Genomic DNA, 57671 nt, shown 5'->3' with positions numbered 1-57671 from the left:
TGGAAGCGTTTAAATTAAAATAAATTAGATCGATCTATTTTCCTCTCATGTAAAAACGTTCAGGCCTTGTTTTATATAAAAGTTTGTTTAATAAAAATGAAAAGTTGGTGCTAAACATGATAGAAACTATTCAAAAGAAATCACAGCCTTATATTAACGGTGGATGGATTATTGAAGATCGAGAAGTTGCTTTAATAAAAAACCCCTATTCTGGAGAAGTCATAGGTGAGCAGCTATTAGCGAATGAAGAAGATGTTGAAAAAGCATTAACATCAGCCTATGAAGCAAAAAAACATGTCGCCGCCCTTTCTTCTTACCAGCGTTCTAAAATTTTAAAGAAAGCGGCTCTATTACTAGAACAAGAGAAAGAAAAATTTGCTCGACTTATTTCTTTAGAATTAGGAAAGCCTTTGAAAAATACGCTGGACGAAGTGGCCCGTTCAATCGAAACATTGGAACTGTCAGGGGAAGAAGCAAAAAGATTGATTGGTGAAACATTGCCTGGCGACGTTTCAGAACGTGGTGCACAAGCTATTGCATCTACTTTTCGAGTGCCCGTTGGTGTTGTAGCGGCTATCACACCGTTTAACGCTCCTTTAAATCTTGTATGCCATAAAATTGGGCCGGCTTTTGCTGCTGGGAATAGTGTGATTTTAAAGCCGTCTTCGCAAACAACTTTAATTGCAACAGAGCTCTTAAAGCTGCTGCTGCGGGCAGGATTTCCTAAAGATGCTGTAAATATGGTGCTTGGTCGAAGACAGGTTGCACAGCAAATTGTAAAAGATGATCGCGTGAACATTATTTCATTTACAGGTGGAACGGTAGCTAGTAAAAATATTTGTGAGCTAGCTGGAATGAAAAAAGTATTGCTAGAGCTAGGAGGAAATGCTGCAACGATCGTCCATAACGACGCAGATTTAAACCGTGCTGCGGCTATGTGTGCTAAAACCGGATTTAGCAATTCCGGTCAGAGCTGTATCTCTGTTCAGAGAATTTATGTACATCAATCTGTGGTCTCTGAGTTTACCAATCTTTTAAAAGAAGAGGTGCTGAAACTTAAAATTGGAGATCCCTTATTGCCTGATACGGATGTAGGGTGTGTAGTAGATGTCCATGCAGCTGAGCGAGTGACGAGCTGGATTGATGAGGCCGTACAGTCGGGGGCACAAGTGATATGCGGAGGAAAGCGCCGCGGAGCTACGGTGGAACCTACCGTTCTACTAAACCCTTCTAAAGAAAGTAAAGTTATTTGTGAAGAAGTATTTGGCCCTATTATTAGTATTGTGCCGTACGATACGATTGAAGAAGCTATTGAAGAGACAAATGATTCTGCTTTTGGTCTTCAAGCAGGGATTTTTACGAACAAAATGGATTTGGCTTATAAAGTAGCTCATTCTCTTGAAATGGGCGGTGTAGTTATTAATGGAACATCTAACTTTAGATTAGATCATTGGCCATATGGCGGAGTGAAAAACAGCGGTATTGGCAGAGAAGGTCCACGTTACGCCGTTGAAGAAATGACTGAAACGAAGATGATTGTATTAAGACTGCCTACAGAGAATTAAAATCAAATCAATATGTAGGACGTTTATAAACATATATCGTCATTTTGATTAGATCGATCTAATTCATTTGGATAAAGGAGGAAGTTATAAAATGCCTAATCAATTTTCCCTTGCGTATCTTACTGTTCTTGGATGTTCCCCGCCTGAAATGACGTATATGGCTGCGAAGGCAGGATATGATTTTGTTAGTTTAAGGCCTATTTACATGGGGTTGCCTGGAGAGCCTAACTATGCGTTAGCTGAAAATAAGCAGCTGATGCGAGAAACAAAATCTGCTATGTCAGAAACAGGAGTGAAGCTTCTTGATATAGAGTTAGCACGTATCTATGAGGGAATTGATCCAAAACGTTACTTACCTGCAATGGAAGCAGCTGCTGAACTTGGAGGACGTCACGTTCTTAGCAGCATTTGGACGGACGATCACAATTTTGGTATCGAATGCTTTGCTGAACTCTGTGATCTAGCTAAGCCTTTTGGGTTAACCATTGAATTAGAATTTGTTCCTATTGGGAGCGTATATAACCTTAAAGGCGCAATGGATGTTCTTCATACGGCTAATCGTGAAAATGCAGGTCTTATGATTGATATCCACCATTTTCATCGATCAGGAGATAAGGTGGAAGATTTGGACGACGTGCCTCGTGAGTGGTTTCGCTATCTTCATCTTTGCAATGCTTCTGCGGAAATTCCGAGTTCAAAGGAGGAAATGACTCGAGTTCTTAGAGAAGAACGATTGTATTTAAATGAAGAAGGTATTGATGTTGCAAGTATTATTAATCGTATCCCGCAGGTTCCTTATTCCATAGAGTTGCCAAATGTAAAACGTGCCAACGAACTAGGATATGAAGAGTTTGCGCGCCAATGTTTACAAACTGCTAAACAATACTTAGATAAGCATCCGCGCAAGAAGTATGTTTCTCATCAAGATCAGCTGCGTTTCCATTCTACACGATAGGTATTCTGGAGAGCATTGTGCAGCTTACCTTTTAGGTTTATTTAATTGAAGTACCCCTACTTAGCAAGCTTAAAGTGGGGGTATTCTCTGTTAAAACGGTAAACGTAAGAATCAAGAATAAATATAAAAGTGTGACATCATACATTCACTTTGTCATAATTAATGCTAAGTTCTTATTTTTATATACAGTGAAGGTTTGATGAAAAAGAGCTGCTGAGAATGTACTCAACAGCTTAGTAAATAATCGATTTATTAGTAAGTTGAGAGAGCCCGCCAGCTTCTATAAGACGTAATATCCTCCGCATCTTCTGTCGCATGAGCTTCACAAAGAAAACCCGCTACTTCACTGCCGTCTTCAAGAGTGATTTTGCCTAGTCCGAGAGGAGAAGGGATAGAATCGGCAAAAGAGCCGAGTAGTGATAAAGGCATTTCCCAAAGTTCAACCTCAATTTTTTCTCCTTGTTGATGTGTTCGCAACAGCCCCGGTTTTGCTGGAGAAGTAGGCAGTTTAAAAAGCTGGTAATAAGGAGCGGTTTGGTCTTTTCGTACGAACGAAGCTCCGTGTTCACGCATTTGAGATTCAAGTGGAAACCCGCGCATATGCAAACCGCAAACAGCTACTAATGTTGTATCTTTTTTTGAATCAGCCGTTCGTTCCCCATTTAAAAACAATTCGCTGAGTCCGCAAATGAATTGTTCGCCGTCAAATGTAGAGAAAAATGAAATGCCAAACGGTAAATCAAGATCCGCATCTTGAGATGGAAGAGAGACAGCACACAAGTCGAGTAAGTTACAATGATTTGTAAAACGCCCCATGTCACTGTTTGTTTCAATTGGATTTTCTCTTACTTGTTCCCGCGTCCACGTTCCGCCTGCTGTCGGCATAACAAGAACAGCATTTTTAAGTTGAGGATATGCTTTATGTTTAAAGGATTGAAGCTTATGTGAAGCTTGAAATAAAGCAGCAGCATCATATTCTGATTTAGCTCCTGAACGAAGCACTTGCTCGGTTACAGGAAAGGCTGTTTCTTCATGAGAAGTGATAAATTCTCCTAAGTCAGCCCAGCGCTCTGCTACGTAAGGGCCGTCATATAATAAAGCAGCTGCTTCACTTAAATACGAGCCGTCCATGTATTCGATGGGAATAGATAAATCTTCAATCTTTTTCACAGCTTGTTTCCACGCTTTTTCGTACTGCTCAGCAAACGGCCCGTAAAACGAAAGCGGTTCTTTTACCATATAAATTTTTTCAGGAAGCGCCGAAGAAGCCCGAACAACAGAGCGTGACCATGGGTCTCGATCGTCTACTCCTCTAATAATGGAATCTACGAGCAGTACGTCACTCCATTCATGAGCAAAAGCAGTGACGCAGTCTAAGCTTTTGCATGCCGGAACTATACCTGCAGATGGCCAAGCTCCGAGGGAAGGTTTATAGCCGATTAGACGGTTTAAACCAGCTGGAACCCGCCCTGAACCTGCTGTATCGGTGCCTAAAGAAAAAGCAGCATGCCCCCGAGCTACGGATACAGCTGACCCTGAGCTCGATCCGCCGCTAATGAGCTCTGGCTTTAACGCATTGTGCGTTTCGCCATATGGGCTCCGTGTACCGACCAGTCCTGTAGCAAATTGGTCCAAGTTGGTCTTTCCAAGAGGAATAGCACCTGCATCGATAAGGTGTTGAACAACCGTAGCATGTTCAGAAGGGATATACGTATATTCTTTACATCCGGCTGTCGTCGGTACATGTGCTACATCGATATTATCTTTAATGGCGAATGGAATTCCCCACAAAGGCAACGCTTCAGGGCTTAGCGTAGCTAAGCGATCCAGATAAGGTTTTAAATCACCGAGTGTGGGAGGGGTAATCCAAATATTCATGTCTTTGTCAGCTTCTACACGCGTAAAAATTTGATGTACTACATCTTCCGGAGTTAATTCTTTTTTGATATACATATCACGTAACCATTGAACCGAAAATGTTTTAGGCAAGCTCACTGTTTTCATGGTATCCACCGTCCTTAATGAGTAATTGGAGCAAAAGCTTTTATACCGGCAATCAGCTGTCCAGCTTGTACTTCATCGCCGGGTTTCACATGAATAGAACTGATATATCCATCCATAGGTGCTAGCTGCGGAAACTCCATTTTCATGCTTTCTTCGATAATTAACGTATCGCCTTTTTCAACTTTTTGTCCTTCTTCTACAAGAACTTTCCATACGCTTCCCGGCATTGTACAGCGCACAGCTTCCGTACCTTCAGGCAGTTCTTGTTCCATAATTTCAGCTGTTTCGTGTTCAGAGACGTACTCGGCTAAACCAAGTGCTTTCCAATTTTCTCGTTCTGTTTGAAAAGCAGCCTGCTGGGTATGACGAAAAGCAGCCGTGCTTTTTTCAATAGATGAAAGAAAATTTAAATATCCTCCAAGTTTAAACGTTGTCTCCGTAATATCTGCTTCAAATCTCCCACGAAGGAAATCTTCGCGCAGTTTTAAAAGCTCGTCTGCTTCTACTGGGTAAAATTGAATTTGATCAAAGAAACGAAGAAGCCACGGTTTCCCTGCTTCAAAACTTTCCGTTTGACGAAGTCGGTTCCACATTTGAATCGTGCGTCCCACAAATTGATAGCCGCCAGGACCTTCCATTCCGTATACGCACATATACGCACCGCCAATACCAACTGCATTTTCAGGCGTCCATGTACGGGCGGGATTATATTTCGTTGTAACTAAGCGGTGACGAGGGTCTAAAGGCGTAGCAACAGGTGCGCCTAAATATACATCTCCAAGCCCCATTACAAGATAATTAGCGTCAAATACAACTTGTTTAACATCTTCAAGGTGGTTCAGACCGTTTACTCGGCGAATAAATTCTAGATTGCTTGGACACCAGGGTGCATCTGGACGAACGTTTTGCTGATAGCGTTCAATAGCTAATTGAGTTGCAGGGTCATCCCATGAAAGTGGAAGTTTTACAATGCGAGACGGAACTTCCATTTCTTCAAGAGGAGGAAGCGCGCGATCAATAGCTGAAATATGCTGACAAAGTTCAAGAATAGACATCTTTGTTGCATCAATATGAATTTGAAGAGAACGGATACCAGGCGTTAAATCTAGAACCGGTAAATCCTCACGCTTTTGGATAGCTTCCATTAAAGCATGTACCTGGAAGCGAAGCAGCAGATCAAGCTCCATTTCTCCGTATTCCACAAGTATATTCGCATCGCCTGAGCAGCGGACGGAAAATGGGAAGCGTCTATTTTCCGTTTCGTTAATCAGCAGCGGATAATCGCTTTTGAGCGGCTGTGCTACTGGATTTGTAAGTACAGGAAGTGATGCAGATGTTCCGATATGCTGCAAAAAGTCTTCCTGAGTACATTTGAGTTTTTCAGCTTGTTCAAGGTCAATTAATTTAAACGAAATTTTATCTCCGGGATGAAGCTGTCCTATTTTCCAAAACTCTGCTGAAGCGGTGGTAACAGGGCAAACAAAGCCGCCAAGACTGGGACCGTCTGGGCCAAGTAAAATAGGCATATCTCCCGTTAAGTCTAAGGTGCCGATGGCATATGCATTATCATGAATATTTGATGGATGCAAACCGGCTTCTCCTCCATCTTCACGGGTCCAAAAAGGAGCGGGACCTATTAACCTCACGCCTGTTCTAGAACTGTTAAAATGAACTTCCCACTTTGTATCTGTTAGCTGCTGTAAATATTCTGGCTGTAAAAACTCTTCTGTACAATGGGGGCCGGGAATGACCCCAATTGACCATTCTTTAGACAGGGCTGGCTGATAGGGAAGGGCAAGTTCATTTTCAACGTGAGAGTAGTCAGAGACACGCAGTACATCTCCCGTACGAAGTGCTCTACCGCCGTGTCCTCCGAAGCTTCCTAGTGTAAAAGTAGAAGAACTGCCTAATATTTTAGGCATATCAAGTCCGCCGCCAATCAGTAAATACGTACGCATTCCTTCCGTTGCTTCACTAAATGAAAGAATTTGTCCCGGCTTTGCTCTAATGGTCTTATACATAGGGATTTCAGCGCCGTCTAATGTAGCATGCATGTTAGCACCCGTAATGCAAAAAGATAGATTGTCTCTAAATTTATAAGAGCCGCCTCGGAGGGTCATTTCAATCCCTGGTGCATCCTGGGAGTTTCCGAGAAGTTTATTTCCAATGCGAAAAGCAAAAGGATCCATTGGACCGCACGGAGGAACCCCTACGTTCCAGTGTCCGGTGCGTCCCGAGTAATCTTGAACAGTGGACTGAACGCCTCCGTCTAAGACTTCGAGTGCTTGTTCGCTCGGATTATATGAGTTAAGCATTTGAGTATACACGTCGCCTGTTTTGCACGCTTTTTCTTCTAGCAGTCCCTGCAAGTATTGAAGATTAGTAGTAACGCCGTATAATCTTGTTTCTTTTAAAGCAGCGCTCAATTTTAGAAGGGCTTCTTCTCGTGTTTTTCCATGAACGATAATTTTAGCCAGCATAGGATCATAAAGTGATGTTACAGTAATCCCATCTCGTACCCACGTTTCAACTCGAGCACTTTTAGAGAGCATTGCTTGGTCGATTTGCCCGCCGCTGGGACGAAAATCATTTAAGCAATCTTCTGCATAAATACGAGCTTGGATACTGTGACCTGAAGGCACAGGAAGCAAAGAAGGAAGGTTTACTAGCTCATCGCATGCTTCTTTAAGCATCCATTCTACTAAATCAACGTTTAACACTTCTTCTGTAACGCCGTGCTCTACTTGAAGGCGAGTATTTACTTCTAAAAAATAAAATTTCTCCGCTTCGGCGTCATAAAGAAACTCTACCGTTCCTGCGCTTCGATATCCGACTTCTTTAGCTAGTCGCGTAGCTGCTTGCAGCATATTTTCCCGTATGTATGAAGGGAAGTTTGGAGCTGGGCTTTCTTCAATTACTTTTTGATTTCTTCGCTGAATAGAGCAGTCGCGTTCTCCTAAAGCTACTACTTCTCCAAAAGAATTCCCGAAGATTTGAACTTCTACATGGCGAGCTTTTTGGATGTATTTCTCTAAAAAAACACCGCTGTTTTTAAAGTTTGTTTGTGCTAAATGGCAAACTGAGTCAAAAGCTGCTTGAAGCGCTTTTTCATCTTGGCAAACACGCATTCCAATTCCGCCGCCGCCAGCTGTACTTTTTAACATAACGGGATAGCCAATCTCTTCGGCAGCACATACAGCTTCTGATACATCTGTAATAAGAGGTGTACCGGGCAGCAAAGGCACATCGGCTTTTTGCGCAATTTCCCGAGCTGAATGTTTTAATCCGAATATTTCCATTTGCTGAGGTGTAGGACCAATAAATACAATTCCTTCAGCCTGACAGCGACGAGCAAATTCCGCGTTTTCGCTTAAAAAACCGTAGCCTGGATGAATAGCTTCCGCGCCTGTTTTCTTTGCAATATCTAGAATAAGGTCTTCGTTTAAATAACTTTCTTTGACTGGGCCGCTGCCAATTAAAATGGCTTCATCTGCTTCATCAACGTGCAGGCTGTCTTGATCAGCTTCTGTATAAACAGCTACAGATTCCACTCCTAAATGTCGTAATGTTCGCTCAATTCTAACGGCAATTGCTCCTCGGTTCGCAATTAATACTTTTGTAAACATAGATGAACACTCCTTTTTATAATGAATCCCAAATAACTAAGCGAATAGGGGTAGGGTTATAATCGTTGCACGGGTTGTTAAGCTGAGGGCAGTTGCTGATCAATACAAGTGTAGGATTGATAGCTTCCATTTCTACATAGTATCCAGGGGCAGATACCCCGTCATTAAACGTTAATCCGCCGCTTGGCGTCACAGGTACATTCATAAAAAAGTTTACGTTTGGTGCTAAATCTCTTTTGGTGTAGCGGCTATCATATTTTGATAGCTGAAGCATAAATGTATCTCGGCAGTTATGCATCGGAAGCGTGTCATGTGCATAACGTACGGTGTTGCTTTGTGCCGAACAAGCTCCGCCTAAGGTGTCGTGGCGTCCGCACGTGTCAGCAACAATTTTGACTAGTTCTTTGCCAGATTGAGAAAGCAGCACTGTGCCGGTGGATAAATAAATATTTCCTTGATTAGCAATCGTAGATACTGCACTGTAATGATCTTCTAGGTTTTCAGCATCAAAGAATAAAGTATCCGCTGCTTGATTGCCTTCTACATCTATTATTCTAAGCGTTTGGCCGGGTTTAAGCTCATGCATCCAGCCGTCCCCAGCCAGTACCGTTTCATCATAAATTGCGTTCTCTATTTTTCTGTTGCTTTCCACTCGATTAAATACAGCCATTATAAAGCCTCCTTTATTTTTAAATCGTTGATAGTGTTTTATTTCCAAGCAATAAATCATAAGACCATGTGTTTTCAAACGCTCGTTTATTTTCAGGTCTAAAATTTAAACAGTAGTCGTCTGAGCTTACAGAAGCTGCTTCATCTACGGTTATTTCAATCGGAACAGAAGGGTACGTTTCGCTTGGGTCTAGAGGGTTAGGTGTATTAGACAGTAGGAAAATCAAATCCATTTCTGTTCTAAGCGTAATAAAATCTCCTTTTTTACAATGGGAAGAAACAAAATTCATATTGCCTTTTTCGTCGCAGTATACTTTTGAAAATAAGTTAAGGTTAGGGACTAGATCCCGTGTTGTTAAACCATTGCGCAAAAGCTCCATGGAAAAATTTTCTTCGCCATTTCTTCGCCATTCGTTTCGAGATTCTTGATAAGTAGATGCGCCGTATTTTTGATGAGTTAAGCTGCGCGTAGTGTAGCCTGAAATGGTATCATGCCAGCCGGTGTTGTCAGCAGTGATGCTTGCAAATGCTCTGCCGTTGTCACTCATCAGAACGTGTCCTTTTGTTAAGTGAGCAGTGTGCTGAGCTTTTAAGGTATCGGGCATGTTGTATCGTTCTGTTAAATCATAAGCGTTGTATAATAGTAGGGACACATTTGCACCGGATTCTTGTGCGGTAAACGTCACCGATTTTCCTCTTCCAATTCGGCCTGACCATTTTCCACCAGCCGGGATTGTTTGCTTCCAGATAGAACTCATAAAATAACCTCCTTAGAATAAAAAAAGGATAAAAGCCTGAGAGAGTAGTCTCCCAGGCTTTTATCCTTCCGTGTTATACAGCGTAGCGCTATATCGCTCTCTCTCGGACCAGTCTTTAACATATGTTAAACGGAACCCTAGACAGCTTTTTTGTTCTTAACGGCTGTAAGAACCTTTATCCATTTGTGGCTTTCGATTAATCGTAGTATAGTATGAGTGAAAATGAGTTGACAAGCAGTTTGTTAGAATACCTGACACGAAAACTGATTTTTCAGTTTATTTTTCAGGGACCGTCACTTTTGAATGATCTCTCTTTACAAAAGGAGCCGACAGTCGAGATTTTACAAAAAAATAGAGAAATCCAACAGTAAGCCAGGCGACACCAATCAAAAGAGTGTCTTTGTTTAACAGTGTGAGCAGCCATCCGATAAATGCCGCTCCGATCAAAGGGAAGATTAAATAGAGTATTGTTTCAGTAAACGACCGTTTCTTTAACTTAATATAAAAATGGGCAATGACTGATACATTCACAAATGTAAAAGCGGTTAAGGCACCGAAACTGACAAAAGTGACGGCTGTGTTTAAATCAATGAACATTCCCAAAAACGAAAAAGCGGTAACAAGCAAGATATTCACCACGGGCGTTTTAAACGTTGGATGAATATATGAAAATACCTTTTGAGGCAGTACGGATTCACGGCCTAAAGCATATAAAAAGCGAGTAACGCTTGTGACTGAAGAAACTCCTTGAGTAAAGGTTGCAATAATTAATACCGTAATAAATAGACTGCTTAAAAGATTTCCGCCCACTAATTTTACAAGGGTGTAGGCTGCATTATCAGGGTTAGTAAACGTGAAGCCCGGATAGGCAATCTGTGTAAAATACGAGATAGCGATGTACATAACAGCTGCGATGCAAACAATAAGAAAAATGGCTTTTGGAATTGTCTTTTCAGGTTGAATCGTTTCTTCCGCCATTGTTGTAACTGCATCAAATCCTAAAAAGCAAAAGCAAATGAGCGCAGCTCCAGAAAAAATAGTCGTAAACGGTACATCTGAAGCCAAAAAAGGATGAAGTGAAAAAAGAGTAGAAGAACTAGCTTGACCTGTTGCAATATCTTTGACGATAAATAAACAAAAAAAACTTATAAAGAGAATCTGAACTACAACGGAGATGCCGCTTATACGAGCTACAGATTTAATACCAACAATATTGACTAAAGCTAAGATAATGTTCATGAAAATGACCCATACGTATACAGGAATAGAAGGGAATTCCGTATGCATAAAAATACCAAATGTTAAAATAGCGATAATAGGGGAGAAAATATAGTCTAAAAGAAGTGCCCAGCCTACTAAAAAGCCAAGGCGAGGATGTATAGCTTTTTTCGTATACGTATAAGCAGATCCCGCTATCGGATATGCTTTTACCATTCGGCTATAGCTATATGCGGTAAAAAAGATAGCTAAAAAAGCGATTAAATAAGCAAGGACCATTTGCCCTCCAGCCGCATCGTAGGCTACTCCGTAAACTGTAAAGAAAATCATCGGAGTCATCCAGGCAAGACCCAAAAACACAATTTGATATACCTTTAGCGATTTACTTAACGCTGGTTGATTGTTCATATAAATCCCTTCTTTCCTCTATTTTATAGTAGTAAAAAAGAAAAGCCTGGGAGAATGATGTCATTCTCCCAGGCTTTTATCCCTCCGTGTATACGGAACCATTCCGTACGCTCTCTCTCGGACCAGCCTTTAACATGTGTTAAACGGAACCCTAGATCGCTTTTTTGTCTTCAACAGAGCGAAGACCTTTATAGGTAATGTAAGTAGTTCGTAGTATAAGCAGGATTATAGGAAGATGCAACTACTGTGTTAGATAGTTTAACAAACTTTTTGAAAAAGTAAACTTTTGTAAAAGGCGAACTATATATAATTTTATTAAAAGATTATTCGTTTATAGTTGACTTACAGAAAGACCTATAGTATATTTGTAGACAAGAAAAAGCTAAATACGGTTCACTCATATATGTTTGAGAATATGGCTCAGACGTTTCTACCTTATCACCGTAAATGATAGGACTATGAGTAAAAAGTGAATCTAGGTTCCCATTTTTACGTCAGTAGAAAGTTTGGTCCAAGCGATTCACATATTCATTTTTGAAAAGAAGTGGATATGACACCGAAGGGATAAAAGCCCAGGCGGGTAGGTTTTTGCTCATTGTATTTGAGAGACCTGCCTTTGTTTGGGCTTTTTCTTATGTGTCTATTTACAGTATGAGCGAGTGATGAAAATTTCTTGTTTGTATCTGCATTGCTTTCTGGGGAGAATAGCGATGCAAAGCATGAAATCACTCACTGAAGCTTTATCTGTAAGCCCTCATTTAACCATGGGAAGTATATTCTATCTATTTTCTAGCATTTTTTCTTTGATGAGCAGCGTGGGGACGCTGCTCCTTTTTTTGTTCTTGCTTTTTTCTCTGTAAATAAAGGTCTCTAAAGAGAAGGTGATTTGCGAAATTTGGCGAATTAATGCTTTAAACAATAAATGATAGAGAAGATAAAGCGGTCTATGAAAAATGAAGAAGTTGAAAAATTGAGGAGGGAATTATGTTGCTTCACTTAATTAATGTTCGTTTGCCAATTATGCACGACCACGCTCTTTTTGAAGTGAAAATTTCAAATGGAATGTATACTTCTATCGTTTTACAAAACGGCTATCTTGAAGGTGACGAGTTTTTTCCGCTGCACGCGGCCGTGTTAGGAAAAGAAACGTCACTTGATGCACAGGGTCGTGTGCTATTACCAGGATTTGTAGATATGCATATGCATTTAGACAAAGCTCATTCGCTTCCTCAAGTGCCCAATATATCTGGAACTCTTCAAGAAGCCATTAAAAATTACAGCAGCAGCCTGCCGGCATTTCCAGAAGAAGAAATTAAGCAGCGAATGTTAAAAACTGCTTTGCAGGCATTAGCTAACGGTACGACTACGATTCGAACGCATATTGATTTTGACTGCAGCATGGAAGAAGATAGTTTATTTCGAAGTTTACAAGCGGCTGTCGAAGTGAGAGATGAATTAAGCCCGTATATGGACGTGCAGGTTGTTCCGCTATTCTCTAACCTAGACATTGATGATATGCATAAGATGAATAAAATTGAACGAGCATTCGACCTTGAAATTGATGCGATTGGAGGCTTTCCTCATTTAGCTAGAAATCCAGAAAAAGAGATTGATGCTCTATTTTCGCTGGCTCAAGCCTATAATAAACCTCTTGACTTACATGTGGATGAAAGCGATGATCCGTCTGTTGATACAATAATTAATATTGCTCACAGAACAATTGAATTAAATATGGAAGGAAAAGTGGTAGTGGGGCATCTTTGCTCGCTTGCAGGAATGACTGATGCAAAAGTGAAAGAAATCTTAAACCTTTTAAAACAGGCGAAAATTGGAGTTGTCACATTACCTGCTTCTAATTTATATTTACAGGGAAGAGAAGATAAAGGAATTGTAAGACGAGGCGTAACGCGTATTCGCGACATACAAAAAGCAGCGATTCCAATTGCTACTGCATCTGATAACGTGAACGACCCCTTTCATCCGTTTGGAAAAGCAGACTTGCTGCAAGTAGGGTTACTAACTGCCTATGCTGCACATATGGGAAGTCCGGATGATCAGCGGCAGTTGCTCCGAATGATTACAAGTATACCAGCCCGGCTGATTGGAAAAGAAAAGTATGGAGTGGAAGAAGGAAATGAAGCAAACTTTGTTCTATTAAATGTGCAGTCTGTCCAGGAAATATGGACTGAACTTCCCGAAACTCGCTTTGTTTTCAACAAGCATCGCTGGCTTAGCGTAAAAGAGACGCATCAGCGGCTCGCTGATACGAACTTGACCAATCTTTGGCAGGAAAACCAAATTTTAATTGGTTAAAAACGAGGTTGAGACATAACTATATCAATTTAATCTAAAGACGAACAAATGGTATAAATCATCTAATAGATATCACTACTTGTTACACCGCTGTTGATTTCCGTTCAAGACTTCGCTTTCCGCGGGCGGCCGGTGAGCCTCCTCGTCGCTTGCACTCCTGCGGGGTCTCACCTATTTCGCTTTTCCCGCAGGAGTCTGCGTCTTGCCCTCCAATCAACAGCTAGAAGCAATTATATACATGAATCCTACGTGCACCATCCTAATGAAAAGATCCGAACGAGTTGGATTCTCCATCAAAAATCCACTTCGTTCGGAACTTCCTTCAACGAATATACTCTTGTCTGTGCCTCATCTCTATAAATGTTTTGTTTAGCTCTGGCTTCCCAAAGTGGAACGTGATTGTACTTTTGCCACTCGAATACCTTTGTTTAAGCGTATTGTACTAAGTTTTAACATCAGAAAAGCAATGCCTATTGAAAAGATAATTATAAGAGCAATGCCTATTAGATAAGTTATAGTAGGATGTGCCATTTTAAATGAAAGCAATTCAGAAACTAGACCAGCTATGAAACCAATGAATCCACTTCCTGCAAGTTCGTCTGCAAATACTTTAAATGAAGAAGGGAGGTTTAGTAAAGCAAATGGAATAAGGGCAATAAATAAATACACATAGGCTAAAATTGCTAAGAGAATCGACACACCAAATGTAAGACGGTTCTGAGGGTTGTTAGGGTTGTGCTTAGCACCAATGGTACCTAACCAAATTCCCATACTGCTAATCCCAATAGTTAAAATTCCTTTTAGCAAAATACCACTGATTATTTGCACAGCAGACCAATGAATGAACAAGCCTAAAACAATTTCAATAGTTGATAGCAGGATGAAAGGGAGCAGCCAGCTAATCCACAGCTTACCTAGTGCAAGTTGCCAACTGGAAATCGGCAGACTTTTTATAAGTGATGCTGTCTCTGCTTCACGTGCAATTGAAGAAGCAGACATTGACCCATTAAAGAGAGCGTAAAAAAATAAAAAGAAAACTTGTACACCGAGCCATACATTATCTTTATAAGAAATAATATTCTCTAAAGTAGCTCCACTTTTTAAAAAGCCAATGGTAGGAAATATCAGAAAGAATACAAAAGGCATAAAAACGAGCCATTCTCGCAAATCTCTTTTTATATTTTTCCAATCTGTCAACCCAATAACCATAACTGGATGGTGAACTCGATATTTTTTGCTAGATGAAATTTTAGCTCTTTTTTTGGCTTTTCCTTCACTTAAACGAACCCATCCAGTTCTAAATCCTTTTTCTACTAAAAAAGAAGATAAAAGCACACTAAGAAAAGCCAAACCCATAATACTTAATGCGGGTAAAAAAGCATGAACAGATCCTTTAGCACTTGAGGTCATTGCTGTGCTCGCCCAGTAAAAAGGTGTCCAGTTAGGAAATAAGGGAAGGGCTGTTATTGCTTTTTCAAAAGGTGCTCCATTAGAGCTGAAATTGGGAAGTTGAAATAATACATATACAATAACACCTGATAAAGCACTCATGGCTGTCATAAGCTCGTTTGCTCTTTGTGCAGGAATAAGTTGAACCAACAGGAGATTAAGTAAATAACAAATAGAAAGGCCTATCACGGCTGTACTTAATAAAACGGCTAAGGAAATAATATAGAATAAAAAATGAGCGTGAACTCGAATACCGTAGACGATCAACGGTATATAAAATAGAAAAAACATGATTAATGGTGTAGAAAGGAAACTCTTAATATATTTCACCCAAAAAAGCTGTTTTGTTGGAATGGGCATTGTAAATAAAAAGGATAAATCTAAAGAGGAATACAAGTTTTTAAATACCTGCGGGATTCCCATTAAGACAAGCATGCCCATTAATAATAAACAGCTATAAGAAAATAAGCTGCTCACCGTCTCAAAAGAGAGAGAGGGTGCCACGCTCCATACGCCTTTTGACAGAAAATACACAATAAGAGCAATAAATAAAGTAGAAAATCCAATCGTGGCGTAAGCTTGTTTTTTAGAAGATTTAACATGGTTAAGAAGTAGTTTTCCTTCTGTTTGGAGCAAGAGTTTCATCATTGATTTTCACCAGCTTTTGCAAGTTCTTCTATAATGTTTTGCTGCTCTTCATTTCCTGTTAAATCGAGGAAGATGTCTTCAAGACTGGACTGATTATTGTTCGCTTGCTCTCTAAGCTCTTTCATAGAACCTAAAGCAATAACTTCTCCATCTAAAATAATGCCAATTCGATCACAAAGCTGTTCAGCAATTTCTAAAATATGAGTAGTGATAAAGACCGTTACGCCATTATCGCAAAGCCTACGTAATAGATTCTTTAGCGTTCGTGCACTTTTGGGGTCAAGTCCTACAGTTGGTTCGTCCAAAAAAATAATTTCAGGGTTATGTAAAAGCGCTCCGCATAAGGCGATTTTTTGTTTCATGCCGTGTGAGTAGCCTTCAATGAGTTCATGTGCTCGTTCTTCTAGCTGAAAAAGATGTAACCATTTAGTGGAGCGTTTCTCGAATTCGTCAGCAGATAATTTAAAAATCGAGGCGACAAACTGTAAGTATTCCATGCCGGTGAGTTTTAAGTAAAGTGTAGGTTGATCAGGAACGTAGGCGATTTTTTGTTTTGCTTCAACAGGGGACTCCCACACATTAATTCCGCACACATTAATAGAGCCGGAAGAAGGTTCTAATAGTCCTGTCATCATTTTAATAGTCGTTGTTTTTCCTGCACCGTTAGGGCCTAAAAAGCCGAATAGTTCGCCAGTTTCTACGGTTAAATTAATGTTTTTTACCGCTTTGTACGAACCGTAACTTTTAGATACATTTAATAGTGAAATAGAGTGCATCTTTATCCTCCTCATTTGTTTTTCTACTATCATATACGACTGAAAAAGGATAAAGTTTCATAAAATGTAATAAAAAATCCAAAAAAGAGCATAAAAAGAAGCTGTCACATTAGTGACAGCTTCTTAATCAATTACTTTTGAACGTTAGCAGCTTGTGGTCCACGAGCTCCATCTTCGATTTCAAATGTAACTTCTTGACCTTCTTCAAGTGATTTGAAACCTTCGCCTTGGATAGCTGAGAAGTGTACGAATACGTCGTCTTGTCCTTCTACTTCGATGAATCCAAAACCTTTTTCTGCATTAAACCATTTTACTTTACCTTGTACCATTGTAGTACCTCCTGTGTGGAAAATCCACGAATATATTACTATCTCTGCTCAATTTCAATAAGAATCACTTTAAAGAAAGTCTTTCTATTTGTTAACACCGAACAAGAAATAATATACCTAGTATAACACTTTTTTATAAAAAAGAAACCTTTTTTCATAAAAAAGTACTCTGAGATAAAAATAAGTTGAAAATATGGATATATTTTGAAATGGTAAATAAGCTATTGTTTTATGGATCTTTAGCAACCACTAAAATCTTTTATCTCGTAAAAAAAATGAATACCGAGGTTGACAAATTGAGTGAATTGTAACTATAATGGTTACAACGAGCTAAGAAGAATTAGTAGTTCTATAAAAAGCTCAAATTTTTTTGTGTTTTATGTAACTATAGTGGTTACAACGAAAATAAAAGGAGAGAATAAAAATGAAAATTGGTGTTATTGGAGCAACAGGAAAAGCAGGTCAATTAATTATGGAAGAAGCAAAACAGAGAGGACATGAAGTGACAGCCATTGTTCGAAATGCTTCTAAACTAAAAAATCAAACAAACGTAATGGAAAAAGATATTTTTGCCATCACTTCAAAAGATATTGAACAGTTTGATGCTGTGGTAGATGCATTTAATGCACCTCCTGGAAGCGAACAGCTTCACGTTGAGTCTATACAATCACTTATTAAAGTATTTCAAGGTGTGCAAACGCGACTCGCAGTAGTGGGCGGAGCGGGAAGTTTATTTGTAGATGCAGAAAAAACAGCGCCTTTAATGAGCACAGAAGGTTTTCCAGCAGCTTATTATCCAACTGCTTCAAACATGGGCAAAGGTTTAAAAGAACTTGAAAAGTCGACTATAAATTGGACTTATTTAAGCCCGGCAGCCTTTTTTGATGCAGAAGGTGCTCGCACGGGAGCCTATCAATTAGGAAAAGATCATGTGATCACAAATAGTCAAAATGAAAGCTATATTAGCTATGCGGATTATGCGATTGCTTTAATAGATGAGTTAGAGAATAAAAACCATGTGAATGAACGCTTTGCTGTAGTGGGTGAAAAAGCATAAGCTTACGTTTGAGTCATATTGAAAAACAGCTTGCATTTGATGTGAGCTGTTTTTTTATGGAACAAAATAAATATAAAGCAATGGAAAATGGTATAGATTTTTTATTATTTCTTCGTTTTTCTTTTTAAAAACGATACAATACAACATAGATGATAAAAAGGAGATGAAAAGATGATTCGTTTTGGTGTAATAGGAACAAACTGGATAACAGATCGACTGTTAGAATCAGCTCAGTATGTAGAGGACTTTCAGCTGGCAGCTGTTTATTCTCGAACGATTGAAAAAGCAGAAGAATTTGCAGGTAAATATGATATTCCTCATATATTTACTGATTTAGAGGAAATGGCGGCGAGTGCTGAAATTGATGCAGTGTATATTGCTACTCCAAATGCTTATCATGCGGAACAAGCTATCTTATTTTTGAAAAATAACAAGCATGTATTGTGTGAAAAACCGCTCGCAGCCAATGCAACAGAAGTAACTCGCATGATTCAAGTAGCCAAAAATCACAAGGTGTTACTAATGGAAGCGATGAAATCAACCCTTCTTCCTAACTTCAAAGTGATTCAAGAGAACTTACATAAAATTGGTCCAATTCGGAAATACGTTGCATCTTACTGTCAGTATTCTTCTCGTTACGATAAATATAAAGAAGGTATCGTGCTTAATGCCTTTAAGCCAGAGCTTGCAAACGGTTCACTGATGGATTTAGGTGTATATTGTCTTTATCCTCTGATTACGTTGTTTGGAGGGCCTCATAAAATAAAGGCAACGGCGTTTATGCTAGAATCTGGAGTAGATGGAGAAGGGTCAGTTGCTTTAGAGTACGAAGATCGTGACGCGGTCATCATGTATTCTAAAATTACAAATTCGCATTTGCCAAGTGAAATTCAAGGAGAAAAAGGCAGTATGATTATTGACAAAATACATACCGCTGAAAAAGTAGAAATTCGGTACAATGACGGACGGGTAGAAGAGTTAACGGTCGATCAGCCTTATCCTGCTATGTACTATGAAATAAATGAATTCGTAGAGCTGTTAAAGCAAGGAAAGATGGAATCGGACACAAATTCTTATGAGAATTCATATTTAACAATGCATGTGATGGATAAAGTGCGAGAGCAAATCGGTCTTGTATATCCAAATGATAATAAATAAATAAATAACAGAGGCTGGGCAAAAGTAGTTTAGTTGAAGAAAGATCCGAACGAGTTTGATTCTTGATGGAGAATCAAGCTCGTTCGGATTTTTTTATTGATAGGGTAAAAGTAGGTTTCATGTATGGAGTTGCTTCTAGCTGTTGCACGAAAATCAACAGCGGTGTAATCCATCATCCATACTAGATCATTTTCTAATTTGTTCGTCTCTAAATTGGATTGAGATAGTTATGTCTCATTCTCTTTTATTGTCGCTATAAAGAACATAATTGAGATTCGAAATCTTGCTTCGGCACATTTTAAAAGCAAATATGTTGAAACAAGGGAAGTTTTTTAGTATCTTCTATCTTTATCTATCCCTGCATACATAGGATTAATCAAAGGAAAGAATAAAAAGAGTGAAAAATATTCGATAATCAATCCTAGATTAAAATGATTATAAAAAAGTATTGACTATAATAATAGCTCGTGTATAATAAAGAATGTAATCAATAGTCATTACTAGTTTATAATGATACTAATAATCGTTATCAAACAGAAGCTGTCATTGATTGCATTAAAAATAATACATACAAGCATAAGCTTGTGAAATACATCGTACAAGGAGAGGTTTTGACATGGCAGAACGTATGGTAGGAAAACAAGCACCACGCTTCGAAATGGAAGCTGTACTTGCAAATAAGGAATTTGGAAAAGTAAGTTTAGAAGAAAATATGAAAAACGGTAAATGGACAGTATTGTTCTTCTATCCAATGGACTTTACATTCGTATGTCCAACAGAAATTACAGCTCTATCAGATCACTACGAAGAGTTTGAAGATCTAGATGCTGAAGTTGTAGGCGTTTCTACAGATACAATTCATACTCACTTAGCTTGGATTAACACAGATCGTAAAGATAATGGACTTGGAGATTTGAATTATCCATTAGCTGCAGATCCAACTCACGCAGTAGCACGTGATTACGGCGTCTTAATTGAAGAAGAAGGCGTAGCACTTCGCGGGTTGTTTATTATTAATCCAGAAGGTGAATTGCAATATGCAGTTGTAAACCATAACAACATCGGCCGCAGCGTAGAAGAAACATTACGTGTACTTCAAGCTCTTCAAACTGGCGGACTTTGCCCAGCTAACTGGAAACCAGGTCAAAAAACACTTTAATAAATAGCGGTGGAGTAGAGGAGAAATTCCTCTACTGCTGCCATTAAAATAGAAAAGACAGTTTTCTAACTATAAAAAACAGAATATTCAGTTTAATCAATGTGGAGGAGGATTTTAAAATGAAATTACGTGAACAAATGCCTGAATTAACTGGAGCAACATCTTGGATTAACGACGAAGTAACAAAGGAAGACTTAGTAGGTGATAAAGCAACGCTTATCCACTTTTGGTCAGTAAGCTGCCATTTATGTAAAGAAGCAATGCCTGAAGTTAATGATCTTCGTGATGAGTATGATGATCAATTGAATGTTGTAGCAGTTCATATGCCTCGTTCGGAAGATGACTTAGATATGGGTGTTATTGAGGCAATGGCAATGGGACACGATATCACTCAGCCAATTTACGTAGACAGTGAGCATAAGTTAACAGACGCTTTTGAAAATAAATATGTACCAGCATATTATGTATTTGATAAAGAAGGTCAGCTTCGTCATTTCCAAGCGGGTGGAAATGGAATGCCGATGCTTCGCAAACGTATTAACCGCGTTTTAGGCGAAGAATAATCTCTACATGAAGAAGAAATAAAAAGGCCGGGATAAAAATATTTTAGCCGAAGTGAAAAACGAACCACTAATCAAAATATTTGATTAGTGATTCGTTTTTTTTTGTTGTGTCACAAGCGGGATCAGCTCATGTATCCTATTTATTCGTCTTTAAATTGGATTCATTTCGTTATGTCTCAATCTCTTTTTTATTTTTTACTGAGTCGTTTTGATTATTAATGAGCAATTCATCATATTGACATAAAAAACCTAATATAGTTAAATTTATATAAGAACAAACGTTCGTTATTTGGTGTTGTTATTTTACTCTTTTCTCCCTTTTTAATAAGTATAAGAAAAAAAGGAGGAGATTTGCACAATGACTCAGCTCTATTCGCAGCAAGAAAAGCGGCACGACAAAGAATGTACTTTTCATACATTTCTTACAAACCATAGCGCAACTCTTCAGACTCATATAATGAATACATTTTTGACATCAGAACGCTATGAGCGATTACAAAAAGCGGTTGTTAAACATGATACAAAAGAACAAAGACTTCTAAACAAAGAATTTCATCAGTTTTATAGCGAAGTTAGATTGCTTCATTATATTAACAAGCTTTGCAGACATTATTCCAGAGATGTTATGCGTGTCAAAGAAAAAGAGCGTTCTTATATTCCTCTTCGCCTGCAGCAGCCGGCTGCGCTAGATGGAAATCGAACAGTGGAAGATATGCTAGGAGTACAGGACGGGGCTGTATGGGAGCATGAATTTTTAGGAAATCAACTTGAAAATCGTATTCTTCATCATGCATTTCGCCAATTAACGGCCAAGCAGCAGTGTATGCTGCACTTGATTATTGTCGAACGCTGGACTCATAAAGAAATCGCTGCTTATTTTTCTATTTCTCAGCAAGCGGTTTCTAATCATTATCAACGTGCGCTAAGCAAGTTGAAAAAAATTATGAAGGTGAGTGATAGACATGTTTGATCCTCAGTGGCTTCAACTTGTTGGAAACGTAGGATTTCCCGCTGTCCTTTCTTTTTATTTATTACTGCGTGTAGAAAACAATATAAAGCGACTTGAAGAAAAAGTGGAGAAATTAACAACTGACTTAAGAAAGAAGTGAAGAAATGGAAACTCTATATGAGCTTGTAAATAAAGTGAAAGCTGGAGATGAAGAGGCGTCAAGGCGTTTATTAAAAAAGCTGGAACCAAAGCTAAATAAAGCTGTTCAAAGCTTTTCGCTGCATGAGAGAGAAGACGTAAAGCAAGATTTAAAGATTAAAATTCTTTCCGCTGTTAAGACGTTTGATTTTTCCAAAACGCCAGGACTTTGGGAATTTTTACGCCATAAATAAAAAAGAGCGCTCGTTGTATCGACGCTCTTTTTTTATTTTTGCTGAAGTTCGACTACTTACCTTACGAAAATACAAAAAATAGAAAATGGATAAATATTTAAAAAAAGGTAAAATATTATGTGTGCAAATAGAGTTTAGTAGTATACTAACAAGTAGAATTTCTTGTATAAAAGGAAGATAATCACTCTTTATATAGAGAGGATTGTCGGCAACGAATAGAGGATAGAAGAGTTTTATTTAATGAAGGAAAAAATCGTGCTGTTCGATAAATCAAACAGCACGATTTATAAAAAGGGGCAGTAAACAATATGTAAGCTAAGAAGCCTATTGTTTTTTGTTTTAGCTTTTTGGAAAGAGGTGAAGAATAAAGTGAGTCAACTTCTCTTTAATATCACGTTAATTATTTCTTTCATGTTTGCTGCGAGTATAGTTCGAGAGCAAATCATTTCTAGAGTAGAAGGAATAAAACGGTACAAAATGTATCGCTTAATTTATTACGGATGTTCTTACGGCCTATTAGGCAGCATTTTAATGATATATACAATTAAAATAGATTCTACTATTATTCTTGACCTTCGCTTTTTAGCGGTGACAATTGTTTGTCTTTATGCAGGAATGGTACCCGCTATCATTGCGGCTTGTATTGTAGGGGTAATGCGTCTGCTTTTGTTTGGAATTACGGCAAGCGGAATAATAGGGGCTGCTGCAATTATCGTAATGGCTTTACTGTCTGGGTGGACGGTTCGCTTACCTTATCGTCCATTTATTCGTTTTCAATTAATGAATTCTATTAGCTTGCTTTGCGTATTCTTCTCATTGTCCTTTCTTTTTAAAGATATCAAGCACGCTGCTACAATTATCATTTATTTACTGCCCGCTTCTTTTATAGGTGGGTGTTTGGTCTATCTGGTAGGTAGATATATATATGTATCTCGAGTAACGACAAGTCAGCATAAAAAGCTGTCTAAAATGTTTTCAGTTATGATTCAAAATGCAAAGACAGGTACCAAACGCCAGAGCGCGAAGTAGCTGTTATTAATCAAACTTTTTGTGACATGTTTGACATACCCGGACCTCCTAATCAATACGTGGGATTGAAAAGTAATCAGCTGTTTTTATCTCACGCTCCTATGTTGAAAGATCCTGCTAGGTTTTTAAAAACGGTAGAAAGCACCGTTTATTCAAAAGAGTCAATAGTAGATGAAGAAATTACGTTTATTAACGGTAAAATTTATGCGCGTGACTACATTCCAATCTATGAAGGTCATGTGTATATTGGCCACTATTGGGAATATCGAGATATTACGGAGAAAAAGAAGGCTGAGTGTGATCTTCGCAAAGCCAATAAAAAGCTTGAAATGCTGTCCATGAAAGATGGCTTAACAGGTCTGAACAATCGCCGATCTCTTGATAAACAGTTGGAAATTGAGTGGAAATACGCACAGGAAGAAAAAGAGTCGCTTTCTTTTCTCTTATTTGATATTGATTATTTTAAAGCGTATAACGATACCTATGGCCATATTCAAGGAGACGAATGCTTGAAAGAAGTAGCGAATATTGCTAAAAGCGTTGTTTTTGACGAATCGGCTTTTGTTGCAAGATACGGAGGAGAAGAGTTTGGTATATTGCTTCCTCGAGCTAATCAATATGAAGCGATAAAAATGGCAGAAGCTATTAGACAGCAAGTGCAGCAGCGTGCAATTATTCATCAAGCTTCTGACGTGTTTAAGTGTGTCACAATCAGTGTTGGAATAATGACAGTCGTTCCATCCGAACACATACAGCTGATTTCAATTGTCCATGGAGCAGATCAGGCTTTATATGAAGCAAAGCGTACGGGTCGAAATCGAATTTCAGCATATTCTCACCACAAAGAAGCTGACTCAAACGTTTGAGTCAGCTTTTAAAAGAGATATAAGCCTCTTATTTAGGAGGAGCTTTTTCTTTTTCATCTTCTTCCATAATTCCTTTTGTAGCGTTTTTAAACTCTTTTAACGTTTTTCCGGCAGCTTTCCCTAATTCCGGAAGTTTCTTTGGGCCAAAAAGCAATAGAGCGACAAATACAATTAAGGCAATTTCTCCAAACCCAAGGTTCATTGTCATCGTCTCCTATTTTTTGAAAGTGTTTACAAGTTTAGTATAGCATGAAAAGAAAGGAAGTAGTACATCATTATCCAGTGATTTTAAGGCCGATTACACCTGCTACAATACAAAAAATAAATAAAATTCGACGCATATCTTTTGCTTCATGAAAGAAAAGCATGCCAAGAAGTACGCTTCCGGCAGCTCCTACTCCCGTCCATATGCCGTAAGCTGTTCCAATAGGTATCTCCTTTAATGCTAAGGAGAGAAGATAAAAACTTCCTGCACCGAAAAGGATAAATCCAATCGAAGGAAACAACCGCTTAAACCCATCTGAAAGTTTTAAAAAAATCACAAATCCCACTTCGCAAAAACCGGCAGCTATTAATGCAATCCAAGCCATGTTACGATTCCTCTCTTTCTGTTTCTTCAGTAGAAATCAACTTTAAACCAACGATTCCAAAGATCATTAATCCTAAAAATAAAATCTTTCCAATATTTGCTCCTTCGTCTAAAACGGTCATTCCAAGTATCGCTGTGCCAGCAGCCCCTATACCAGTGAATACTGCGTAAGCTGTTCCGACAGCAATTTTTTTTAAGGCATTTGAAAAGAAATAAAAGCTGATCACAATTGTGACGATTGTAATGATTGTTGGAGTTACTTCAGTAAATCCGTGTGAATATTTTAAGCCGATTGCCCATACAATCTCGAGCAAACCAGCGATAATAAGGTAAATCCAAGCCATTTTAATTCCTCCTTGCATAATAATAAGCCCTTTTTACAGGGCCTATTTAGCACGTATGCCTTCCCAAAATATCGTCCAAGCATCGTGAATTTTTTGGTCATAATACTCCGGTTCATAATAAAAGCGCTGAATGAACAGTCCGTCGGTTAAACAATAAAAGCTATTGATATACAAATCAATCGGACGTTCAATTATTTCGCCTTCAGCCATTCCCTGTGTAAAAATAGCATGCAGAATTTGATCAGACAATCGTTCGCTTCTTAAGAAAATAGCTTTTACTTCCGACTGTAAATGTTCAGGTGGAAACAAAATAAGACGACGGTACATCTGGCCAAAAGAATCTTTTTCAATCATCGTGCAGAAATCTACAACAAAGCAGTGAAGCTGTTCTTTAGCAGACTTTGTTTTATGCTGTTCGTATATAACAGATAACTTTGTTAAAAATAAATTCATTAAATCATGCACGGTTAGTAAAAATAAGTCGTCTTTGTTCTTAAAATGAGCGTACAGGGAAGGTTTTTTTATGCCTACTTTTGATGAGATATCGGCAAGCGATGTTTCTGTATAGCCTTTTTCTCCAAAGAGCTCCATTGCTGCAGCTCTAATTTTTTCTACAGTTGATAATTCACTCAAGAAAAGCTCCTCCTCAATCTAACTAACGGTCGTTAGGTAAAAGATATCAAATATAAAAAAAAGAAGCAAGGGAATCGCTTCTTTTTAATGTATTTTCACTAAATGACGCTGAGTTAAAAATAAAGAGAAGATAAAAATAAGCTCAAACGTATTTGTTACAGCCGTGCTTGGTATAGGAATTGACACGGCACTTCCTACAATCATCACGGCTACTCCAATCATCATACTGCTCCATCGCGTCTTGCGAAATAAGGAAATTCCAACAAAAAGCAAAATAATCGCCACAATGAGAACCATAAGAGGGGGACCGGATGATCCTACTAATGTATAGCGAACAATGCCATATTCACGTACAACTTCCATACGCTGACTAATCGTCTCGATTATTTCATAGCTAATTAAGGCAAACGTAGTTAGCAAAAAAAGAATGCCGGCAACAGGTTTTTTAGCCCATGTAATCGTCGAATATTTCGCTACGCCATACGCAAAGAGCACCAAAGTAGGGGTAAATAAAGCGTGAAACCAAAAGCGAAGCATGCTGAGTGAACGTAAAGTATCCCCTTCACCGATAAATGAACCAATCCCAATCATTATATTATCGTAAATTAGTCCAGCTATTACTAAAGGAAGAAAAAGCATGTAAAACGGCGAAGTGTTTTTTCGCACTACATATATGCTAAAGAAAAACAGGACAATATAGCAAAAAGAAAATAGAAAATAAAGGGTTGTATCAACCATTGTTTTCCTCCTTCTGATGATACTTCTTCTTTTTATGATAACATCATATGCCAAAAAAGTGAGAAATCATGCATTTTTCTAGGCAATCTTAACGGACCAAAGACGCCTTTATCGGTAGAAAGATTCAGAAAATATTGAAATAAAAATAGGAAAAGAGGCCATAGTCAAGAGATTTAGATTTACTGAATTGATTATTAAATAAAGGAAATCTATAAAATTACAACAAAAGAACTAGAAACATATGGAGTCTAAATACTTATATAATTAGAAAAAAATATTTAATGTCCTTTCTATTTAAGCAAGTTAAATGTAAGCATAAAATGATAAATAAATGTATTTTTTTTACTTTTATATCTATCTATCATCCTTACAAGTACGGTTGTTAGACAAATTCAATTGGTATATCCATAAAAAGGAATTAATGGGATAAAATATTTTTTATCCCACCTTTATATTACAAAACGTTTTCTAAAGTTAAGAAATTTTTAATTACGTAATATTTCCGTGTGTTAATTGTAAGAGTGGTGTATAAAATATTCCTGTTGTTATGGTAAAAAAAGGTATCGATGGGATTTTTATAGGTAAATAAACTTTAGACCTATTCTGTAAATTTTAAATAAAACGATGAGTTTTTAATTCTGTAAATAGACAATCGGAATTGTAAGAATATATAACATTTGAGCTATTGACCACTAATGAGCGCAGATGATAGTTTTAGAGCTGTTGAAATTGGTACTCGAGTCCATTTTTCAAAGCAGGTGTTTTAGCAGCATGCTAGCGCTGTTAATTGATTAGCTCCCATACATATATAAAGGGAGTGAAACTATGAAATCGTATATCTATCATTATGAATCAAAAGCATTCATAACGTATCCAACAGGAGAAGTTTGGAAGGAGAAGAATGAAACATGATCTTAATTATCCTATGCTGCCTATTTTTAGTAGGGTATGGCGTTTGGGAGTATCGCAGACATTTACGCAAGCTGCATTCAATTCCTGTACGAGTGAATGTTAATGGTATTCGCGGAAAATCCACCGTTACACGATTGATTACAGGTATTGTAAAAGAAGCAGGTTACAAAACAGTAGGAAAAACGACAGGAACACAAGCGCGTATGATCTACTGGCATACAAGTGAAGAAGAACCAATTATTCGTCGTAAAGAAGGTCCGAACATTGGAGAACAGCGACGAGTGGTAAATGAAGTTGCCGATATTGGCGCGGAAGCTCTTATTTGTGAATGTATGGCTGTACAGCCTGATTATCAAATCACATTCCAAAATCAGCTGATTCAAGCCAAGGTAGGCGTTATTGTAAACGTACTAGAAGATCACATGGATGTAATGGGTCCAACTCTAGATGAAGTTGCTCAAGCGTTCACTGCTACTATTCCTTACGATGGCCACCTTGTTACAATTGAAGGTCCATATTTGGAATACTATAAAAAAATAGCCGCAGAGCGCAACACAAAAGTTATTGTAGCTGACAATGATAAAGTATCTGAAGCGTATTTACGTGAATTTGATTATATGGTTTTCCCTGATAATGCTTCCATCGGTTTAGCAGTAGCAGAAGCACTTGGTATCGATGCTGAAACAGCGATGAGAGGAATGTTAAATGCTCAGCCTGACCCAGGAGCTATGAGAATTACAACGTTTGGCGATGAAAAAAATCCAGCCTTTTTAGTGAATGGATTTGCTGCCAACGACGCTTCTTCCACGCTTCGTATTTGGGAACGTGTAGATTCAATGAACTATAGTGAAAAGCTTCCTATTGTCATTATGAACTGCCGTCCGGACCGTGTAGATCGCACGGAGCAATTTGCTGAAGATGTAATGCCATACATTGAAGCGGACGTAATGATTGCAATTGGTCAGACGACCTCACCAATCGCTGCAGCATATCAAAGAGGCGAATTGCCAACAAAAGAATTCTGGGATATGGAAGGCGCTTCTACAGAAGAAATTTTAGAGCGCATGAAGCCTTATTTAAAAGATCGTATCGTATACGGTGTCGGAAATATCCACGGTTCAGCCGAGCCGCTTGTTGAAGCTATTATTGAAATGAAAAAGATGAGAAAAGCAGTTTAATCTAGGAGGCCATTTCATGTTCGGATCAGATTTATATATCGCCCTTGTGTTAGGGGTTACACTAAGCTTAATTTTTACAGAAAAAACGGGCGTATTGCCAGCGGGTCTTATCGTACCGGGGTATTTAGCTCTTGTATTTGATCAGCCAATTACCATTTTAATGATTTTCTTAATTAGTATTTTAACTTATGTTATCGTCGTATACGGAATCTCAAAAGTAGTTATTTTATATGGACGTCGCAAATTTACAGCGATGTTAATTACGGGTATTGTGATTAAAGTTGCATTTGATTATTTCTTCCCGATCTTGCCATTTGAAGTGTTTGAATTACGCGGAATTGGTATCATTGTACCGGGCTTAATTGCAAATACAATGCAAAAGCAAGGTCTTCCTTTAACAGTTGGAACAACGGTTTTATTAAGTGGTGTAACATTTGGAATTATGCAAGTTTATTATTTATTTTAATACACAAACAAACCGCAGCTGGTAAAGGAAGGTGAAAGCGTTGAAAGAGAAAAAATTAAACTTTCAAGAAAAAGTATTGATGTTTATAAAGAAAACAAAGCCTACAACGGGCAAGCAAGCTCTTATCTTAACGCCAATTTTAATCGTAATTTTAGCTCTTTCAGGATGGATGGAGCGTTCGGATGCTCTTGAAAACCCTGAGACGGCTAATCCAGAGGCCAATAATGATTTAACGATGACTATGGTCGGAGACATTATGATGGGTCGCCATGTAAGAGAAGTAACTGAACGCTACGGAGAAGATTTTGTATTCCGCAACGTGGAGCCGTTCTTTAAAAATTCGGATTACGTAAGCGGGAACTACGAAACACCGATTTTAACAAATGACGTAGATTCATATAAAGCAATGGAAAAAGGTATTCATTTATATAGTAAGCCTGCTGATCTAGCGACTGTTAAAAATGCAGGTTTCGACGTATTAAACTTAGCGAACAACCATTCAATGGACTACAGTGCAAAAGGGTTAGAAGATACGATCTCTACTTTTGAAGCAAACAAATTAGATTTTGTTGGTGCTGGCCGTAACTCTGAAGAAGCAAAGCATATTTCCTATAAAGATGCTGACGGTATCCGCATTGCAACAGTAGGTTTTACAGATGTACATTCAGACGGAATGTCGGCTGGAAAAAACAACCCAGGTATTTTAAAAGCAGATCCGGATCTTATTTTCAGCACGATTCAGAAAGCGAAAGCAAATGCTGATTTAGTTGTAGTAAATGCCCACTGGGGTGAAGAATACGATGCACAGCCAAGTCCTCGTCAAGAAGGACTAGCAAAAGCGATGGTAGACGCTGGTGCGGACATTATCATTGGTCACCATCCGCATGTTTTACAGTCATATGACGTATATAAAGGTTCGGTTATTTTCTATAGCTTAGGAAACTTTATTTTTGACCAAGGGTGGTCAAGTACAAAAAATACAGCAATGGTTCAATATCATTTAAATAAGAAGGGCCAAGCTAAAATTGATGTTATTCCAATGGTTATTAAAGCAGGTACACCAACTCCAACAGATAACCCTTGGCGCATGAAGCGTATTTATAACGATTTAAACAAGTTTTCTTCAAACCCTGAACTGTTAGAAAAAGAACGAAACAAGTTTGAATTAAACTTAGATCATTCTCGCATTATAAAACATGCAGAGGAGCGCAAAAAGAACGAAGCGCAAGCTAACTAATAGCCCGTCATACACAGAGGAGGTAAAAGATGATAAATAAACGTAATACAATTATTGTTTCCATTGTCATCTTTTCACTCATAGTAGGTGTATGTGTTTATCAATTTATGTTTCCAAAACAAGAATATGCAGTAAGTACTTCAGATCCTCGCGCCACAAAAGTAGGTATGGAAATTCTTAAACAAGGCGGTACAGCAGTTGATGCAGCTATTGCCATTTCCTACACGCTTGGTGTTGTGGAACCGTACGGATCAGGACTTGGGGGAGGCGGCGGAATGCTGATTGATCCAGCAGATGCCTCTCCAACATTTATTGACTACCGAGAAATTGCACCTAAGAATGATAAAGAAGATGAGATTGGCGTACCAGGTTTCGTCGCTGGTATGGATTATATTCAGCACCACTACGGATCTATGTCGATGAGCAAACTAATCGACCCGGCCATTAACTATGCCGAGAATGGGTACAAAGTGGACAAAGATTTGCACGATAGGCTGGTTTCATACAAAAGTAATGTGAATGAAGATGAAATTCCTAGCTTTTATCCAGATAAGGACGCCATTAACACAGGTGAAATTGTCAAACAGCATGAATTAGCGAACACGCTGCAAAAGATTAAGGAAGAAGGGCCAAATGCTTTTTATAGAGGAAAAATTGCAGACGATATTACAGAAGAAACAAAAGTAAGTCACAAAGACTTGCGAAAGTATGCGCCTGTTGAACGCAAACCTCTATCGACGAATTATAAAGGTCATCAAATTATTTCAGCACCTCCGCCTTTTGCTGGTGCTACGCTTATTCAAATGTTAAAAATGACGGATCAAGAAGATATTTGGAAGCTGAAGGAATCGCATCCTAGTCTTTATTATCATTTTCTTGGTCAAATTTCAAAAGTAGCTTATCAAGACCGCTTGAAAAAAATCGCTGATCCGGCTTTTATAAAAGAAACGCCAAATGATTGGATCGACGATCATTACGTGCATTTACTTCGTAATAAATTAAATAATACTGAAACAGATCATACCAAAGTAAGCGACGTCGAAGAACATGAAAGTACCACTCATTTTGTTGTCATGGACGGTGAAGGAACCGTTGTATCAACAACGAATACGCTGAGTAATTTCTTCGGCAGCGGTGAATATGTAGATGGATTCTTTTTAAATAATACGCTGAATACGTTTGGGGAAGGAATTAATAAGCGTCAACCCGGTAAGCGTCCAAGAACATTTACAGCCCCTACCATTATTCGTGAAGGTGATGAATGGGTAATGTCCATTGGCACACCGGGAGGAAATCGTATTCCTCAAGTGTTAACGCAAGTAATTGGGGATTATTTTGAAGACAAAGATTCCATTAAAAACGCAGTAGAAAACAAGCGTGTCATTTTTGATTCTCATAAGTTTTATTCAGAAGCTAAGCTTAAACAGTCAACTAAAGATGGTTTAAAAACGTACGGCTATGACTTGAAAAACAATGATAACGCGATGTTTTACGGAGGCGTTCAAGCTCTTGTGAAAGACTTAAAGAAAAATAAGATTCAAGGTGACGCTGATCCGCGCCGCCACGGTTTATGGGAAAAAAGTACAGACTAACTTAATTGGAGGAATAGAAAATGATCGCAAAACGAATCGTAGGGATTGTAGGACCAATTGCTATTGTAGCAGGAGTAGTAGCAGGACTTGGAGCTTTAAAACATCCGGCTACTCTTTCAACAGATGAACAGCAAAAAATTGAAAATAACGTAAAAATGATTGAACAAACAAAATCAGCTGCTACAGATGCAGTAAATGATGCTGCGGCAGCTGCTGGAAAATAAATCTTGTGTAGTAACAAAAATGGCATCGTCCTAGACGATGTCTTTTTTGTGTGCAATGTAATGTATGGATAAAAATGAAAGCGCTTCACAAAATATACAGATGAGTAAAAATGGAGGGTAATATGTGAATAAAAAATTACTGTTGTTTAACATTATTTCTTTTTTATTATTAATTTGCGTTATAGCCGCTTTTTTTATGACTCAATCGAGTACAGATCTTAGTCCTGAAAAGCTGCTTAAAAAAAATAATGATCATTCTTACGGTGTGAGTTCTTCTAATTCTTTGGCAGCAAATGTAGGGATGGACGTATTAAAAGAAGGCGGGAATGCAGTAGATGCGGCCATTGCAATTTCGTATGCCCTTAACGTAGTCGAACCTTTTGGATCTGGAATTGGCGGAGGTGGAGGTATGCTGATTGCCAAAAAAGATCAGCCTGCTACTTTTATCGATTACCGGGAAACCGCTCCAACTTCTATGAGTGGTAAAAACGGCGTGCCGGGATTTGTCGCTGGTATGGAATATATTCAGCAGAAATATGGTACAAAATCAATGAGTGATTTGATTCAGCCGGCTGTTGAATACGCTGAAAAAGGGTTTGAAGTAGACTCTCTTTTATCGTCTCGCTTGTATTACTCTAGAGGAAGGATGGATGTAGACGGTCTATCCGCTTTTTATCCAAAGGGAGAAGCAATTGAAGAAGGAGAAACCCTGTCGCAGCCCGTGTTAGCTAAAACATTAATCAAAATTCAACGAGAAGGTGCGTCTGCATTTTATAAAGGAGATGTGGCAAAAGATCTTGCTGATGCAACGCCTATTTCTAAAAAAGACTTATCTTCCTATCAAGTGACAGAAATCAAGCCTGTCGTTTCAACTTACAATGGAACGGAAGTGATTTCAGCGCCTCCGCCTTTTTCCGGAATTACACTGATTCAAATGTTAAAAATGGCAGAGAAAGAAAATCTTGAAACAATGCCTGATAAAGAATATTACGAAACGATGAACAGAATTAAAAAGGCAGCTTACTCCGACCGGTTAAAACAAATCGGAGATCCAGACTTTCATAATCAAAACTCAAGTGAATTAGTCAGTGATGATTATATAACAAACTTGGTCAATCACCCGACACGTTCTTCAGGTGAAGGCGATGAAGAACACGAAAGTACAACACATTTTGTGGTTATTGATTCAGAAGGAACCGTCGTATCTACAACTAATACGTTGAGTAACTTCTTTGGTACAGGCGAACAAGTTGACGGCTTTTTTCTTAATAACAATGCTGATACGTTTGGAAGCAAAGAACCGAATAATCGCGAGCCGGGAAAAAGAGCAAGAACTTTTACGGCTCCAACTATTATAAGAGAAAAAGGCGAGTGGGCGATGGGAATAGGTTCTCCGGGCGGAACGCGGATTCCTCAAATTTTAACTCAGGTACTTTCTAAAAACCTTGAAGGAAATGAATCGCTTCAAAAAGCTGTAAACGAACCGCGCTTTATTTTTGATGATTCGACTATTTATGTAGAGCCCGATTTAAATACCAAAAATATTCCTTCTGCGTTTCGAATAGAAACAAAGGAAAGCGACGTCTTTTATGGAGGTATTCAAGCGTTAACCATTAATTTTCAAGATAAACAAATGGAAGGAGCCGGAGACCCTAGAAGAAATGGAGTTTGGAAAACAGGAGATTAACGAAGTAAAGATCCCTTCTCATATGCTTAGACATAGTGAGAAGGCGTTTGAAAATATCGAATGGAATGAAAATCTTTGTCGCTGGAATGAAAATGTACGTAAATGGGGGAACGATCTAAAGCAGGGTGAGCGTTGAAAAACGTGGCATCACCGTAGCGCAATGCTTTTAGCAAGTAAGGCATTTCCTGTTTGAAAATAGCGTACCGTATGGCTTGAACGGACTTTTCCGTTTGTTCATTGCCAATAAATACGTATACATACAGCGTATCAACACCGTCTTTGTGGAGCCATTCGGCAAAAAGCTCATTTCGCTGCTCATTTAATTGATCAACAGCAAACTTTTCGTCGATCCAAAGAAATAAATCGTCTGTTTGTTCAGAATGTGTGAGCGTATAGCGTCGCCCAATAAAAGGAAAGGTGGGCGTGCTTCCTTGCCGGTATGTGACGCTAAATTGCTGAGGATTAAAAGCAGACAAACGGCATCTTCCTTTCACGCTTTTAAGTAGTTTATGCATGAAAAAGAGAAATTTCACACATTCGTCAAGAATTTTAAGCTGTTTTTCTTACATGCATACTTATGAAAAAGTTGTTACACTGAAGAAAAGAAATAGTGGGTGATAAAAGATGGAGCCGCTGTATATTGTCTTATCCATTTTTTTAGCAGCGATGCTATCGTATGATATTGCTAAATTTGTTCGAGGGGACCGGCCAGATTGGAAAGAGGGTCTCGTGACGGGCCTTGTGTTCGTGGGCTTTTTAGCAGCCATGCAAATGGCTTTTCACATTGTATAGCGACGAAAGAGGCTGGGACAAACGTATTTTAGTTGAAGGAAGATCCGAACGATGAATCGTTCGGATCTTTTATGTTTATGTCTCAATCCCTTTTTTAAAGATATGCCGGATAAGTTTAGTCCGGCAATACTAAAAAGCTTGGATATCGAATAAGCTGTTGTATACTGCATTTTTGATAAAGGGGCTTTTTACTTGTATCGAAAAAAAACACTGCTTTTGAAGCGAAGTTTAGGAGTAGCTGTGTTTCTTTCTGTTATTGCGCTGGGAGTTTGGATGTTTCAATTTACATTCTTTTCTCCGAGTCATCAAGCCAAATCTGCCGTAAAAGAATTTTATACGCTAGAACAGGAAGGAAACTTTTCGGAATCATGGGACCTTTTTCATTCATCGATGAAAAAGAAATGGACAAAAGGTGCATACATACAAGATCGAGCACACGTATTTCTCAATCATTTCGGGGTAGACACCTTTACTTATTCCATTGAAGATGTTGAAAAAAGAAAGAGCTGGAAGATGGAAAATGATCGTAAAGCGTTTCCTGTTGTTTACGAAATGACCGTTATCCAAACGTATAAAGGGAAATATGGAAACTTTGATTTGGTGCAGAAAGTGTATGCTGTTCGTGAAAAAGGAGAATGGAAAGTCGTGTGGGATTATAAACAGTAGGAGAGCCTGCTGTTTTTTTATTTTCATAAGAAATGAGCATACATCAGCTGTTAATAGGCCTCTTTTTTAACAGAAAAAACGTTATGTTTTTTTGCGAGTGGGTAAAATGAAAGAAGGAGGCGAACACAGATGAAATTTAAAACGATTTTATTTGATGCATATGGAACACTGTTTGATGTACATACCGTTATTGAAACGTGTGATCAGCTGTATCCGGAGCGGGGAGAAAGCATTAGTCATTTATGGCGTTTGAAGCAAATTGAATACGCCATGCAATATCAGCTGATGGGACGATACGTTGACTTTTATACATTAACAAATCAATCCCTGAAATATGCAGCAGAAGCAAATGATATTGATTTAACGGAACACGAAGAAAAAATGCTGATGAGTGCCTACATGAAGCTGAATGTCTACGATGAAATCAAAGAGGTGCTCGCCTATTTAAAAGAAAAAGGGTATCGCCTGGCTATTTTTACGAATGGTCCTAAGCACATGATTGATCCGCTTGTTTCTTATCACAACATGAATCATTTATTTGAGGCCGTTATTTCCGTAGACGAAATCAAACAGTACAAGCCTACGATGGCAAGCTATCACTATGCAAAAAACAAAATGAACGCCAAAAGAGAAGAAGTATTATTTTTGTCATCGAATACATGGGATATTGCCGGTGCTAAAAACTACGGGTTCGCAACGGCTTGGGTCAACCGAAAAGGAAATGTAGCTGAACATAAAGAATTGCAGCCAAACGTAATCATTAAAAGCTTAAATCAGCTTATTAAATAAAAAAAGAACGAGCATTAAGCTCGTCTTTTTTTATTTATTGCTAAATGTATCTTTTGTTTCGCCTACTGCTTTTTGAGCATTTCCTTTTGTTTTCTCAGCTTTTCCTTCGCGCTGAAGGTCGCGGTTATTCGTTGCATTTCCCACTTGATCTTTTACTTCACCTTTAGCTTTTGATACATTTCCTTTAACTTTATCTCCTAAACCTTTACTCATTTTAATCTTCCTTTCTATTAGTAATTAAGTAGTGTTACTTGTCTGTTCCACCATTAGAAAGAAATTAAACATATTTTCTGATTTCAACTTAAATAGAAGCTAAGTGTACGATATTCATGAGTAATGTGTAGGCACTATCATTATTATTGTTCGGAGGTTTTAAGCTCCCAATCATCATAAATCTGAGATTCATAAGGCCATGATAATAAGCTTAAAGATTCCACTGCTTTTAGAACAAGAGGCGAAGCATTATCAATGTTGAGATCCTGCGGTGCAATCCACAATGCTTCCAAAGAATCCTGTCCTTCAAACTGTACGGGGTGGGAAAGAAGCTCACCGCCGGCAATGTCTACGTAATAAAATACAGCAATGTGATGCACGTGAGTAAATTCTTTCCACTTACAAGGATACTGAAAATCTGTTATACCCGCTTGAGAAACAATGTTAATCTCAAAGCCTGTTTCTTCCACAAATTCTCTTTTCATCGCTTCGGTTAATGTTTCACCGTGCTCTAGCTGTCCGCCTGGCAAATCAAAACGATGAATATACGGACCTCTATTTTTTCGAATAACAAGCAGCTTGTTATCTCGCATACAAATTCCATATACGCCAAAAGCGCGATCATAATTTGGTTCCATCTTTTTTTCACTACTTTCTATAACAGAATGGCTTGATAAAGCATCGTTTGATTTCTTTATCCTACCATACATTTTGCTATAGAACCTTTTTTAATGAGATGCTTTTACAGTAAGCGTGCGGGAAACGGCACTTTCGTTATGCAAACGGTCAACAGAGGTTACAACATATGTGTATGTTTGATTTTTGAGTGCATTTTGATCTACAAACAATTGTTTTTCTCCTGTTTTTCGAACGGTTGTCAGCAGGTTTTCGGCGCTGTTAATGTCGCCTTTTTTATTGCCTTGAAAGCGATAAATGGCATAATAAGCGGAGTCATTCTGCTGGTGATCTCGAATTTCAAATGCTGCTTCTTTTGTATGAGGACCCGCGTTTTTTAATTTTGGTGCTTTTGGGGCCGTATTATCAAGCCAAGGCATTGCTGGAATAAGCGCAGGGTGTTTATAAATATCGTTTTGCAGCTTATCTTTTATTCCTAGCGGGTTTCGGTTCAAATCTTTCAGGCTAAAATGCATGCTCCCCTGTACTTCTGGAAACTGGTGATTTAGAGCAATTTGCCTCGGATACTCATCGGGATCAGACCAAGCTTCCACCGCGTTGTTATTAATTTTGTAAGCAGCTTGTCCAATATAAAGGTGAACTGGCTTTCCGCGCACTTCATCTCTCCACCAGTTGAGCAGCGTATCGTAAGCAGCGGGTTCAAATCCGATATTCCAATAAATTTGCGGAGTAATGTAATCAATGTATCCATTTTGAATCCACGTACGCGTATCAGCATACAAATCATCGTAGTTTGTTTGTCCAGCAGTCGTCTCAGAGCCGGTTGGATCATTAGCAATGTTTCGCCATACGCCGAACGGACTGATGCCAAACTTCACGTATGATTTTGTTTTTTTAATAGATTTATTTAAATCTCGAACAAGCTGATTAACATTGTCACGCCGCCAGTCTTCAATATTGGAAAACGTTTGAGCACCGTAGGCTTCATATATTTTTTGATCTGGGAACGTTTGACCTGCAATTTTATAAGGATAAAAATAGTCGTCCATATGAACAGCATCAATATCATAGTTTCTTACGACTTCGAGCACTTCTTCAATAATAAAGTTTTTTACTTCTGGAATACCTGGGTTGTAGTAGAGTTGTTTTCCGTAGGAGACGACCCAATCAGGATGTTGTTTGGCAGGATGATTATCGGCTAGTTTGTTTAAATCAGTATGATTCATTGTAATGCGGTAAGGGTTAAACCATGCGTGGAATTCTAAGTTGCGCTTGTGTGCTTCGTCTACCATAAAGGCCAGAGGATCATAGCCGGGATCTTTTCCTTGTGTACCGGTTAAATATTCTGACCACGGGCCATATTTTGACGGATAAAAGGAATCGGCGGTCGGTTTAATTTGAACAACAACAGCATTCATCCCCATCTTTTTTACTTCATCTAGCAAATAGGTAAACTCTTTTTTCTGCTGTTCAACCGGAAGACCAGGCTGAGAAGGCCAATCAATGTTGTATACGCTTGCAATCCAAGCGGCTCGAAGCTCCCGTTTTTGATACGTAGTAGGTACGTCTGCTTTAGCAGGCAATGTGCTCGAACAAAACAGCAGTAAAAACAAGATGCCTCCAACCCATTTTCTAATATGCATGTTCGTTCCTCCTTCTTTTTTGGTTGAGATAAAATTTCTTTCATAATATAGCATGCGGTCGTTATATTCACAATAGATTTTAATGAAATATTCTGAAAAATAAAATAAAGTTTTAAAAATATCAGAAAAATATTGAAATTAAACTTCAGAAAAAATATAATAATGGTAATTTAAAGAATATTTTAGAAATACGTTACTTAACGATGGAGGAATTCATGCGCCAATTTTCCGTACTTACTTTAATCGATGCACAAATGAATCATTACAGTCCTGCTGAAGGAAGAGTAGCTGATTACGTGCTAGAAAATCCCACGACCACGTTGAACTTAACGACCAAACAGTTAGCTAAGCAGTGTCAGTGCAGCGAAGCTACGATTATTCGCTTTTGTCAGCGTGTAGGCATTAATAGTTTTAAAGAATTAAAGATTGAATTAGCAAAAGATGCTCATAAGGTGCATACCGAACAGCTGCCGAATCTTCCAGTTAATTTTGAAGACGAGACAGATGCCGTGCTTGAAAAAGTCATAAGCAAAAGTATGAGCGCACTGATGAATACAAGCCGACTAGTGAGCACTTCTGCAATTGATGCAGCTGCGGAAGCTATTCAGGGAGCGAAACGAGTGTTTTTATACGGAGCAGGAGGATCATCTGTAGTTGCGCTAGATGCTCAGTATAAACTGCTTCGAATTGATATTTCGGCTCTGTTTTCATTAGATAGTCATGTTCAAATGGTGATGGCTACGAATATGACAAAAGATGATGTGCTGTTTGTGGTATCCACTTCAGGTCAAACAAAAGAAGTGGTAGAACTGATGCAAATAGCCAAAGACAAAGGAGCAGCCGTCATTTTGCTAACGCAGCACGGATCATCGCCAGCTTCTAGATTAGCTGATATTCTGCTGACTATTTCGGTAGAAGAACAGCATATTCGAATTGGAACGATGAGCGCTCGTATTGCTCAGTTAGCCATTGTAGATGCGATGTTTATACGGTTATGTATTCAAAAAGGCAATCAAGTGTTTGAACGCATAATCGATACACATAATGTAATTCAAAAAATAAAGAGGTAGGGGGAAATGAGAAAATGAAGGTATTGTTTGTATGTTCTGGAGGAATGTCAAGTGCGATTGTGGTAAAAGCATTAAAAACAGAAGCACAAAAGCACGGAACGGATATGGAAGTGCTGGCAATTGGAACAAATGAAGTGGCAGAGGAAATTCAAAAGGGCTGGGACGTTGTAATGGTTGCACCGCAGATTCGTCACCGGTTTAATGCAGTGAAAGCGGAAGCAGATAAAGCTTCTGTTCCATGCGGGCCCATTCCGCCGCAGGCTTATACGCCGCTTGGAGGTCCAACGCTTTTTAAAACGGTTCAACAGCTCGTTAGCTAAGAAAAGCAGGTGTATTCCTGCTTTTTAAATAGATAAGGGGTTTCATTTACACAAGGGGAGAATATAGAGGGGGAAAGGGTATATGAGCAAATTTGTGTCGTTTTTAGAGAACAATTTATCAGGACCTATGGCCAGGTTATCAGAACAGCGGCATCTTCAAGCCATTCGCGATGGTGTTATATCCGCTTTGCCGTTTATCATTATCGGAAGTTTTTTCTTGATTCTAGCGTTTCCGCCTGTGCCGCAAGACAGCACAATTGCGAAATGGGCCGCTGATAACAGCGCCAATATTTTAATACCGTATCGCGTAACGATGTTTATTATGTCTTTATATATAGCCTTTGGGATAGGATACAACTTGTCCAAAAGCTATAATCTCGATCCGCTGTCAGGAGCGCAAATTGCAGTAGCTGCACTACTTCTTACGGTCACTCCAAAGCTGATTGAAGAAGAAGGGTTTATGCTTCCAATGACAAACCTTGGAGGTCACGGTTTATTTGTAACGATGATTGTATCGATTTTATCGGTCGAAATTCTCAGGTTTTGTAAAGCAAAAAATGTCACCATTAAAATGCCGGAACAAGTGCCGCCTTCGGTATCGAGGTCTTTTGAAGCACTAATTCCGGTTGCGATTGTTGTTGTACTTATGACAATTATTACGATTGTTTTAGGTATCGACCTTCATCATTTAGTTGATAAACTAGTTGCTCCGCTTGTGGAAGCTGGAGATAGTTTAGCAGGAGTGTTAATACCGGTTTTCTTAATCACGTTTTTCTGGTCATTCGGAATCCACGGCGTCTCTGTTGTTGGAACAGTGGCACGGCCTGTATGGGAAGTGTACTTAGCAAAAAATGCTGAAGCGGTAGCGGACGGAGCTTCCACACTTCCGTATATTGCACCTGAAACGTTCTTTCAGTGGTTTGTTTGGATTGGAGGATCTGGAGCGACGCTAGGTCTTGCCTTAGCGATGCTGTTTTTCTCAAAATCTAAATATTCGAAAGCGCTTTCTAGGACATCTTTTATTCCAGCGGTTTTTAATATTAACGAACCAATTATTTTCGGTTTGCCAATTGTCTTAAATCCTATTTTAATTATTCCATTTATCATTATCCCGATTATTACAACGATCATTTCATACGCAGCAACGGCGACAGGTCTTATTACGCCAACCTACGTAATGGTTCCATGGACGCTCCCGGCGCCGATCGGAGCTTATCTATCAACCGGAGGAGACTGGCGGGCGGTTGTGCTAGTCATTATCAATATTGCTATTTCTGTTGTCATTTATCTTCCGTTCTTTAAAATGTACGACCGAAAGATGGTCGAAATGGAAAAAAGCGATGAAGCAACGGTTGCACCATCCGATAGTTCAGTTCAAATGTAAAGAAAGAGAAGCCAACTTGTTTGGCTTCTATCTCTTTAGTAGGAGTGAGGGTCAATGTTTGTTCGGTTTCGATATAAAACTGTGTTTTTATTTCTGCTAACCATGGTTCTTTGCAACGTTATTTTTACACCTCTACTGCAGTATGCTGGTTTATCAGCGCAGCATAGTTTATTTGCCATTACAAGTCTATCAGCAGCGCTGCTTACAACATTTATTTCCATTCGGCTTTCAAACGCAGCTTTATCTAAAACCGCCGTTTGTATACGCTTTGTTTTGCTTGGAATAGGGTGCACAGCCGTTACATATTTAGCCGTTTTTTAACAAGGAGGGACAAAAAATGAAAGTAGTGACAATAGGGGGAGGATCAAGCTACACACCGGAATTGGTCGAAGGGTTTATTAAACGATATGATGAGCTTCCAATTCGAGAGCTATGGCTTGTAGATATTGAAGAAGGAAAAGAGAAGCTTGAAATTGTAGGAGCACTTGCGAGAAGAATGGTCAAAAAAGCAGGTGTTGATATGGAAATTCATTTAACGCTTGATCGACAAAAAGCGTTGATAAATGCTGATTTTGTAACGACACAGCTTAGAGTAGGTCAGCTTGATGCGCGTATTCAAGATGAACGCATCCCTCTTAAGTACGGAATGATTGGTCAAGAGACAAACGGGGCGGGAGGATTATTTAAGGGCTTGCGAACGATACCCGTTTTGTTGAAAATTGCCGAGGAAATACACGAAGTTTGTCCAAACGCCTGGCTTATTAATTTTACAAATCCTGCAGGTATGGTAACGGAGGCACTGCTTCGCTACGGAAAGCATTCTAAAGTAGTAGGAGTCTGTAACCTGCCTGTACATATGACAAACTCCATCGCGGGCTTGCTTCAAGTAGAAAAAGAAGATGTTCACATTGAATTTGCAGGGTTAAATCACTTGGTATATGGACTGCATGTGTATGCAAAAGGAAAGGAAGTAACGCAAGAAGTCATTCGGCGATTAAGTGATCCAAACTCTCAAGTAACAATGAGAAACATAGCTCCTATTCCATGGCAACCGGACTTTTTGGAAGCTCTTGGCGTGATTTTATGTCCTTATCACCGCTACTACTACAAAACAAAAGAAATATTAGCAGAAGAGCTTCTGACCTTTCAGTCAGGTACCACACGCGCTGAAGTGGTCAAAGCATTAGAAGCCGAGCTTTTTGAACACTATAAAAATCCAAATCTAGAAATGAAGCCTCCGCAGCTGGAAAAACGAGGAGGCGCTTATTACAGCGATGCCGCATGCAATTTAATTTCATCCATTTATAACGATAAAGGCGATATTCAAACATTAAATGTAAAAAACAATGGAGCCATTTCCTCACTCCCAAACGAATCTGCGGTTGAAGTAAACTGTGTAGTAACAAAGCAAGGGCCAGTACCGCTCGCTGTCGGTGAACTTCCGGTAGAAGTTAATGGACTTGTGCAGCAAATTAAATCGTTTGAACGAGTAGGAGCAGAAGCTGCGGTTACAGGATCTTATGAAAAAGCACTGGTTGCGCTGAGCATTAATCCGCTTGTTCCAAGTGACGAGCTGGCTAAGTCGGTCTTAGATGAACTGCTTCAAGCTCATCGCAAGTATTTACCTGCTTTTTTTAAGGAAGTGAACGCGTAGTATGTATGCTGTTGGACTTATGTCAGGAACGTCACTCGACGGAGTTGATGCAGCTCTTGTTCAAATTGAAGGAAGCGGCTATGAAAGTAAAGTTAAGCTTCTTCATTTTATTACCGTGCCGTTTTCACCTCAGTTAAAAAAGGAAATTGAGCAGGCGCTTTCTTTTGAACATTCAAATGTACAGCTGATCTGCAGCTTAAATTTTAAACTTGGCTATGCATTTGCGGATGCAGTGAAAAAAGTGTGCCAAGAAGCCCGCTTTTCTCTTGAACAAATAGATGTTATTGGATCGCATGGTCAAACCATTTACCATCAGCCTTATGCTTCGGGAAGTACAGCGATGTCTACACTCCAAATTGGAGAGCCGGCTGTTATTGCCTATGAAACCAAAACGAAGGTAGTAGCAAACTTCAGAGTGATGGACATGGCAGCAGGCGGGCAAGGTGCTCCGTTAGTTCCTCACACGGAACGGATTTTGTACAGCCACGCTGAGCGTACAAGGCTGCTTCAAAACGTTGGAGGTATTGGAAATGTAACGTTGATTCCGCCAAAAAAATCTCCTGTACCCGTAGTAGCTTTTGATACGGGGCCGGGAAATATGATGATAGATGAAGCGTGTCAGCAGCTTTTTAATGTTTCATTTGATGAAAATGGGCGTTTAGCAGCTGAAGGAAAGATTATTTCAGAGCTTTTAGAAGACTGTATGAATCATGATTACATGAAGCTTTCTCCTCCTAAATCGACGGGAAGAGAACTGTTCGGTACACAGTACACAAAGAGACTGCTAGAGAATTATAGTAAACATAAAAAGGAAGATCTGCTAGCTACGATTACTATGTTCACGGCATCATCCATTGTACATCACTATGAAACATTTATTTTTCCTGCCTATTCTATTGACGAAGTGATTATTGGAGGAGGCGGAAGTTATAATAATACGCTGATGAATATGATTAAAGCGCAGATCGGGAAACGCTGCAGCGTGTATACACAAGAAGAAATAGGAATGTCTTCAGAAGCAAAAGAAGCCGTAGCTTTTGCGGTGCTCGCAAATGAAACACTTTCAGGTTATCCAAGCAATGTACCAAGCGCAACCGGCGCCTTGTCTCCTGTAATATTAGGAAACATTACGCCTGTACCACTATAAAAAAGGGGATGGAAGAAATGACAGAAGCAGCAAATATGGAAAATGAAATTTTTGAACTTATTGCATACGGAGGAAATGCCAGATCACTTGCATATGAAGCGTTAGAAGCAGCTGAAGATTATGATTTTAATAAAGCTGACGAACTTTTAAAGCAGTCTCAAGAAGAGCTCAGTCATGCTCATAAAACGCAAACTGCGCTTATTCAACGTGAATTGAACGGAAAAACAATTGAAAAGTCGCTGCTTTTAATTCACGCACAAGATCATTTAATGACGGCTATTTCAGAGCAAAAATTAATTGAACATATGATTAAGCTTATTAAAAAATTTAAAAAAGAAGGCGAAAATCAATGAAAAAGCTAGGTATTGCGATTTACCCGGAACATTCGACTGTCGAAAAAGATAAAGCGTATATAGCACTTGCGCATCAATACGGATTTACCCGCATTTTTACATGCTTGCTTTCTGTTGAAGGCGATCAGAAAAAAGTAATGGCAAATTTTAAAGAAATTATTGAGTTTGCCAATGAGCTAGAGATGGAAGTAGTAGTGGACATCGCTCCTCGCGTATTTGGAGCGCTTGGCATTTCTTATGATGACTTATCTTTTTTTCACGAATTAGGGGCTTATGCTATTCGTCTTGATCTAGGGTATACGGGAAATGAAGAGTCCATTATGACCTTTAATCCATACGGCTTAAAAATTGAAATTAATATGAGTAATGCGACGAAGTATGTGGATAATATTTTGAGTTACCGACCGAATCGAAAGCAGCTGCTCGGATCGCACAACTTCTATCCTCATCGATATGCGGGGGTGTCGTATGATCACTTTTTGAAGTGTTCAGCATTGTTTAAAGAACATAACCTTGAAACAGCAGCCTTTATTAATTCACCAAGCGCTACTTTTGGACCGTGGCCTGTTACTGAAGGGCTTTGTACGCTTGAAATGCATCGCACGCTTCCGATCGACGTGCAGGCTAAGCATCTTTTTAAAACGGGATTAATTGATTGTGCAATCATTGCGAATGCGTATGCATCAGAAGAAGAGATGAAGGCGCTGCGTGATGTTGTTCAGCAAGAGCGCTTTACTTTTAACGTGACCCTGTATGATACGATTACCGAGCTTGAGAAAAAAATTGTGCTGGAAGAGTTTCATTTTTACCGCGGAGACGTATCTGATTATTTAATTCGCTCTACGCAAAGCCGAGTAAAATATAAAAAAGAAGAATTCAAGCCTACGTATACTCCTTCCATTCGAAGAGGCGATATTTTAATAGAAAATGAACTCTATGGACAGTACAAAGGAGAGCTGCAAATTGCGCTGTTAGACATGGAGAACTCAGGTAAAACAAACGTAGTAGGACGCATTGCAGAAGAGGAAATTTTTTTACTAAATGAACTGCAGCCATGGGACAAATTTGCTTTTTTTGAGCGGTGATAAAATGGACTATATTATTGGTATCGACGGCGGGGGAACAAAAACAGAAGGCGTTGCATATAGCTTAGACGGTCAAGAGCTCGCTGCTTCAAAAAGCGGCTATGGAAATTTGCTCATTAATTACAACATGGCTATTACTCATATTGATGAATGTATTACGGCGTGCAAAACTGCGCTTGCTGGTCATACATGTAAAGGCATTTCACTAGGGCTTGCTGGAAGTAAAGCATTATCTAAAGAAGAAATAAAAAGATATTTTTATGATCGTTATCAGGTAGAAGTAGGTTTATATGATGACGCCATGATTGCACATGAAGCACTACTGCATGGAAAAGACGGGATTTTAACCATTGCAGGAACTGGAGCCGTCAGCATTGGGAAAAAAGACGGAGTGTACGAATACGGAGGAGGGTGGGGACACCTTCTTGGAGATGAAGGAAGCGGATATTGGATTGGTCTTCAAGCACTGATATTGCTGACGAAAGAGCATGATCAAAGCCTTCCTTACAGCAGCCTTAGTCAGACAATCTTGCAACATGTAAAAGCAGATACCATACACGATATAAAAAAGTTTGTCTATTCATCTCCTAAATCAGAGGTTGCTTCACTCACTCCGCTTGTTGTAAATCAAGCGAGAAATCATAAACAAGAAGCAAGTGACATTCTTCAACAGGCTGGAAAGAACCTTGCCAACATGACTCTTCATTTATATAAGAAACAGCGGTTTGAAGGGAGCTGCTTGCTGTCATGCAAGGGCAGCATTTTAACGGAAGTTCCAGAAGTGTTTGATGTTTATAAAAAAGCATGTGAAAAAGAAATAAAGCATATCCAGTGGGCAACACAGCGAGTATCATCTGCTAAAGGAGCTTATCAGCTGTTCATGAACGAGTATAAATAGAGAAAAAATGATGGTAGAAAAGGCAGGGGATCACAGTGAACTTAAATCATATCTTAACAGAAAAACGCAATCCGCAAACCTTAAACATTGATGAATTATCAAGTCTGGAAATTGTAAAAAAAATTAATGAAGAAGATCATCAAGTGCCTCAGGCGATCAATAAAGTGCTCCCTGTTATTGCTCTGTTAGTAGATGAAATTGTCAGTGCCTTTAAACAAGGCGGACGTCTTATTTATATCGGAGCAGGTACAAGCGGGCGGCTAGGTGTATTAGATGCATCTGAATGTGTACCAACATTCGGTACACCTGCCGAACAGGTAATTGGGATTATAGCCGGGGGAGACAAAGCGCTCCGTCATGCGTTAGAAGGAGCAGAAGATAATAAGAAACAAGCGATAGAAGATTTGAAAGCGATTAATTTATCAAATAAAGATATTCTTGTAGGTATAGCTGCAAGTGGAAGAACTCCTTATACACTCTCAGCGCTTGCGTATGCAAACAGCCTGGGAGCAGTAACGGGCTGTGTTGTAAATTCTCCTCAATCACCTATGGAACAAGAAGCAAAATATGCAATAGTAGCAGAATCAGGGCCGGAAGTTGTAACAGGTTCAACAAGAATGAAAGCCGGAACTGCCCAAAAGCTTGTTCTTAATATGCTGACGACCGCTTCAATGATTCAAATTGGTAAAGTCTACAGCAATCTAATGGTAGACGTACAGCCGACTAATGATAAACTCGTACAGCGTGCTAAAAATATTATTGCGGAACTAACAGGCGTCTCACCAGAGGAGGCAGCGGAAAGTTTACAAACATACAAAACGCCAAAAGCCGCCATTCTTGCGCTTCTTACTTCTACAGAAGGTGATGAGGTGCATCGGCTGCTTGATAAACATGACGGACATTTAAAAAAAGCCATCGGAGAAGCAATGGAACAGCCGACTAAAGATTAACTCTTAAAAGAAGTGCATACAGCACTTCTTTTTTTGTTGAGTACATTTTTTGCACAATGTATGTGGGTGAATTCGGTCTAATCATTTTGTAAGACCCGTAGTATAGTAAAAGCATAAAGCATAGTAAGTATTTCAATTTGTGCACGAATTGGACTGAAGGTGATTCATTTGTTAGACAAACGCAGTACGGCCGTATTGCAAGTTTTGCTTCAAGCCGCAACATTTATATCAGTACAAGAGTTAATGAAGCAGTTTCAAGTGTCAAGGCGTACTATCTATTATGATATTGAGAAAATTAACGATTGGCTGTGTCAGCAAGAATTAGAGTTTGTTCAGTACACATATGGGAAAGGCTTTTTTCTAAACGATCAAGCAAAGGACCAAGTTGCTAAACAATTTTCCCATGTTATGCCATCTGCTTACTTATCAGTTGAGGACCGGCAAATATACGTTGCTTTGATGTGTATACTTCGAGGCGGGAAAATCGGAACTCAGCAGCTCATGGATGAAACAGAAGTTAGTCGCAACACTGTCTTACAAGATATTAAAGACTTAAAAAACAAGTGGGCAAAGAAAGGCATATCTTTGACATATAGCTATAAAGATGGGTACGAAGTAAAAGGATCTGAAAGCGACATTCGAAATTTGCTTTATATACACATCACAGAATTATTAAGTCAACATCAAGAAGAGTTATTGAAAAGGGTCATGAAAGCAGATTACGAATATTCAATGATTTATAACTGGCTTGTAGAGTGTGAAGATAAACTGGGAATGGCGTTTACAGACAAGATGCTGACGCAATTAGCCTATATGCTCACGTTCTGTATTCAGCGTATTGGAGGCAAGCGCTATGTAGACGCCTTGATTACTAGAAAAGACGAATTAGAAAAAACCAGGCAGTACAAAGCGCTCCAAGAAATTGAAAGCGTTTTAGGATTTGATTTTCCACCTCAAGAAAAACATTATCTGGCCACGGTTTTACTAAGTGCAAAAGTAAATGTAGTAAATCAAGCAGATAGTGATGATTGGATGAGAAGCATTGTAAAAGAAATGGTATCACGGTTTCAAGCATATGCTTGTGTGGTATTTGAAGATCGAAATCGTCTTGAACAAAATTTATATATTCATTTGAAGACGGCTTATTACAGGCTTCTCTATAATATTCACCTCCCTAACCCTATGCTTTCGGCTATTCAAACAAAGTATCAGGATATAGTAGAACTGACAAAAAAAGCGTTGCTTCCTTTGGAAAACAGCCTTCAAACACGTATTAATGAAGACGAAATTTCTTATTTTGCTCTTCATTTCGGAGGATGGATGAAAAAACAAGAGGGAAGGCAAAAACAAAAGCGCATTGTTATTGTTTGTGCCAATGGAATTGGAACGTCCCGTATGCTTCAGTATCAGCTTGAACAACTGTTAACAGATGCTGAATTGATAGGGCCAATGACGGTAAGAGATTATGAGCAGTTTAAAGAAACCTATGATTTAGTTATTACAACTACGCCATTAAAAAAGCGAATGAATGTGATGCTTGTGAATCCTATTTTAACGGATGATGAAAAGCAGCGGTTAATCGACTTAGTTGAACCAGCTTCTTCTCAGCTAACCACTCAAGCCATCATGGGTATTATTAAGCAGCATGCAAATATTGAGGATGAACCAGCTCTGTTAGCTAATTTAAAACTAGTAATACAGCAATCTAAAAAAATGGTAAGAGAGGATAAAAAGCCAATGTTGCATGAAGTATTGCAAGAGCCATTCTTGCAGCTTACAGATTCAGCAGACGATTGGAAATCAGCTGTTAGGCTGGCTGCCAAGCCTTTGTTGAACTATGAATATATTGAACCTTCTTATGTAGAAGCAATGATCAAAAGTGTAGAACAGTTAGGCCCTTATATTGTTATTGCGCCAAAAGTTGCGCTCCCTCACGCAAGGCCGGAACAAGGTGTAAATCGTGTGGGTATGAGCATGCTTCGTTTAAAGGAGCCGGTCTATTTTTCTACTGAAAAACAGCACGGAGCGCAGCTTATTATCGTACTTGCTGCTACTGATAATGAAACCCACTTAAAAGCATTGTCACAGCTTTCAATGATGCTATCTGAAAACGATAATATTGACAAGCTTATTGCTATGAATACAAAACAAGAAATGCTTGCATTAATTGAAGCTTACTCAAATTAAAAGGAGAGATAAAAAATGAAAAAGATTTTAGTTGTATGCGGAAACGGTTTAGGAAGCAGTTTTATTGTGGAAATGAATGTAAAGAAAATTTTAGTAGAGCTTGGTGTTGAGGCACAGGTATCTCATACGGATTTAACAACTAGTAAAACGGAGCAGGCAGATATCTATTTAGGATCTGCAGATATTGTAAATCAATTGGATGATGGCACTCGCACGGTCGTGGCATTGCAAAACATTTTAAATCAAGCGGAAATTAAAGGAGCACTGCAAAAATACTTCGTGGAGGCGTAAGCCATGTTTGATTTAATTATGAAAGATATATTAGGAACACCCGCTATTCTAGTAGGGTTGTTTGCACTAATCGGTTTGTTGCTTCAAAAGAAAAAAAGTGCAGATATTGTATCAGGCACCTTAAAAACAATTATGGGTTTTCTTATATTAGGAGCGGGAGCTAATATATTAATTGCTTCACTTGAAGCGTTTGGAAAAATGTTTAATAAAGCGTTTTCCGTTGAAGGCATCATTCCTAATAATGAAGCAATTGTAGCTGTAGCTCAACAAACGTTTGGTACAGAAACAGCGATGATTATGCTTTTAGGTATGATTGTAAATATCATTATCGCGCGCATCACGAAATTTAAGTATATCTTTTTAACTGGGCATCACACCATGTTTATGGCTTGTTTGATTGCAGCAATTTTATCTACCGGCGGGTTAACGGGAGCACCTTTGGTTTTGATCGGTGCACTATTATTAGGTATTTTAATGGTTTTATTTCCTGCACTGCTTCAGCCGTATGTGCGTGAAATTACAGGGTCAAACGATATTGCCGTTGGTCATTTTGGTTCCTTAGGCTATTTAGTAGCAGGGTTTATCGGCAAGCGAGTAGGAAATCGCGAAAAAACAACAGAAGAAATTAAAGTTCCTCAATCCTTAGGATTTCTTCGGGATACATCCGTTTCTGTCTCACTGACCATGACCGTTTTATTTATTGTTGTGGCACTTTTTGCAGGTCCTGCATTTATCGAAACAAAATTAAGCGGGGGTCAAAATTTTATTGTGTACTCGCTAATTCAAGCAATCACTTTTGCAGCAGGAGTATATGTCGTGCTGGCGGGTGTTCGTATGCTTTTAGCAGAAATTGTACCAGCATTTAAAGGAATTGCTGACAAAGCGCTACCAAATGCCATTCCAGCTCTAGATTGTCCAACTGTGTTTCCGTTTGCTCCTAACGCAGTGGTCATTGGATTCTTTTCAAGCTTTATCGCAGGTCTCATTTCAATGTTCTTTTTGCCTCTATTTGGTCTAAGTATTATCGTGCCAGGCCTCGTTCCGCACTTTTTTACGGGAGCAGCTGCCGGAGTATTTGGAAATGCGACGGGGGGAAGAAGAGGAGCAGTGGTCGGGTCATTTGCCAATGGAATCTTAATTAGTTTTTTACCGGCTATTTTACTGCCTGTTCTCGCGTCGTTAGGTTTTAAAGGCACAACATTTGGAGATTCGGACTTTAGTGCGGTAGGTATTCTTCTTAGCATGCTAATTAAATTATTTACGTAAAGATAAAAAACTCATGTTACGCTAGTAGGTAGCATGAGTTTTTTATGATATTGGAAACGGAGGAGCAATGAATGAAAATTGGGTTAGCTCAAGTGAGATTTCCAAAGTCAGCCGCAGAGGGTATAGAAACGGTAGAAAATTATATGAAACAAGCAGCAGAAGAAGGGTGTAACCTTGCATGTTTTCCAGAATCAATTGTGCCGGGACTTAGAGGAGTGGGTTTTGAAGTTGAGACATACAATCACGAAATTCAACAAAATACGCTTTATAGAGTTAAGTTGCTTGCCAAACAGTTAAAGCTCAACGTAATTTTACCACTGGAGTGGCGCGACGAACTTGGTATGCATTTAACTGCTTTTGTAATTGATGAAAATGGAAAAGAATTAGGGTATCAAACTAAAAATCAAATTGATCCAGCAGAAGATCAATTTGGTTATAAGCCTGGAAATGGCCGCCAGTTGTTTGAAATAAACGGCGTGAAATTCGGTATTGTCATTTGCCATGAGGGATGGCGCTATCCTGAAACTGTCCGATGGGCTGCTGTAAGAGGAGCAAGCATTGTGTTTCATCCACAGTTTACTGGTGAAGTACCAGATCCGAAGTTTTATGATTATGCAATGATTGCAAGAAGTACGGAGAATGGTATTTACTTTGCAAGCGTGAATTATGCCTTAGAGAACCAAAAAAGCACAACTTCTCTTCTTTCTCCAAAGGGTGAATGTTTGATAAAAGCGAAAGCTGAAAAGCAAGAACTACTAACGTATACGCTAGAGCCCGGTAAGGCTAATCGGCTGTTAGCTCAGCGTCTGTTATCAAATTTACTATTGTAAAAAAGTTTATTTTCTCTAGTTAAATTAGCATGTGCGCTCATATAACCCTTTGGTTATTTCTCCTTATGACGATATAAACGTCAATATGGTATTATCAAAAGTTAAAGGGGTATTAAAAGGTGTGTGGAAACAATGGATCGAAAAAAAGTCGCATCAGTAGCTGGAGCATTGGTTATTGCCGTAGGAATTTGGCTATTTCAAAGCGGGAAATTTAAAAGTGAAGCGCAGGCAGATAAGTTTACGAGTACATTTTTGGTCGATCATGAACAAACAGACAATGGATTTGAATTATTTACTTCGGATACCAATCAATATAGGATGTGGTTTCCGCTTCAGTATGTTATTCATAAATCTTCTTATAAAAGCAGTGAAGATGAAAGTGAAGTATGGACAGCATCAACGAAGGAAAATGATTCATACAATGCTGGGAAAATAACGGCTTTATTTTCTAAGAAAAAAAGCAAAGCAGCTCAAAATAAAATAGATGCTTTTCAGCCTGATTACATGTTAAAAGGTAAAAATGCAACGATTTATGTGAAAAAACAAACAAGAGATGGAAAGCATAGCATTTACCATGCTTATGTGAATGATGATTATTCAGACAAGTATATTTACTATACGTTTGAACTAAAAAGCAGCGAACAGACAAACAGTACAAAACAGCAGTATTGGGTAGAAAAAATTCTTCTAAATACACAGTTTCAAAAAAACTCAGCTGAATAGTCAGCTGAGTTTTTACGTAAGGGTTCATAATACTTTTCCTTTTTTATGTAAACGGGTACAATATGAGTAAGGAGGCCTTTGTATGATTGAAAAACAAGCAGTTGGTGAAAAAGCAGCACAATTTGTTGAAGATGGAATGATTGTAGGGCTAGGGACAGGTTCAACAGCTTATTATACAATTGTAAAACTAGGTGAACGAGTAAAAAATGGATTACACATCAAAGCGGTTCCTACTTCTCAAAAAACAGAAGAGCTGGCAAGGAAACTAGGTATTCCCATTGTTACCTTAGCAGATGTTGAATATATTGATATAGCAATTGACGGAGCAGATGAAGTAGATAGCGAACTTTCTTTAATTAAAGGAGGAGGAGGCGCGCTGCTTCGAGAAAAAATGATTGCGTACGCAGCGAAGCGGTTTATCGTGATTGCAGATTCTAAGAAAATAGTGAAGACGCTAGGAGCTTTTCCTCTTCCTGTTGAAGTTATACGTTTTGGCTGGGAAATGACGGCGAAGCACATTCGCAGTGCAGGTTGTGTACCGCAGCTTAGGCTTTTAGATGATCATACGCCGTTTATCACCGATAACGGAAATTACATTCTAGACTGCCATTTTTCAGAAATTGAAAATCCTGCTGAGTTGGAAAAACAGCTGATAAGGATCCCAGGCGTAGTAGAAAGCGGTTTGTTTGTAGGTATGACGGAGGAAGTCATTACCGTACAAAACCAAGATGTTCATATCATAAAAAAATAGAAGCTTTGGCGTCGGGCCTAGGCTTCTATTTTTTAATTGGAAAGAACGTTCCAATTTTTCTCTAATTGATATATGTATTGAGACGCGTTCAGTACATTTGGATGAACGAAAGTATCAATTGTTTTTTGCGGACAAGCAGATCCGTATAATGAAAAAATGATAAGCTTGCTATGCTCGATTGGTGATACAACGTGAGATAAACAGCGATAAGAAGGATTTATTAAGCTTTTTACCATCTCATGGATATCTTCTTTGTCGTAAAAATCGACTTCAATTTCCGTCTTTACTAAATAACGGCTTTCAATGGCGCTGCTTCGGTAATAATTGTAGCGTGCTCCTATGAAGTAGGACGGATCTGATGTTGAAACGTCCAAATTCGTATATGTTTGATCCTGCTTGCTTTTATAAAAAATAGAATCATGAGTATGCTTCATGAATTCTTGATAAGTTGTTCCATCTTCCCACAGAGCTAGAATACAAGCATCTGTTTCATCTTCCACGTTCCAACCCCCTAATTGGCCAATGAAACCATTCACGTGTGCCAGAGCAGCCCAATGCTGTTGCGTATATGAAAAAGATGCTTTTTTATCAGTCGGTATGCTGCATTTCACAATTTTTGTCAACATTCTCCCATCACCTCAATTAATTACTTCGATAAATGAAGGGAAAATCCTTCTAAAAAGAGGAAAATCATAGACATATCCCCCCTTTAAAAGCCATACATTTCAAATAGGACAATGTTAGGGAAAGAAGGGGAAATGAATGAAAGTTTTTCGTGCAAAAGCCTGTCAATCTCCTATGCGAAAAGGCTGGTCAATTATGTTTCAGCATCCGTTTAAAAAAGATGAAAGAGGAAGATCGCACCCGTTTGTTAAACGGTTTATGTATACAGAGCAACACGATGAAATTGACATTCTGGTTGAAGAGATGAATGAACTGCTGAGAGTGCAGGATTTTTGGACAAGTACTGCAAAAGGCAGAGCAAAAGCAAGATATGATGAACGAGTAGTGAATGCTTTTTATAACGATATTGAAAAAAGGACGAGCGAACAAATTGACAGTGAGTATGAGTACATTCATGTAATCGGAGAACAAGGAAGCGGCAAAACAGCCTTAATCCGCCAGCTTCTTGGTATAAAAAAGGAATGTGGCTTTCTAGGAATAGGCAGTAAAGGCGCTTATTCTGTTACGTATAAGGTGAAGGATTCCCAACACTATGAAGCTGCTGTCTCTTTTTTTACGCGAAGTGAAGTGCAAAGGAAATTGGAGAATATCCTACTAAGAAGCGCTGAAGTGTATGCTGAAGGAGGCACAGATTATGACTTGGTCTTTGAATTATTACACGGAGATGCCTCTTTTAATCTGCGCGCTCTTTTGGGAGATATCCCATACAAAGCCCGTTATTTTAATGATGATGTTCCTTTAAGAATGAGTGATGAAAATAGTTCATTCAAACAATTTGTAGATGCAATTAAACGAGAAAGTGAAATAGTAAAAGACGCTGTTGATCAAGAAGGAAGAGATTTTGCAGAGGGATGGCACAAGCGGCTTGAATGCAGGAAAATCACCGAGCAAATGCTTCTGGCAATTGAATCCCGGTTGAAAGAATACAAGGAAGGAACATGGGAAATAGGAGAAGACGACTGGCCAATATCCTGCCGTCTCACAGCAAAAGAGCTGTCTTCTCTTGGTCCGTTAACAAATGAAGAAGAAGAAAATAACGGACTTCTTATTTATCCATTGTTTCGTAGAATTGAAGTTTGCGGCCCTTTTTCTTTTAAAAAAGGAGTAGCGATTTGCGAGCATGCGTGTTTTGAATATACGAGCACCATCCACGATTCTTTTAAACAAGCAGCTTCTATTTTATACGTACATCATGGGCTTAAAGAATTAGATATTCAATTTCTTCAACAGCTCATCGTACATGGTCACGGTGCTAAGCTAAACGTTTGTGTCACACACGGAGATTTGCTGACCTCTCCAAGCTGCCGTACGGATTATGCTAAAAAACATGCCATGGCTAAAATGATAGATTATGCGCTTAAAAACGTTTCACCTCTTATGAAAAAGCAGCTTCACTACTATTTAACAGTAGGGAATACGACTATTTTAGAATGTGTACACGAGGAATTCAAAGAGAGTCACCTTCTGTATAAAGACTTAAAGGCAGCTTTAGTATCAGAAAAGAGAAAAAAGCAGCAAGAGCTGCATCCTATTTATTTAAACTTGACTGTCTCTCAGGCTTTTTATGAAGCGATGGAGTCGCTGAACATTCCTTATATGGATAGAGAAACATGTTTGAACATTTCCTTAGGAGAGCATGAAGGGCCGGTGCCAGTCATTGCGTCCGCTTTTATTTCATCTGTCTACGAGCATTTTCTAAGCCAGCCGTCTGGGTGGTCAAGTACCTATCATTCGGTCACCGACCGACAGCAGGTTATTCAAGAATTGGCAGGTGAGTTCGCAACCGTCGTTTATTCCTATTTCAACGAACAGCTGCGTGAAAAATCCCGTAACGACTGGCTCGCTCTTTATAAACAAAAAGAAGACGATCAAGCCTACAAATATAGCAGACTGATAGAAAACGTAATTCCTGCCAAAAATGATATCTATCAGCAGCAAAATCTTATGAGAACGGTTTATCAGCTAATTAAGTATGTCGTAGAAAAGAAAGACGGCGTACTGGTTCATTAAGTGGTCAAGGCGCGATGTAAAAAAAGCGGTTTATCAATAAAAAAACAGAGCCTGAAATCAGGCTCTATTAGCGTTTGGAAATAGCAGTTAAAGTATTAGGTCCGGCAATGCCGTCCACTGCTAGCTTATTGTCTTTTTGAAAATTACGTACAGCAGCTTCTGTATTGGCACCGAAGATACCGTCCGTACCTTTTGTATTATAGCCAATCGCTGTTAATTTCTTTTGAAGAGCTTGAACATTGCTGCCTTTGCCTCCTTTTTTCAGCGTTTGTTTTGTGTTAATTGTTGTATCTGCTGGTGGATTTGTTGGCTTTGGATTTGTTGGCTTTGGATTTGTCGGGTTTGTTGGTGTCGTCGGGTTCGCTCCTGAACTTCCTAAAGCTTTATATGTTGATGGGCCAACAATGCCGTCAGCCGTTAAGCCGTGGTCTTTTTGGAACTTACGAACAGCTGAATCTGTATTGGCACCGAACACACCGTCCGTACCTTTTGTATTATAGCCAAGTGAAGTTAGTTTCTGCTGAAGTTCTTTAACTGCATTTCCTTTGCTGCCTTTCTTTAAAACAGTTCCTGTAGAAGGAGCTGGAGTAGAACCTGAGTTTCCAGAAACGTTGTACCCGTTTGCTGCTGCAATGTCGTTAAATGATTTAGAAGAAGTTGTAATCACAACCGGTGTACCGACGGTCACTTTACTAAATAACCATGCGACTTCTTCATCGTACATACGAACACATCCGCTGCTTACATATTTGCCGATGGAAGCAGGATTGTTATTTCCGTGAATAGCATACGTCGTGCCGTATGTACCTCTCGCATTTAGACCTAGCCAGCGATTGCCAAGAGGGTTTCTAGGATCTCCACCAGGAATGTTCCCTGAGTAATAAGGGCGATTGACAATTTTATTTACTACTTTGAAATGGCCTTCTGGTGTAAGAGACTGCGTGCGTCCTGTTGCTACTGAAAACGTTCGGACAAGTGAACCATTTTGATAATAAGCGAGTTTGTTTGTCGCTTTGTTAATGATAATTAAATGAGATGGTGTTGAAGCAGCTTCTGTTTTTGGAACTCCTACAAACAAGCAGGCTAGAGCTAAAATAGCCGCTATGAGTACGATAGTTGTTCTTGATATTCTATTTGCCATGTGCTGCGCCTCCTTAGGCTGCATTAATGAAAAACGTATGCTTCGGGCGGTGCTATAAATTCTTCACTAATAAAATAAAAGACGAATAGCTGCATTTTCTATACCTGTATGTATGGGCTTAATAAGGAAATCATTAAGTAGAAAGACTTTACTAGCGGGAATTTATAATAATAAGAATAACTAAGTTTTTCTTGCTGCTTTGTACAATTTTAGGAATATAAGTTTACTAATCTAGCGGATTCATATTTAAATAAGCATCACACCCTTTCCAGTTCTTCATTTTCGTGTAAAGAAATGAAAGCGTTATACAGATTGTTTTGTAATCGTATTGTAACATAGTTGTATTTTTTATACCATAAAAAGACATAAAATAGTATAAAAATACTTTATATGGGTTTTATGTACAAAAAATTCAAAAGTTAAGGAGAACGAAGCTATTATTAGATATACGAAACTGGAAAAGAAGTATGCGTAGTTTTGTGGAAATAGATAAATATTCTTATTCGAATATAGGGAGGGAGAGAGTAAAAAAACTACTTGCAAAGAGATGAACTGCACCCCAATTGTTAGACAAAAACTAATAATTGGAGGTGGACTTGTCAATATTTATTGGACACTAAGTTAAGATACTATGATGAATAGGCTTTTTCGTATTCAATAGGGGAAAGATAATGCAGAGAAGAATGCATTCTTTTGG

General features: G+C 38.8%; 58 protein-coding genes and 3 riboswitches. Of the genes, 38 read left to right on the top strand and 20 right to left on the bottom strand.

Features of this window, described 5'->3' with window-relative positions; genetic code table 11:
* Nucleotides 1–116: 116 nt before the first annotated feature.
* Both AC1DEF_RS18595 and AC1DEF_RS18590 read left to right on the top strand, forming a co-directional pair.
* On the top strand, nucleotides 117–1565 hold the full coding sequence (locus AC1DEF_RS18595) for an aldehyde dehydrogenase family protein (protein ID WP_097824197.1): 1449 nt from the start codon (nucleotides 117–119) through the stop codon (nucleotides 1563–1565).
* A 91-nt stretch (nucleotides 1566–1656) separates the two neighbouring features.
* On the top strand, nucleotides 1657–2520 hold the full coding sequence (locus AC1DEF_RS18590; RefSeq protein WP_097824196.1) for a sugar phosphate isomerase/epimerase family protein: 864 nt from the start codon (nucleotides 1657–1659) through the stop codon (nucleotides 2518–2520).
* A 252-nt stretch (nucleotides 2521–2772) separates the two neighbouring features.
* Here the strand turns inward: AC1DEF_RS18590 and atzF are convergent, their stop codons facing one another.
* From atzF to AC1DEF_RS18565, 5 genes are all read right to left on the bottom strand, one after another.
* Entirely contained in the window at nucleotides 2773–4524 is a 1752-nt protein-coding gene (atzF, locus tag AC1DEF_RS18585) for an allophanate hydrolase (protein WP_097824195.1), read from the bottom strand.
* Between the two features lie 14 nt (nucleotides 4525–4538).
* Nucleotides 4539–8150, bottom strand: coding sequence for an urea carboxylase (gene uca / locus AC1DEF_RS18580; protein WP_097824194.1), 3612 nt, complete (start codon nucleotides 8148–8150; stop codon nucleotides 4539–4541).
* 16 nt (nucleotides 8151–8166) lie between these two features.
* The gene (locus AC1DEF_RS18575) at nucleotides 8167–8820 is read right to left on the bottom strand and encodes an urea amidolyase associated protein UAAP2 (protein WP_013081995.1); all 654 of its coding nucleotides are present in this window, start codon (nucleotides 8818–8820) and stop codon (nucleotides 8167–8169) included.
* A 19-nt stretch (nucleotides 8821–8839) separates the two neighbouring features.
* Nucleotides 8840–9577, bottom strand: a complete 738-nt coding sequence (locus AC1DEF_RS18570; RefSeq protein ID WP_097824193.1) for an urea amidolyase associated protein UAAP1 — start codon at nucleotides 9575–9577, stop codon at nucleotides 8840–8842.
* A 47-nt stretch (nucleotides 9578–9624) separates the two neighbouring features.
* A riboswitch (guanidine-I (ykkC/yxkD leader) is annotated at nucleotides 9625–9729 on the bottom strand.
* 124 nt (nucleotides 9730–9853) lie between these two features.
* Nucleotides 9854–11203: an APC family permease gene (locus AC1DEF_RS18565; RefSeq protein WP_097824192.1), complete on the bottom strand. Its 1350-nt coding sequence runs from the start codon at nucleotides 11201–11203 to the stop codon at nucleotides 9854–9856.
* Between the two features lie 63 nt (nucleotides 11204–11266).
* Nucleotides 11267–11369, bottom strand: a riboswitch (guanidine-I (ykkC/yxkD leader).
* A 211-nt stretch (nucleotides 11370–11580) separates the two neighbouring features.
* A riboswitch (purine riboswitch) is annotated at nucleotides 11581–11682 on the top strand.
* Nucleotides 11683–12187: 505 nt separating this feature from the next.
* Here AC1DEF_RS18565 and AC1DEF_RS18560 point away from each other — a divergent pair.
* Complete coding sequence (locus AC1DEF_RS18560) at nucleotides 12188–13516, top strand: amidohydrolase family protein (protein WP_477727522.1); 1329 nt, start codon at nucleotides 12188–12190, stop codon at nucleotides 13514–13516.
* Between the two features lie 82 nt (nucleotides 13517–13598).
* Here AC1DEF_RS18560 and AC1DEF_RS18555 read toward each other — a convergent pair whose 3' ends face one another.
* The 4 genes from AC1DEF_RS18555 to AC1DEF_RS18540 form a co-directional block, all read right to left on the bottom strand.
* Nucleotides 13599–13733, bottom strand: a complete 135-nt coding sequence (locus AC1DEF_RS18555; RefSeq protein ID WP_255255743.1) for a hypothetical protein — start codon at nucleotides 13731–13733, stop codon at nucleotides 13599–13601.
* A 152-nt stretch (nucleotides 13734–13885) separates the two neighbouring features.
* On the bottom strand, nucleotides 13886–15613 hold the full coding sequence (locus tag AC1DEF_RS18550; protein ID WP_477727521.1) for a putative ABC transporter permease subunit: 1728 nt from the start codon (nucleotides 15611–15613) through the stop codon (nucleotides 13886–13888).
* Nucleotides 15610–16389 carry an ABC transporter ATP-binding protein gene (locus tag AC1DEF_RS18545; RefSeq protein ID WP_230183680.1) on the bottom strand — a complete coding sequence of 260 codons (780 nt, stop codon included), beginning with the start codon at nucleotides 16387–16389 and terminating at the stop codon, nucleotides 15610–15612. The genes AC1DEF_RS18550 and AC1DEF_RS18545 overlap by 4 nt, the downstream gene beginning before the upstream one ends.
* Before the next feature lie 131 nt (nucleotides 16390–16520).
* Nucleotides 16521–16718, bottom strand: coding sequence for a cold-shock protein (locus AC1DEF_RS18540; protein ID WP_013055689.1), 198 nt, complete (start codon nucleotides 16716–16718; stop codon nucleotides 16521–16523).
* Between the two features lie 424 nt (nucleotides 16719–17142).
* Between AC1DEF_RS18540 and AC1DEF_RS18535 the strand changes: the two genes are divergently transcribed.
* The 9 genes from AC1DEF_RS18535 to AC1DEF_RS18495 all read left to right on the top strand — a co-directional run bounded on the left by AC1DEF_RS18535 (nucleotide 17143) and on the right by AC1DEF_RS18495 (nucleotide 23891).
* Entirely contained in the window at nucleotides 17143–17775 is a 633-nt protein-coding gene (locus AC1DEF_RS18535; protein ID WP_097824191.1) for an NAD(P)-dependent oxidoreductase, read from the top strand.
* 171 nt (nucleotides 17776–17946) lie between these two features.
* Nucleotides 17947–18933 carry a Gfo/Idh/MocA family protein gene (locus AC1DEF_RS18530; RefSeq protein WP_097824190.1) on the top strand — a complete coding sequence of 329 codons (987 nt, stop codon included), beginning with the start codon at nucleotides 17947–17949 and terminating at the stop codon, nucleotides 18931–18933.
* 616 nt (nucleotides 18934–19549) lie between these two features.
* On the top strand, nucleotides 19550–20092 hold the full coding sequence (locus tag AC1DEF_RS18525) for a peroxiredoxin (protein ID WP_014461319.1): 543 nt from the start codon (nucleotides 19550–19552) through the stop codon (nucleotides 20090–20092).
* Between the two features lie 119 nt (nucleotides 20093–20211).
* The gene (locus tag AC1DEF_RS18520; RefSeq protein ID WP_013055693.1) at nucleotides 20212–20655 is read left to right on the top strand and encodes a TlpA family protein disulfide reductase; all 444 of its coding nucleotides are present in this window, start codon (nucleotides 20212–20214) and stop codon (nucleotides 20653–20655) included.
* 358 nt (nucleotides 20656–21013) lie between these two features.
* Nucleotides 21014–21625: a sigma-70 family RNA polymerase sigma factor gene (locus AC1DEF_RS18515; RefSeq protein ID WP_097824189.1), complete on the top strand. Its 612-nt coding sequence runs from the start codon at nucleotides 21014–21016 to the stop codon at nucleotides 21623–21625.
* Nucleotides 21618–21764: a YvrJ family protein gene (locus tag AC1DEF_RS18510; RefSeq protein ID WP_013082003.1), complete on the top strand. Its 147-nt coding sequence runs from the start codon at nucleotides 21618–21620 to the stop codon at nucleotides 21762–21764. Before AC1DEF_RS18515 ends, AC1DEF_RS18510 begins: the two co-directional genes overlap by 8 nt.
* Nucleotides 21765–21768: 4 nt before the next feature.
* A complete protein-coding gene (locus tag AC1DEF_RS18505) occupies nucleotides 21769–21996 on the top strand; it encodes a helix-turn-helix domain-containing protein (protein ID WP_013055697.1) in 228 nt (75 codons plus the stop codon).
* 369 nt (nucleotides 21997–22365) lie between these two features.
* The gene (locus tag AC1DEF_RS18500) at nucleotides 22366–23025 is read left to right on the top strand and encodes a LytS/YhcK type 5TM receptor domain-containing protein (protein WP_255255741.1); all 660 of its coding nucleotides are present in this window, start codon (nucleotides 22366–22368) and stop codon (nucleotides 23023–23025) included.
* A 26-nt stretch (nucleotides 23026–23051) separates the two neighbouring features.
* The gene (locus AC1DEF_RS18495) at nucleotides 23052–23891 is read left to right on the top strand and encodes a GGDEF domain-containing protein (protein WP_477727520.1); all 840 of its coding nucleotides are present in this window, start codon (nucleotides 23052–23054) and stop codon (nucleotides 23889–23891) included.
* 28 nt (nucleotides 23892–23919) lie between these two features.
* On the opposite strand, the gene AC1DEF_RS18490 is transcribed toward AC1DEF_RS18495, so the two are convergent.
* The 5 genes from AC1DEF_RS18490 to AC1DEF_RS18470 form a co-directional block, all read right to left on the bottom strand.
* Nucleotides 23920–24093, bottom strand: coding sequence for a twin-arginine translocase TatA/TatE family subunit (locus tag AC1DEF_RS18490; RefSeq protein ID WP_013055701.1), 174 nt, complete (start codon nucleotides 24091–24093; stop codon nucleotides 23920–23922).
* A 73-nt stretch (nucleotides 24094–24166) separates the two neighbouring features.
* Nucleotides 24167–24481, bottom strand: coding sequence for a DMT family transporter (locus AC1DEF_RS18485; RefSeq protein ID WP_047933611.1), 315 nt, complete (start codon nucleotides 24479–24481; stop codon nucleotides 24167–24169).
* Nucleotide 24482: 1 nt separating this feature from the next.
* Complete coding sequence (gene sugE / locus AC1DEF_RS18480) at nucleotides 24483–24824, bottom strand: quaternary ammonium compound efflux SMR transporter SugE (RefSeq protein ID WP_043980074.1); 342 nt, start codon at nucleotides 24822–24824, stop codon at nucleotides 24483–24485.
* Nucleotides 24825–24866: 42 nt separating this feature from the next.
* Nucleotides 24867–25457: a TetR/AcrR family transcriptional regulator gene (locus AC1DEF_RS18475; protein WP_014461312.1), complete on the bottom strand. Its 591-nt coding sequence runs from the start codon at nucleotides 25455–25457 to the stop codon at nucleotides 24867–24869.
* Between the two features lie 84 nt (nucleotides 25458–25541).
* Nucleotides 25542–26195, bottom strand: coding sequence for a hypothetical protein (locus AC1DEF_RS18470; protein WP_043980067.1), 654 nt, complete (start codon nucleotides 26193–26195; stop codon nucleotides 25542–25544).
* 908 nt (nucleotides 26196–27103) lie between these two features.
* Between AC1DEF_RS18470 and pgsB the strand changes: the two genes are divergently transcribed.
* The 6 genes from pgsB (at nucleotide 27104) to AC1DEF_RS18440 (ending at nucleotide 33491) form a co-directional block, all read left to right on the top strand.
* Nucleotides 27104–28285, top strand: coding sequence for a poly-gamma-glutamate synthase PgsB (pgsB, locus tag AC1DEF_RS18465; protein ID WP_016763263.1), 1182 nt, complete (start codon nucleotides 27104–27106; stop codon nucleotides 28283–28285).
* Between the two features lie 16 nt (nucleotides 28286–28301).
* Nucleotides 28302–28751 carry a poly-gamma-glutamate biosynthesis protein PgsC gene (gene pgsC, locus AC1DEF_RS18460; protein ID WP_013055707.1) on the top strand — a complete coding sequence of 150 codons (450 nt, stop codon included), beginning with the start codon at nucleotides 28302–28304 and terminating at the stop codon, nucleotides 28749–28751.
* Nucleotides 28752–28791: 40 nt separating this feature from the next.
* Nucleotides 28792–29988, top strand: coding sequence for a CapA family protein (locus tag AC1DEF_RS18455; protein ID WP_097824188.1), 1197 nt, complete (start codon nucleotides 28792–28794; stop codon nucleotides 29986–29988).
* 29 nt (nucleotides 29989–30017) lie between these two features.
* On the top strand, nucleotides 30018–31580 hold the full coding sequence (locus AC1DEF_RS18450; RefSeq protein WP_029324923.1) for a gamma-glutamyltransferase family protein: 1563 nt from the start codon (nucleotides 30018–30020) through the stop codon (nucleotides 31578–31580).
* Nucleotides 31581–31600: 20 nt separating this feature from the next.
* On the top strand, nucleotides 31601–31804 hold the full coding sequence (locus AC1DEF_RS18445; protein ID WP_013082014.1) for a CapE family protein: 204 nt from the start codon (nucleotides 31601–31603) through the stop codon (nucleotides 31802–31804).
* Nucleotides 31805–31928: 124 nt separating this feature from the next.
* On the top strand, nucleotides 31929–33491 hold the full coding sequence (locus AC1DEF_RS18440; RefSeq protein WP_097824187.1) for a gamma-glutamyltransferase family protein: 1563 nt from the start codon (nucleotides 31929–31931) through the stop codon (nucleotides 33489–33491).
* A 26-nt stretch (nucleotides 33492–33517) separates the two neighbouring features.
* On the opposite strand, the gene AC1DEF_RS18435 is transcribed toward AC1DEF_RS18440, so the two are convergent.
* Nucleotides 33518–33967, bottom strand: coding sequence for a staygreen family protein (locus tag AC1DEF_RS18435; protein ID WP_097824186.1), 450 nt, complete (start codon nucleotides 33965–33967; stop codon nucleotides 33518–33520).
* A 148-nt stretch (nucleotides 33968–34115) separates the two neighbouring features.
* Here AC1DEF_RS18435 and AC1DEF_RS18430 point away from each other — a divergent pair, with 148 nt between their 5' ends.
* The 3 genes from AC1DEF_RS18430 (at nucleotide 34116) to AC1DEF_RS18420 (ending at nucleotide 35738) form a co-directional block, all read left to right on the top strand.
* On the top strand, nucleotides 34116–34283 hold the full coding sequence (locus AC1DEF_RS18430; RefSeq protein ID WP_013055713.1) for a hypothetical protein: 168 nt from the start codon (nucleotides 34116–34118) through the stop codon (nucleotides 34281–34283).
* 192 nt (nucleotides 34284–34475) lie between these two features.
* Nucleotides 34476–34949: a hypothetical protein gene (locus AC1DEF_RS18425; protein WP_013082017.1), complete on the top strand. Its 474-nt coding sequence runs from the start codon at nucleotides 34476–34478 to the stop codon at nucleotides 34947–34949.
* A gap of 129 nt (nucleotides 34950–35078) precedes the next feature.
* Nucleotides 35079–35738 carry a haloacid dehalogenase type II gene (locus AC1DEF_RS18420; protein ID WP_097824185.1) on the top strand — a complete coding sequence of 220 codons (660 nt, stop codon included), beginning with the start codon at nucleotides 35079–35081 and terminating at the stop codon, nucleotides 35736–35738.
* Nucleotides 35739–35768: 30 nt separating this feature from the next.
* Here the strand turns inward: AC1DEF_RS18420 and AC1DEF_RS18415 are convergent, their stop codons facing one another.
* The 3 genes from AC1DEF_RS18415 to AC1DEF_RS18405 all read right to left on the bottom strand — a co-directional run bounded on the left by AC1DEF_RS18415 (nucleotide 35769) and on the right by AC1DEF_RS18405 (nucleotide 38230).
* On the bottom strand, nucleotides 35769–35951 hold the full coding sequence (locus tag AC1DEF_RS18415; protein ID WP_013082019.1) for a CsbD family protein: 183 nt from the start codon (nucleotides 35949–35951) through the stop codon (nucleotides 35769–35771).
* A 143-nt stretch (nucleotides 35952–36094) separates the two neighbouring features.
* Complete coding sequence (locus tag AC1DEF_RS18410) at nucleotides 36095–36589, bottom strand: NUDIX hydrolase (RefSeq protein ID WP_097824184.1); 495 nt, start codon at nucleotides 36587–36589, stop codon at nucleotides 36095–36097.
* Nucleotides 36590–36679: 90 nt separating this feature from the next.
* A complete protein-coding gene (locus tag AC1DEF_RS18405; protein WP_097824183.1) occupies nucleotides 36680–38230 on the bottom strand; it encodes a glycoside hydrolase family 10-like protein in 1551 nt (516 codons plus the stop codon).
* 215 nt (nucleotides 38231–38445) lie between these two features.
* Between AC1DEF_RS18405 and AC1DEF_RS18400 the strand changes: the two genes are divergently transcribed.
* The 16 genes from AC1DEF_RS18400 (at nucleotide 38446) to rpiA (ending at nucleotide 53139) form a co-directional block, all read left to right on the top strand.
* A complete protein-coding gene (locus AC1DEF_RS18400; protein ID WP_097824182.1) occupies nucleotides 38446–39300 on the top strand; it encodes a MurR/RpiR family transcriptional regulator in 855 nt (284 codons plus the stop codon).
* 14 nt (nucleotides 39301–39314) lie between these two features.
* Nucleotides 39315–39620 carry a PTS sugar transporter subunit IIB gene (locus tag AC1DEF_RS18395; protein ID WP_013055720.1) on the top strand — a complete coding sequence of 102 codons (306 nt, stop codon included), beginning with the start codon at nucleotides 39315–39317 and terminating at the stop codon, nucleotides 39618–39620.
* Between the two features lie 82 nt (nucleotides 39621–39702).
* Nucleotides 39703–41004 (top strand): PTS sugar transporter subunit IIC, encoded by a 1302-nt coding sequence (locus AC1DEF_RS18390; RefSeq protein ID WP_057274422.1) that lies wholly within the window; start codon nucleotides 39703–39705, stop codon nucleotides 41002–41004.
* A 54-nt stretch (nucleotides 41005–41058) separates the two neighbouring features.
* Nucleotides 41059–41325: a hypothetical protein gene (locus tag AC1DEF_RS18385; RefSeq protein WP_013082025.1), complete on the top strand. Its 267-nt coding sequence runs from the start codon at nucleotides 41059–41061 to the stop codon at nucleotides 41323–41325.
* A 16-nt stretch (nucleotides 41326–41341) separates the two neighbouring features.
* Nucleotides 41342–42658, top strand: a complete 1317-nt coding sequence (locus AC1DEF_RS18380) for a 6-phospho-beta-glucosidase (protein WP_097824181.1) — start codon at nucleotides 41342–41344, stop codon at nucleotides 42656–42658.
* A gap of 1 nt (nucleotide 42659) precedes the next feature.
* Nucleotides 42660–43805, top strand: coding sequence for an anhydro-N-acetylmuramic acid kinase AnmK (anmK, locus tag AC1DEF_RS18375; RefSeq protein WP_097824180.1), 1146 nt, complete (start codon nucleotides 42660–42662; stop codon nucleotides 43803–43805).
* A gap of 17 nt (nucleotides 43806–43822) precedes the next feature.
* Nucleotides 43823–44158: a PTS lactose/cellobiose transporter subunit IIA gene (locus AC1DEF_RS18370; RefSeq protein WP_013055725.1), complete on the top strand. Its 336-nt coding sequence runs from the start codon at nucleotides 43823–43825 to the stop codon at nucleotides 44156–44158.
* On the top strand, nucleotides 44155–45243 hold the full coding sequence (locus AC1DEF_RS18365; RefSeq protein ID WP_477727519.1) for a DUF871 domain-containing protein: 1089 nt from the start codon (nucleotides 44155–44157) through the stop codon (nucleotides 45241–45243). Before AC1DEF_RS18370 ends, AC1DEF_RS18365 begins: the two co-directional genes overlap by 4 nt.
* A gap of 4 nt (nucleotides 45244–45247) precedes the next feature.
* Nucleotides 45248–46141: a BadF/BadG/BcrA/BcrD ATPase family protein gene (locus tag AC1DEF_RS18360; protein WP_318331023.1), complete on the top strand. Its 894-nt coding sequence runs from the start codon at nucleotides 45248–45250 to the stop codon at nucleotides 46139–46141.
* 35 nt (nucleotides 46142–46176) lie between these two features.
* A complete protein-coding gene (murQ, locus tag AC1DEF_RS18355) occupies nucleotides 46177–47091 on the top strand; it encodes an N-acetylmuramic acid 6-phosphate etherase (RefSeq protein WP_047931788.1) in 915 nt (304 codons plus the stop codon).
* Between the two features lie 168 nt (nucleotides 47092–47259).
* A complete protein-coding gene (locus tag AC1DEF_RS18350) occupies nucleotides 47260–49278 on the top strand; it encodes a BglG family transcription antiterminator (protein WP_097824178.1) in 2019 nt (672 codons plus the stop codon).
* Nucleotides 49279–49293: 15 nt separating this feature from the next.
* Complete coding sequence (locus tag AC1DEF_RS18345; RefSeq protein WP_013055730.1) at nucleotides 49294–49569, top strand: PTS sugar transporter subunit IIB; 276 nt, start codon at nucleotides 49294–49296, stop codon at nucleotides 49567–49569.
* Between the two features lie 3 nt (nucleotides 49570–49572).
* Nucleotides 49573–50835 (top strand): PTS ascorbate transporter subunit IIC, encoded by a 1263-nt coding sequence (locus tag AC1DEF_RS18340; protein ID WP_477727518.1) that lies wholly within the window; start codon nucleotides 49573–49575, stop codon nucleotides 50833–50835.
* Between the two features lie 71 nt (nucleotides 50836–50906).
* Complete coding sequence (locus tag AC1DEF_RS18335; protein ID WP_477727517.1) at nucleotides 50907–51665, top strand: carbon-nitrogen hydrolase family protein; 759 nt, start codon at nucleotides 50907–50909, stop codon at nucleotides 51663–51665.
* 132 nt (nucleotides 51666–51797) lie between these two features.
* Nucleotides 51798–52388, top strand: a complete 591-nt coding sequence (locus AC1DEF_RS18330; protein WP_043980032.1) for a hypothetical protein — start codon at nucleotides 51798–51800, stop codon at nucleotides 52386–52388.
* 82 nt (nucleotides 52389–52470) lie between these two features.
* Nucleotides 52471–53139, top strand: coding sequence for a ribose-5-phosphate isomerase RpiA (rpiA, locus tag AC1DEF_RS18325; RefSeq protein WP_025749641.1), 669 nt, complete (start codon nucleotides 52471–52473; stop codon nucleotides 53137–53139).
* 32 nt (nucleotides 53140–53171) lie between these two features.
* Here rpiA and AC1DEF_RS18320 read toward each other — a convergent pair whose 3' ends face one another.
* Nucleotides 53172–53765 carry a YdbC family protein gene (locus tag AC1DEF_RS18320; protein WP_025749640.1) on the bottom strand — a complete coding sequence of 198 codons (594 nt, stop codon included), beginning with the start codon at nucleotides 53763–53765 and terminating at the stop codon, nucleotides 53172–53174.
* A gap of 136 nt (nucleotides 53766–53901) precedes the next feature.
* On the opposite strand from AC1DEF_RS18320, the gene AC1DEF_RS18315 reads away from it, so the two are divergent.
* Nucleotides 53902–55833, top strand: coding sequence for a hypothetical protein (locus AC1DEF_RS18315; protein ID WP_097824176.1), 1932 nt, complete (start codon nucleotides 53902–53904; stop codon nucleotides 55831–55833).
* Nucleotides 55834–55900: 67 nt separating this feature from the next.
* Here AC1DEF_RS18315 and AC1DEF_RS18310 read toward each other — a convergent pair whose 3' ends face one another.
* Nucleotides 55901–56974: a L,D-transpeptidase family protein gene (locus AC1DEF_RS18310; protein WP_318331025.1), complete on the bottom strand. Its 1074-nt coding sequence runs from the start codon at nucleotides 56972–56974 to the stop codon at nucleotides 55901–55903.
* Nucleotides 56975–57671 lie beyond the last annotated feature (697 nt).

Source organism: Priestia sp. 10L35, from assembly GCF_056395685.1.
This window is presented reverse-complemented; position numbering and strand designations above follow the sequence as displayed.

Excerpts from the sequence above, each read along its gene's own strand:
- AC1DEF_RS18595 (WP_097824197.1), top strand. The coding sequence starts at position 117 with ATGATAGAAACTATTCAAAAGAAATCACAGCCTTATATTAACGGTGGA.
- AC1DEF_RS18590 (WP_097824196.1), top strand. The coding sequence starts at position 1,657 with ATGCCTAATCAATTTTCCCTTGCGTATCTTACTGTTCTTGGATGTTCC.
- atzF (WP_097824195.1), bottom strand. The coding sequence starts at position 4,524 with ATGAAAACAGTGAGCTTGCCTAAAACATTTTCGGTTCAATGGTTACGT.
- uca (WP_097824194.1), bottom strand. The coding sequence starts at position 8,150 with ATGTTTACAAAAGTATTAATTGCGAACCGAGGAGCAATTGCCGTTAGA.
- AC1DEF_RS18575 (WP_013081995.1), bottom strand. The coding sequence starts at position 8,820 with ATGGCTGTATTTAATCGAGTGGAAAGCAACAGAAAAATAGAGAACGCA.
- AC1DEF_RS18570 (WP_097824193.1), bottom strand. The coding sequence starts at position 9,577 with ATGAGTTCTATCTGGAAGCAAACAATCCCGGCTGGTGGAAAATGGTCA.
- AC1DEF_RS18565 (WP_097824192.1), bottom strand. The coding sequence starts at position 11,203 with ATGAACAATCAACCAGCGTTAAGTAAATCGCTAAAGGTATATCAAATT.
- AC1DEF_RS18560 (WP_477727522.1), top strand. The coding sequence starts at position 12,188 with ATGTTGCTTCACTTAATTAATGTTCGTTTGCCAATTATGCACGACCAC.
- AC1DEF_RS18550 (WP_477727521.1), bottom strand. The coding sequence starts at position 15,613 with ATGATGAAACTCTTGCTCCAAACAGAAGGAAAACTACTTCTTAACCAT.
- AC1DEF_RS18545 (WP_230183680.1), bottom strand. The coding sequence starts at position 16,389 with ATGCACTCTATTTCACTATTAAATGTATCTAAAAGTTACGGTTCGTAC.
- AC1DEF_RS18540 (WP_013055689.1), bottom strand. The coding sequence starts at position 16,718 with ATGGTACAAGGTAAAGTAAAATGGTTTAATGCAGAAAAAGGTTTTGGA.
- AC1DEF_RS18535 (WP_097824191.1), top strand. The coding sequence starts at position 17,143 with ATGAAAATTGGTGTTATTGGAGCAACAGGAAAAGCAGGTCAATTAATT.
- AC1DEF_RS18530 (WP_097824190.1), top strand. The coding sequence starts at position 17,947 with ATGATTCGTTTTGGTGTAATAGGAACAAACTGGATAACAGATCGACTG.
- AC1DEF_RS18525 (WP_014461319.1), top strand. The coding sequence starts at position 19,550 with ATGGCAGAACGTATGGTAGGAAAACAAGCACCACGCTTCGAAATGGAA.
- AC1DEF_RS18520 (WP_013055693.1), top strand. The coding sequence starts at position 20,212 with ATGAAATTACGTGAACAAATGCCTGAATTAACTGGAGCAACATCTTGG.
- AC1DEF_RS18515 (WP_097824189.1), top strand. The coding sequence starts at position 21,014 with ATGACTCAGCTCTATTCGCAGCAAGAAAAGCGGCACGACAAAGAATGT.
- AC1DEF_RS18510 (WP_013082003.1), top strand. The coding sequence starts at position 21,618 with ATGTTTGATCCTCAGTGGCTTCAACTTGTTGGAAACGTAGGATTTCCC.
- AC1DEF_RS18505 (WP_013055697.1), top strand. The coding sequence starts at position 21,769 with ATGGAAACTCTATATGAGCTTGTAAATAAAGTGAAAGCTGGAGATGAA.
- AC1DEF_RS18495 (WP_477727520.1), top strand. The coding sequence starts at position 23,052 with ATGTTTGACATACCCGGACCTCCTAATCAATACGTGGGATTGAAAAGT.
- AC1DEF_RS18490 (WP_013055701.1), bottom strand. The coding sequence starts at position 24,093 with ATGAACCTTGGGTTTGGAGAAATTGCCTTAATTGTATTTGTCGCTCTA.
- AC1DEF_RS18485 (WP_047933611.1), bottom strand. The coding sequence starts at position 24,481 with ATGGCTTGGATTGCATTAATAGCTGCCGGTTTTTGCGAAGTGGGATTT.
- sugE (WP_043980074.1), bottom strand. The coding sequence starts at position 24,824 with ATGGCTTGGATTTACCTTATTATCGCTGGTTTGCTCGAGATTGTATGG.
- AC1DEF_RS18470 (WP_043980067.1), bottom strand. The coding sequence starts at position 26,195 with ATGGTTGATACAACCCTTTATTTTCTATTTTCTTTTTGCTATATTGTC.
- pgsB (WP_016763263.1), top strand. The coding sequence starts at position 27,104 with ATGATCTTAATTATCCTATGCTGCCTATTTTTAGTAGGGTATGGCGTT.
- pgsC (WP_013055707.1), top strand. The coding sequence starts at position 28,302 with ATGTTCGGATCAGATTTATATATCGCCCTTGTGTTAGGGGTTACACTA.
- AC1DEF_RS18450 (WP_029324923.1), top strand. The coding sequence starts at position 30,018 with ATGATAAATAAACGTAATACAATTATTGTTTCCATTGTCATCTTTTCA.
- AC1DEF_RS18445 (WP_013082014.1), top strand. The coding sequence starts at position 31,601 with ATGATCGCAAAACGAATCGTAGGGATTGTAGGACCAATTGCTATTGTA.
- AC1DEF_RS18430 (WP_013055713.1), top strand. The coding sequence starts at position 34,116 with ATGGAGCCGCTGTATATTGTCTTATCCATTTTTTTAGCAGCGATGCTA.
- AC1DEF_RS18420 (WP_097824185.1), top strand. The coding sequence starts at position 35,079 with ATGAAATTTAAAACGATTTTATTTGATGCATATGGAACACTGTTTGAT.
- AC1DEF_RS18415 (WP_013082019.1), bottom strand. The coding sequence starts at position 35,951 with ATGAGTAAAGGTTTAGGAGATAAAGTTAAAGGAAATGTATCAAAAGCT.
- AC1DEF_RS18410 (WP_097824184.1), bottom strand. The coding sequence starts at position 36,589 with ATGGAACCAAATTATGATCGCGCTTTTGGCGTATATGGAATTTGTATG.
- AC1DEF_RS18405 (WP_097824183.1), bottom strand. The coding sequence starts at position 38,230 with ATGCATATTAGAAAATGGGTTGGAGGCATCTTGTTTTTACTGCTGTTT.
- AC1DEF_RS18400 (WP_097824182.1), top strand. The coding sequence starts at position 38,446 with ATGCGCCAATTTTCCGTACTTACTTTAATCGATGCACAAATGAATCAT.
- AC1DEF_RS18395 (WP_013055720.1), top strand. The coding sequence starts at position 39,315 with ATGAAGGTATTGTTTGTATGTTCTGGAGGAATGTCAAGTGCGATTGTG.
- AC1DEF_RS18390 (WP_057274422.1), top strand. The coding sequence starts at position 39,703 with ATGAGCAAATTTGTGTCGTTTTTAGAGAACAATTTATCAGGACCTATG.
- AC1DEF_RS18385 (WP_013082025.1), top strand. The coding sequence starts at position 41,059 with ATGTTTGTTCGGTTTCGATATAAAACTGTGTTTTTATTTCTGCTAACC.
- AC1DEF_RS18380 (WP_097824181.1), top strand. The coding sequence starts at position 41,342 with ATGAAAGTAGTGACAATAGGGGGAGGATCAAGCTACACACCGGAATTG.
- anmK (WP_097824180.1), top strand. The coding sequence starts at position 42,660 with ATGTATGCTGTTGGACTTATGTCAGGAACGTCACTCGACGGAGTTGAT.
- AC1DEF_RS18370 (WP_013055725.1), top strand. The coding sequence starts at position 43,823 with ATGACAGAAGCAGCAAATATGGAAAATGAAATTTTTGAACTTATTGCA.
- AC1DEF_RS18365 (WP_477727519.1), top strand. The coding sequence starts at position 44,155 with ATGAAAAAGCTAGGTATTGCGATTTACCCGGAACATTCGACTGTCGAA.
- AC1DEF_RS18360 (WP_318331023.1), top strand. The coding sequence starts at position 45,248 with ATGGACTATATTATTGGTATCGACGGCGGGGGAACAAAAACAGAAGGC.
- AC1DEF_RS18345 (WP_013055730.1), top strand. The coding sequence starts at position 49,294 with ATGAAAAAGATTTTAGTTGTATGCGGAAACGGTTTAGGAAGCAGTTTT.
- AC1DEF_RS18340 (WP_477727518.1), top strand. The coding sequence starts at position 49,573 with ATGTTTGATTTAATTATGAAAGATATATTAGGAACACCCGCTATTCTA.
- AC1DEF_RS18335 (WP_477727517.1), top strand. The coding sequence starts at position 50,907 with ATGAAAATTGGGTTAGCTCAAGTGAGATTTCCAAAGTCAGCCGCAGAG.
- AC1DEF_RS18330 (WP_043980032.1), top strand. The coding sequence starts at position 51,798 with ATGGATCGAAAAAAAGTCGCATCAGTAGCTGGAGCATTGGTTATTGCC.
- rpiA (WP_025749641.1), top strand. The coding sequence starts at position 52,471 with ATGATTGAAAAACAAGCAGTTGGTGAAAAAGCAGCACAATTTGTTGAA.
- AC1DEF_RS18320 (WP_025749640.1), bottom strand. The coding sequence starts at position 53,765 with ATGTTGACAAAAATTGTGAAATGCAGCATACCGACTGATAAAAAAGCA.
- AC1DEF_RS18315 (WP_097824176.1), top strand. The coding sequence starts at position 53,902 with ATGAAAGTTTTTCGTGCAAAAGCCTGTCAATCTCCTATGCGAAAAGGC.
- AC1DEF_RS18310 (WP_318331025.1), bottom strand. The coding sequence starts at position 56,974 with ATGGCAAATAGAATATCAAGAACAACTATCGTACTCATAGCGGCTATT.